The sequence below is a fragment of the Azospirillum aestuarii genome, from assembly GCF_016632405.1.
Classification (GTDB): domain Bacteria; phylum Pseudomonadota; class Alphaproteobacteria; order Azospirillales; family Azospirillaceae; genus Azospirillum; species Azospirillum aestuarii.
In genome coordinates, this window is record NZ_JAEPIV010000002.1 from 111,861 (window position 1) to 167,051 (window position 55,191).

General features: G+C 68.5%; 55 protein-coding genes, 2 tRNA genes and 1 other RNA gene (2 of these 58 running past the window's edge). 27 read left to right on the forward strand and 31 right to left on the reverse strand.

The genetic code is table 11. The features are described from left to right. The 8 genes from dgcA to minC all read right to left on the reverse strand — a co-directional run. Positions 1–256 carry the start of an N-acetyl-D-Glu racemase DgcA gene (gene dgcA / locus JJL56_RS05185; protein ID WP_145622476.1) on the reverse strand. It extends 743 nt beyond the left edge of the window, so the window shows 256 of its 999 coding nt (coding positions 1–256); its start codon is at positions 254–256; the stop codon falls past the left edge of the window. A 79-nt stretch (positions 257–335) separates the two neighbouring features. After that, complete coding sequence (locus tag JJL56_RS05190) at positions 336–1,442, reverse strand: methyl-accepting chemotaxis protein (protein WP_200484423.1); 1,107 nt, start codon at positions 1,440–1,442, stop codon at positions 336–338. 432 nt (positions 1,443–1,874) lie between these two features. After that, complete coding sequence (locus tag JJL56_RS05195) at positions 1,875–3,185, reverse strand: methyl-accepting chemotaxis protein (RefSeq protein ID WP_200484425.1); 1,311 nt, start codon at positions 3,183–3,185, stop codon at positions 1,875–1,877. Further along, positions 3,160–3,708 (reverse strand): PAS domain-containing protein, encoded by a 549-nt coding sequence (locus JJL56_RS05200; protein ID WP_094305923.1) that lies wholly within the window; start codon positions 3,706–3,708, stop codon positions 3,160–3,162. Before JJL56_RS05200 ends, JJL56_RS05195 begins: the two co-directional genes overlap by 26 nt. A 234-nt stretch (positions 3,709–3,942) precedes the next feature. Further along, positions 3,943–5,346: a CRTAC1 family protein gene (locus JJL56_RS05205; protein ID WP_145622482.1), complete on the reverse strand. Its 1,404-nt coding sequence runs from the start codon at positions 5,344–5,346 to the stop codon at positions 3,943–3,945. A 368-nt stretch (positions 5,347–5,714) separates the two neighbouring features. Then, positions 5,715–6,110: a cell division topological specificity factor MinE gene (gene minE, locus JJL56_RS34060; RefSeq protein WP_035672133.1), complete on the reverse strand. Its 396-nt coding sequence runs from the start codon at positions 6,108–6,110 to the stop codon at positions 5,715–5,717. Next, positions 6,107–6,922: a septum site-determining protein MinD gene (gene minD / locus JJL56_RS05215; RefSeq protein ID WP_014239738.1), complete on the reverse strand. Its 816-nt coding sequence runs from the start codon at positions 6,920–6,922 to the stop codon at positions 6,107–6,109. Before minD ends, minE begins: the two co-directional genes overlap by 4 nt. A gap of 141 nt (positions 6,923–7,063) precedes the next feature. Further along, positions 7,064–7,825 carry a septum site-determining protein MinC gene (minC, locus tag JJL56_RS05220; protein ID WP_211111781.1) on the reverse strand — a complete coding sequence of 254 codons (762 nt, stop codon included), beginning with the start codon at positions 7,823–7,825 and terminating at the stop codon, positions 7,064–7,066. A gap of 740 nt (positions 7,826–8,565) precedes the next feature. Here minC and JJL56_RS05225 point away from each other — a divergent pair. From JJL56_RS05225 to JJL56_RS05275, 11 genes are all read left to right on the forward strand, one after another. Further along, positions 8,566–9,303 (forward strand): PhoH family protein, encoded by a 738-nt coding sequence (locus JJL56_RS05225; RefSeq protein WP_149166671.1) that lies wholly within the window; start codon positions 8,566–8,568, stop codon positions 9,301–9,303. A 219-nt stretch (positions 9,304–9,522) separates the two neighbouring features. After that, complete coding sequence (locus JJL56_RS05230) at positions 9,523–11,739, forward strand: bacteriohemerythrin (RefSeq protein WP_247890956.1); 2,217 nt, start codon at positions 9,523–9,525, stop codon at positions 11,737–11,739. Positions 11,740–11,777: 38 nt separating this feature from the next. Further along, on the forward strand, positions 11,778–12,017 hold the full coding sequence (locus JJL56_RS05235) for a hypothetical protein (protein WP_200484426.1): 240 nt from the start codon (positions 11,778–11,780) through the stop codon (positions 12,015–12,017). A 68-nt stretch (positions 12,018–12,085) separates the two neighbouring features. Beyond that, a complete protein-coding gene (locus tag JJL56_RS05240; protein ID WP_200484428.1) occupies positions 12,086–12,688 on the forward strand; it encodes an SCO family protein in 603 nt (200 codons plus the stop codon). Positions 12,689–12,864: 176 nt separating this feature from the next. Further along, positions 12,865–13,227, forward strand: a complete 363-nt coding sequence (locus JJL56_RS05245; protein ID WP_145622492.1) for an AtpZ/AtpI family protein — start codon at positions 12,865–12,867, stop codon at positions 13,225–13,227. 12 nt (positions 13,228–13,239) lie between these two features. Beyond that, complete coding sequence (locus JJL56_RS05250) at positions 13,240–13,983, forward strand: F0F1 ATP synthase subunit A (protein ID WP_145622494.1); 744 nt, start codon at positions 13,240–13,242, stop codon at positions 13,981–13,983. A 73-nt stretch (positions 13,984–14,056) separates the two neighbouring features. Further along, positions 14,057–14,281, forward strand: a complete 225-nt coding sequence (locus tag JJL56_RS05255) for an ATP synthase subunit C family protein (RefSeq protein WP_014239727.1) — start codon at positions 14,057–14,059, stop codon at positions 14,279–14,281. An 87-nt stretch (positions 14,282–14,368) separates the two neighbouring features. Continuing rightward, positions 14,369–15,019, forward strand: a complete 651-nt coding sequence (locus JJL56_RS05260; protein ID WP_145622496.1) for a F0F1 ATP synthase subunit B family protein — start codon at positions 14,369–14,371, stop codon at positions 15,017–15,019. Beyond that, positions 15,016–15,495, forward strand: coding sequence for a F0F1 ATP synthase subunit B family protein (locus tag JJL56_RS05265; RefSeq protein WP_041810942.1), 480 nt, complete (start codon positions 15,016–15,018; stop codon positions 15,493–15,495). Before JJL56_RS05260 ends, JJL56_RS05265 begins: the two co-directional genes overlap by 4 nt. 97 nt (positions 15,496–15,592) lie before the next feature. Continuing rightward, a complete protein-coding gene (locus JJL56_RS05270) occupies positions 15,593–16,393 on the forward strand; it encodes a DODA-type extradiol aromatic ring-opening family dioxygenase (protein ID WP_200484429.1) in 801 nt (266 codons plus the stop codon). A 261-nt stretch (positions 16,394–16,654) separates the two neighbouring features. Then, positions 16,655–18,658 (forward strand): sensor histidine kinase, encoded by a 2,004-nt coding sequence (locus JJL56_RS05275; RefSeq protein ID WP_247890957.1) that lies wholly within the window; start codon positions 16,655–16,657, stop codon positions 18,656–18,658. Between the two features lie 19 nt (positions 18,659–18,677). Here JJL56_RS05275 and JJL56_RS05280 read toward each other — a convergent pair whose 3' ends face one another. From JJL56_RS05280 to fdhD, 13 genes are all read right to left on the reverse strand, one after another. After that, positions 18,678–19,376 carry a class II aldolase/adducin family protein gene (locus JJL56_RS05280; RefSeq protein WP_200484433.1) on the reverse strand — a complete coding sequence of 233 codons (699 nt, stop codon included), beginning with the start codon at positions 19,374–19,376 and terminating at the stop codon, positions 18,678–18,680. A 150-nt stretch (positions 19,377–19,526) separates the two neighbouring features. Beyond that, positions 19,527–20,531: a WD40 repeat domain-containing protein gene (locus tag JJL56_RS05285; protein WP_200484435.1), complete on the reverse strand. Its 1,005-nt coding sequence runs from the start codon at positions 20,529–20,531 to the stop codon at positions 19,527–19,529. Between the two features lie 99 nt (positions 20,532–20,630). Further along, the gene (locus JJL56_RS05290; RefSeq protein ID WP_200484437.1) at positions 20,631–21,008 is read right to left on the reverse strand and encodes a hypothetical protein; all 378 of its coding nucleotides are present in this window, start codon (positions 21,006–21,008) and stop codon (positions 20,631–20,633) included. An 11-nt stretch (positions 21,009–21,019) separates the two neighbouring features. Then, positions 21,020–22,081: a formate dehydrogenase subunit gamma gene (locus tag JJL56_RS05295; RefSeq protein WP_145622509.1), complete on the reverse strand. Its 1,062-nt coding sequence runs from the start codon at positions 22,079–22,081 to the stop codon at positions 21,020–21,022. 32 nt (positions 22,082–22,113) lie between these two features. Next, positions 22,114–22,308 carry a hypothetical protein gene (locus tag JJL56_RS05300; RefSeq protein WP_145622511.1) on the reverse strand — a complete coding sequence of 65 codons (195 nt, stop codon included), beginning with the start codon at positions 22,306–22,308 and terminating at the stop codon, positions 22,114–22,116. Beyond that, positions 22,305–22,901, reverse strand: coding sequence for a formate dehydrogenase FDH3 subunit beta (fdh3B, locus tag JJL56_RS05305; RefSeq protein ID WP_145622513.1), 597 nt, complete (start codon positions 22,899–22,901; stop codon positions 22,305–22,307). Before fdh3B ends, JJL56_RS05300 begins: the two co-directional genes overlap by 4 nt. Before the next feature lie 20 nt (positions 22,902–22,921). Further along, complete coding sequence (locus JJL56_RS05310; RefSeq protein ID WP_200484439.1) at positions 22,922–25,810, reverse strand: formate dehydrogenase subunit alpha; 2,889 nt, start codon at positions 25,808–25,810, stop codon at positions 22,922–22,924. Between the two features lie 15 nt (positions 25,811–25,825). Continuing rightward, entirely contained in the window at positions 25,826–26,026 is a 201-nt protein-coding gene (locus JJL56_RS05315; RefSeq protein ID WP_145622517.1) for a formate dehydrogenase, read from the reverse strand. Positions 26,027–26,186: 160 nt separating this feature from the next. Continuing rightward, positions 26,187–26,798, reverse strand: coding sequence for a molecular chaperone TorD family protein (locus JJL56_RS05320; RefSeq protein WP_200484441.1), 612 nt, complete (start codon positions 26,796–26,798; stop codon positions 26,187–26,189). Between the two features lie 296 nt (positions 26,799–27,094). After that, positions 27,095–27,667 (reverse strand): DUF3306 domain-containing protein, encoded by a 573-nt coding sequence (locus tag JJL56_RS05325; protein ID WP_200484442.1) that lies wholly within the window; start codon positions 27,665–27,667, stop codon positions 27,095–27,097. Positions 27,668–27,810: 143 nt separating this feature from the next. Then, positions 27,811–28,305, reverse strand: coding sequence for a DUF3305 domain-containing protein (locus tag JJL56_RS05330; RefSeq protein ID WP_200484444.1), 495 nt, complete (start codon positions 28,303–28,305; stop codon positions 27,811–27,813). Further along, a complete protein-coding gene (mobA, locus tag JJL56_RS05335; RefSeq protein ID WP_200484446.1) occupies positions 28,302–28,928 on the reverse strand; it encodes a molybdenum cofactor guanylyltransferase MobA in 627 nt (208 codons plus the stop codon). The genes JJL56_RS05330 and mobA overlap by 4 nt, the downstream gene beginning before the upstream one ends. Continuing rightward, positions 28,918–29,799 (reverse strand): formate dehydrogenase accessory sulfurtransferase FdhD, encoded by an 882-nt coding sequence (gene fdhD, locus JJL56_RS05340; protein WP_200484448.1) that lies wholly within the window; start codon positions 29,797–29,799, stop codon positions 28,918–28,920. Before fdhD ends, mobA begins: the two co-directional genes overlap by 11 nt. A gap of 117 nt (positions 29,800–29,916) precedes the next feature. On the opposite strand from fdhD, the gene JJL56_RS05345 reads away from it, so the two are divergent. Both JJL56_RS05345 and JJL56_RS05350 read left to right on the forward strand, forming a co-directional pair. After that, positions 29,917–30,612 carry an ABC transporter permease gene (locus tag JJL56_RS05345; RefSeq protein WP_145622527.1) on the forward strand — a complete coding sequence of 232 codons (696 nt, stop codon included), beginning with the start codon at positions 29,917–29,919 and terminating at the stop codon, positions 30,610–30,612. A gap of 127 nt (positions 30,613–30,739) precedes the next feature. Continuing rightward, positions 30,740–31,576, forward strand: a complete 837-nt coding sequence (locus tag JJL56_RS05350) for an ABC transporter substrate-binding protein (protein ID WP_145622529.1) — start codon at positions 30,740–30,742, stop codon at positions 31,574–31,576. 76 nt (positions 31,577–31,652) lie between these two features. Here the strand turns inward: JJL56_RS05350 and JJL56_RS05355 are convergent, their stop codons facing one another. After that, positions 31,653–32,855, reverse strand: a complete 1,203-nt coding sequence (locus JJL56_RS05355) for a serine hydrolase (RefSeq protein ID WP_247889206.1) — start codon at positions 32,853–32,855, stop codon at positions 31,653–31,655. 538 nt (positions 32,856–33,393) lie between these two features. Here JJL56_RS05355 and JJL56_RS05360 point away from each other — a divergent pair. Then, complete coding sequence (locus tag JJL56_RS05360; protein ID WP_345772547.1) at positions 33,394–34,098, forward strand: hypothetical protein; 705 nt, start codon at positions 33,394–33,396, stop codon at positions 34,096–34,098. Between the two features lie 123 nt (positions 34,099–34,221). Here the strand turns inward: JJL56_RS05360 and JJL56_RS05365 are convergent, their stop codons facing one another. Genes JJL56_RS05365 through JJL56_RS05375 form a run of 3 tightly spaced genes read right to left on the reverse strand, consistent with a single transcriptional unit; the run spans position 34,222 to position 36,107 of the window. Next, positions 34,222–35,094 (reverse strand): S49 family peptidase, encoded by an 873-nt coding sequence (locus tag JJL56_RS05365; RefSeq protein ID WP_425599117.1) that lies wholly within the window; start codon positions 35,092–35,094, stop codon positions 34,222–34,224. A gap of 51 nt (positions 35,095–35,145) precedes the next feature. Then, positions 35,146–35,892 carry a tRNA1(Val) (adenine(37)-N6)-methyltransferase gene (locus tag JJL56_RS05370; RefSeq protein WP_200484453.1) on the reverse strand — a complete coding sequence of 249 codons (747 nt, stop codon included), beginning with the start codon at positions 35,890–35,892 and terminating at the stop codon, positions 35,146–35,148. After that, the gene (locus JJL56_RS05375) at positions 35,892–36,107 is read right to left on the reverse strand and encodes a putative signal transducing protein (RefSeq protein WP_145622540.1); all 216 of its coding nucleotides are present in this window, start codon (positions 36,105–36,107) and stop codon (positions 35,892–35,894) included. Before JJL56_RS05375 ends, JJL56_RS05370 begins: the two co-directional genes overlap by 1 nt. A gap of 110 nt (positions 36,108–36,217) precedes the next feature. Between JJL56_RS05375 and JJL56_RS05380 the strand changes: the two genes are divergently transcribed. From JJL56_RS05380 to JJL56_RS05395, 4 genes are all read left to right on the forward strand, one after another. Beyond that, positions 36,218–37,234, forward strand: coding sequence for a polyprenyl synthetase family protein (locus JJL56_RS05380; protein ID WP_145622542.1), 1,017 nt, complete (start codon positions 36,218–36,220; stop codon positions 37,232–37,234). A 109-nt stretch (positions 37,235–37,343) separates the two neighbouring features. Beyond that, positions 37,344–37,420 (forward strand) — tRNA-Pro (locus JJL56_RS05385). 192 nt (positions 37,421–37,612) lie between these two features. Continuing rightward, a tRNA-Pro gene (locus tag JJL56_RS05390) sits at positions 37,613–37,689 on the forward strand. Positions 37,690–37,810: 121 nt separating this feature from the next. Further along, positions 37,811–38,224, forward strand: coding sequence for a hypothetical protein (locus JJL56_RS05395; RefSeq protein WP_200484455.1), 414 nt, complete (start codon positions 37,811–37,813; stop codon positions 38,222–38,224). Between the two features lie 4 nt (positions 38,225–38,228). Here JJL56_RS05395 and JJL56_RS05400 read toward each other — a convergent pair whose 3' ends face one another. Further along, on the reverse strand, positions 38,229–38,618 hold the full coding sequence (locus tag JJL56_RS05400) for a carboxymuconolactone decarboxylase family protein (protein ID WP_200484457.1): 390 nt from the start codon (positions 38,616–38,618) through the stop codon (positions 38,229–38,231). 257 nt (positions 38,619–38,875) lie between these two features. On the opposite strand from JJL56_RS05400, the gene JJL56_RS05405 reads away from it, so the two are divergent. Further along, positions 38,876–41,011, forward strand: a complete 2,136-nt coding sequence (locus JJL56_RS05405) for a hybrid sensor histidine kinase/response regulator (RefSeq protein WP_200484459.1) — start codon at positions 38,876–38,878, stop codon at positions 41,009–41,011. Positions 41,012–41,024: 13 nt separating this feature from the next. Here JJL56_RS05405 and JJL56_RS05410 read toward each other — a convergent pair whose 3' ends face one another. Further along, entirely contained in the window at positions 41,025–41,201 is a 177-nt protein-coding gene (locus tag JJL56_RS05410; protein ID WP_186452756.1) for a hypothetical protein, read from the reverse strand. Between the two features lie 162 nt (positions 41,202–41,363). Beyond that, on the reverse strand, positions 41,364–41,594 hold the full coding sequence (locus tag JJL56_RS05415; RefSeq protein WP_094301980.1) for an SMc00767 family acetate metabolism repressor: 231 nt from the start codon (positions 41,592–41,594) through the stop codon (positions 41,364–41,366). Between the two features lie 365 nt (positions 41,595–41,959). Here JJL56_RS05415 and JJL56_RS05420 point away from each other — a divergent pair, with 365 nt between their 5' ends. Beyond that, on the forward strand, positions 41,960–42,841 hold the full coding sequence (locus JJL56_RS05420; protein ID WP_200484461.1) for an NAD(P)-dependent oxidoreductase: 882 nt from the start codon (positions 41,960–41,962) through the stop codon (positions 42,839–42,841). 39 nt (positions 42,842–42,880) lie between these two features. On the opposite strand, the gene JJL56_RS05425 is transcribed toward JJL56_RS05420, so the two are convergent. From JJL56_RS05425 to JJL56_RS05435, 3 genes are all read right to left on the reverse strand, one after another. Next, positions 42,881–44,284: an FAD-linked oxidase C-terminal domain-containing protein gene (locus JJL56_RS05425; RefSeq protein ID WP_200484462.1), complete on the reverse strand. Its 1,404-nt coding sequence runs from the start codon at positions 44,282–44,284 to the stop codon at positions 42,881–42,883. 262 nt (positions 44,285–44,546) lie between these two features. Further along, positions 44,547–48,155: a hydantoinase B/oxoprolinase family protein gene (locus JJL56_RS05430; RefSeq protein ID WP_200484464.1), complete on the reverse strand. Its 3,609-nt coding sequence runs from the start codon at positions 48,153–48,155 to the stop codon at positions 44,547–44,549. A 110-nt stretch (positions 48,156–48,265) separates the two neighbouring features. Next, positions 48,266–48,820, reverse strand: a complete 555-nt coding sequence (locus tag JJL56_RS05435) for a GNAT family N-acetyltransferase (protein WP_145622557.1) — start codon at positions 48,818–48,820, stop codon at positions 48,266–48,268. Between the two features lie 320 nt (positions 48,821–49,140). Here JJL56_RS05435 and JJL56_RS05440 point away from each other — a divergent pair, with 320 nt between their 5' ends. The 7 genes from JJL56_RS05440 to rsmH form a co-directional block, all read left to right on the forward strand. Next, a complete protein-coding gene (locus JJL56_RS05440; protein WP_200484465.1) occupies positions 49,141–49,878 on the forward strand; it encodes a TerB family tellurite resistance protein in 738 nt (245 codons plus the stop codon). Positions 49,879–49,997: 119 nt separating this feature from the next. After that, complete coding sequence (locus JJL56_RS05445) at positions 49,998–51,824, forward strand: ATP-binding cassette domain-containing protein (RefSeq protein ID WP_200484467.1); 1,827 nt, start codon at positions 49,998–50,000, stop codon at positions 51,822–51,824. Next, the gene (locus tag JJL56_RS05450; RefSeq protein ID WP_145622562.1) at positions 51,821–52,699 is read left to right on the forward strand and encodes a DMT family transporter; all 879 of its coding nucleotides are present in this window, start codon (positions 51,821–51,823) and stop codon (positions 52,697–52,699) included. Before JJL56_RS05445 ends, JJL56_RS05450 begins: the two co-directional genes overlap by 4 nt. A 22-nt stretch (positions 52,700–52,721) precedes the next feature. Beyond that, positions 52,722–53,432 carry an N-acetylmuramoyl-L-alanine amidase gene (locus tag JJL56_RS05455; RefSeq protein WP_145622564.1) on the forward strand — a complete coding sequence of 237 codons (711 nt, stop codon included), beginning with the start codon at positions 52,722–52,724 and terminating at the stop codon, positions 53,430–53,432. A gap of 62 nt (positions 53,433–53,494) precedes the next feature. Beyond that, an RNA gene (gene rnpB / locus JJL56_RS05460) (RNase P RNA component class A) lies at positions 53,495–53,912 on the forward strand. Positions 53,913–54,466: 554 nt separating this feature from the next. Further along, positions 54,467–54,964, forward strand: coding sequence for a division/cell wall cluster transcriptional repressor MraZ (locus JJL56_RS05465; RefSeq protein ID WP_145622566.1), 498 nt, complete (start codon positions 54,467–54,469; stop codon positions 54,962–54,964). Continuing rightward, positions 54,961–55,191, forward strand: partial view of a 16S rRNA (cytosine(1402)-N(4))-methyltransferase RsmH gene (gene rsmH / locus JJL56_RS05470; protein ID WP_200484469.1) — the start only. Its footprint extends 771 nt past the window's final position; the window shows 231 of its 1,002 coding nt (coding positions 1–231); the start codon lies at positions 54,961–54,963; its stop codon lies beyond the right edge, outside the window. Before JJL56_RS05465 ends, rsmH begins: the two co-directional genes overlap by 4 nt.

Here is a 55,191-nt window from a genome sequence, read left to right on the forward strand (position 1 = left end):
GGAGGGCGCGCAGCCGCTCACGGTCGAGCCCGTCCGCCACCGCCCCGGCCAGGGACTCCAGCGTCTTGACGGTCTCGTCCAGCGACTCCCCGTAGCGGGCGTAGGGCACGCATTCCCCACGGCCCCGCTTGCAGGATTCGACCACCTCGGCAACCACGACCTCGGCCTCGGTCTTGGCGCCGCGCGATATGCGGAAGGTCCCCGCGATGGGGAAGGTATCGCGGCGGACGTAAAGACGGCGGGCGGTGGACGACATGAAACTCTCCAGCAACGCGGCGGAACCGAAGTGTAAGCAAACCCGCCGCGATGACCAGAGCAGGGTCGGAATGCCAGCCTTACCCGTGGAGCCCGGCCCCGTTCATTCCCACGCGCCCATTCATACCGGCGGTTGTGGGCGTCTGTTGCTGGCGCGGGTCCGGGTCCTGCACGATCACCCCATACCAGCCCAACCCCTTGTAGGTTTCATAACCCGGCGTCAGCGCGTAGCCGTAGGTGCGCCCGGCGGCGTCGGCGTAATGGCCCATGCTCTCCCCGCTGCGGCGGAGCTGGACGGTCTCGCTGAGGATGCCGCGCCCGTCGGACGAGGCGATCACCCGGTGCCGCGCGTCGAGCAGAAGGCAGCGCGAGCGGGAGCGCTCCTCATCCTCAAGCCGGACGCCCTGGACGACGGCGGCGGCCTGCGGTTCCCAGTCGAAGAAGATGCCCAGCACGCCGATGGGATCGCCATCCGCCTCGCCGCCGCGCCGGATCGCGGTGGCGTAGGTGGCGACCACCCGGTCCTCCAGACGGCCGTTGCGCGCCACGTCGCCCACCGTGAACTCGCCGCCGTTGCGCGTGGCCAGCGCCTGGCGGAACCACCCCTCGTCACCCACGCGGGCGCCCAGGGCACCGGGATAGCGGCCCGGACGGCCCGTGGCGATCACCTCCCCCTTCAGGTCGGCGATCCACAGGTCGAGATAGACGGTGTAGGATTCCAGGATCACGCCCAGCCGCTGCGAGGCGTGGCGGCGGCTGTCCTCCGATGGCTCGGCGGCGCAGTCCACCACCGCGCTGTCGGTCGCCCACCAGCGCACGTCGCAGGACCGCTCGTACAGGTTACGGTCGATGATCTCGATCATGTTCAGCGACAGGTCGGCCAGACGGCGCCCGTGCATCTCCTGCACCATGGCGCTGCCGGTGGTGGTCAGGTGGTCGACGCGCGAGACGATCTCCGACCGCAGTTCCTTGGTGATGGTGTTCACCTGCTTGGAGATCTCGGAGACCTCGTTCGCGACCACCGCGAAGCCCCGCCCGGCGTCGCCGGCCCGCGACGCCTCGATCAGGGCGTTCATCGCCAGCATCTTGGTGCGGCGGGTGATGTCTTCGATCAAAGACACCTTCCGGGAGGCGACATCCAGGACGCCCCGGGAAAGCTCGAACAGTTCGTTTCCGGCCACACTCATCCCGAACACCTCTGTGAGTTTGGGTGGGATATCTTTTTTAGACGTCTAACCATCAAACGCTGTGCCAAACGCCCGTTTGGAACCATCGGGACGCGCAAAGCCGCGGAACGCCTGCGTTTTCGGGCGGCGTCACGGTCACAGGCTCAACGTCTTTGAGATGTCAGTTTCGAAATTGTGATGAATTCGGCGTCATATTGGAGTCCGAACAATCACACGCGGCGCCGGCCTTGCCGCACCGCACCCCGCGCATCGCGTGCGCCGCAACAAAAGCACCGGTTTCTCCAAAAAAATGAGGCAAAAGGTCGCATAGCCCCCGCCCGCCGCTCCGGCACTGCTCAGCATACAAGCAAATGCCCGGCGGCTAATCAATGCCCACCTTATAAGCAAGCGCAATTTCTGGGACAAATAAGCAGCGGATCGCACAAGATCGCTTCAGGCGACCTTGTGCATCTCGTCCAGGAAAAGCTGGACCTCGCGCGTCAGGCGGTCGGCCTGGACGCTCATCCGCTCCGACGCGGCGAACACCTCGTGGGCGGTGCCGCTGGTGCGCTCGGCGGCGGTGGTGACGTCCTGAATATCCTCGGTGACGGCGCGGGTGCCGGCCGCCGCCTGATCCATGTTGCTGACGATCGAGCGGATCGCCGAGCCCTGCTGGCCGATGCCCGCGGCGATGCCGCCGGCGATCTGGTTGATGTCCTGGATGGTGTGGCCGATGCCGACGATGGACGCGACCGCCACGTCGGTGGAGGACTGGATTCCGGCGATCTGCCCGGCGATGTCGCCGGTGGCCTTGGCAGTCTGGTCGGCCAGCCGCTTGACCTCCTGCGCCACCACGGCGAAGCCTTTTCCGGCTTCCCCGGCGCGGGCCGCCTCGATGGTGGCGTTCAGCGCCAGCAAATTGGTCTGGGACGCGATGTCGTTGATGAGGGTCACCACCTCGCCCACCGTCTTGGCGGCCCCTGACAGATCGGCGATCAGCGCGTTGGAGCGCTCGGCCTCGCCCGCCGCGTTGGCGGCGACCTTGGCGACCTCCTCCACCTGCCGGGCGATCTCCCGGATGGACGCCGACAGCTCCTCCGTCGCGACGGCGACGCTGCCGACCGAGGAGCCGGTCTGCGACGCGGCGGCGGCCACCGAGGACGCCTTGCCTGTGGCGGTCTGGGCGTCGGTCTCCATGGTGCGGGCCGACATCTCCAGCTGGTGGGCGGTGCCGGACACCTGCTCGCACACCGCGCGGATCTGCGTCTCGAAGCGGTCGGTCACCCCGGCGAAGCCCTTCACCTTGACGGCGATGGCGTCGGTGGCGGTGTTGATGGTGCGCGATGCGTGCAGGAAATTGCCCTGCATGCCCTTCAGCACGATGCGCCGGAAATACTTGTTGGCCGACACGTAGCTCATCGAGGCGGTGGCCTCGCGGATGAAGGCGTCGGTGCGGTCGATCGAGTCGTTCAGGGCCTGCATCAGCTCGCCGAGGTCGCCCTTCTCCCGCACGTTGACGACCCGCGCCTCGAAGTCGCCGCGCGACACCGCCTGGCAAACGGCCACCGCCTGCCCCACCGCGGCGCGGGCGCGCACCATGCACAGCATGACGCCGACCAGCGCGGCCAGCGCCGCGGCCCCGATCCCGATGCGCAGCGGCGCGCCGCCGACGTCCAGCGAATCGGTCACCAGCAGCGCTGCGACGAGCAGAGCGGCGACCGCCCCCAGCCCGAACGCCTTAGAGAGAGAAGACGAATTCGTCATACCCGATCCCCTTCTCCGTCAGCAGCCCGACAACGGTGGCAAAGGCCTCGTTCATGCCCTGCTTGCGGTCTTCGTGGCGGTTTTCGATGTCCAGAAGCGTGCGGTAGAGCGGCACCACCTTGTCGATGGCGCCGCGGTCCGGCACCCGGCGCGAGGAGTGGTAGCCGACGAGCCGACCGTTGACGTCGTAACTGGGGGTGACGTGGGCGAAGACCCAGTAATGGTCGCCGTTGCGCGCCCGGTTGACGACGTAGGCGAAGATTTCCTGGCCCGCCCCCAGCGTGTCCCACAGCAGCTTGAACACGCAGCGCGGCATGTCCGGATGGCGGACGATGGAGTGCGGGGCGCCCATCAGCTCCGCCTCGCTGTAGCCGGCCACGCGCTGGAACACCCGGTTGGCGTAGGTGATCCGGCCCTTCAGGTCGGTCTTGGAAACGATCACCTCATCGGCGTCGAAGAACCGCTCGACCCCGGTCAGGGTCCGGTCGCGGGGGCCGGGACTGAGAACAGCGCTGTGTGCCATGTGCCTGCGGTCGCGGGCCGAGAGCCCGGCGCCCCCTTATTGGTTCGCGGTCGGTTACAGGGCGTACATCTCCCCATCCGCGCGTTCCCGTCGGGCACTGGCGGACGCCGCAAAATAAAGACCACACAGGTTATACAAAAGATTAAATTTGTTGCCGGACGGAAATATGATTCAGCTCAACCGTCCGCCCGACATCGCTCAACCGTTGACCGGACGCAACAATGTGCCGTCGGCTCACTCCGGCGGATAGGGAACGGTCAGCAGCCGGCCGATCGGCGGGTTTTCGACGATGGCCGTCATGCCGTCCGGCCAGTGCACCTCCAGCCGCTCCACCGCGCGGGCGCTGCCCAGCCCGAAATGGGCCACCGGCTCCATCTGGCAGAGATAGCCCGAGCCCGCGCAGACGGACCGCCGCTGCCGCCGCCCGTTGGCCGTGCAAGTGACCACGGCGCCGCGGGCCGGCGCGCCGTAGGGTGTCAGCGGCAGCACGCGCAGCCACCCGTTGTGGTTCGCCGCCGTGCGGTAGAGCGACAGCGGCTGCGGCGATCCGCCGCCATGCCCGCCGCCATGCCCGCCGCCCACCCCATTGCCGTGCGCGATAAGGAGTTCCAGCCGCCCGTCGCCGTCGATGTCGGCCACCACGGCTCCGGTCCCCAGCCCCTTGGGCTCCAGCGCGTCGCCGAGTTCGATTGGCTGCCAGCGGTCGTCGCGCCAGCCGAACAGGCGGTTGGGCTCGCCGTGCAGGTTGAAGAACAGCTCCTCGTAACCATCGTTGTCGAAATCGGCGGCGATCACGCTGGACACCCGGCCCGGAAAGGACATCTCCGGATCGGCCTCGTCCACGAAGCCGCCGCCGGAGCGCTGGACAAACAGGCGCTGCGGCCCCTCCCATGCGCCGACCAGCAGCCCGAACCCGCCGTAACCCGGCCCGTCCACCGCGGCCACCGCCCGCCCGGCGAAGCGCGAATCGGCGACTCCCCGCTCCTCGGCGATCTCCTCGTAGGTGCCGTCGCCCAGGTTGCGAAACAGGAAGTTCGGCCCACCCTCGTTGCAGGCGAACAGGTCCACGCGGTCGGACAGGAACGGCAAGGCGAGCAGCCCGCGCCCGGCGCCGATCAGGTCGATGCCCGCGTCCTCCGCCGCGTCCTCCAGCCGCCCGCGTCGGCTGAGTTCGAACAGGCGAAAGGGGCCGCCGTCCGCCGCCACGACGAATCCGTAGCGGCCATGGCCGTGCCGGTCCATGGCGACCACCGACCGCCCGGCGACGCGGTTCGCCATGCCGGCGTTCTCCGGCTGGGCCAGCAGGTCGAGCCAGTGTTTGCCGAAGCAGGCGAACAGCCGGTCGCCCATCTCCTTCGGTCCGCTCGCCCGGTCGGAATTCAGAACGTACAGTTCCTCCCGCCCGTCGCCGTCCACGTCGGCGGCGGCGATGGCGACCGCGCAGCCAGAGGCGTCGGCCAGCAGCGGCCCGGCGATGTCCACCAGCCGGGAGCCGTCCCATTTGAGGATGAGGTTGTTGGTGGCGTAGCCCGTGACCACCAGTTCGAATGCCCCGTCACCGTCGACGTCGGTCACGGTGATGCCGTTGGACAGGCGCGGCTGGTTGCCGTCGATCAGCCGCGAGCATTCGAAGAACATCGGCCGCCACTCCCTCACTGCCGCAACGCCGCCCGGTGAGGGTTTGGCCCGCGAGGGCCGGTCCCTGACGGGCTCCAATCCGTTGATACCTCTTCGAACGGCGGAGGTAAACCCGCACGGAAGTCCAGCCTGCGGGCGAGTGGAGGCCTATGACCGGGAGAACGGCACGTGAGGGCGCCGTGAAACCGTGCCCCCACCCCGGCCCCCCCCGCTCTCGGCGGACCAAAGGTCCGCCTGCCGCGTCAGCGCGAACCTTCGGTTTGCGCGAGAGCTGACGCAGGGGAGGGAGAAAGACGTTCCCTCCCCTGCGAGAGCGGGGGAGGGTTAGGGTGGGGCACCGTGAATGCACTTCGGCACGTGCCCGACGCTCAGCGGCGCTTCTTGACGCCGCCGTTGGTCAGGGAGCCGCCGGCAGCCAGCTTGACCGCATCAGACTCGTCGCCGTCCTTGGCCGCCGGCCGGTTGCCGGCCACCGCCAGCTTGGCGCTTTCCTTCAGCGCCTTGGCGGCCGCCTCGCGGGCCGGCAGCTCGATGTTCAGCTCCAGCGTCGAGCAGTCGCCGCCGCGGTCCAGCTTCACCTCGACCTTGTTCTGGTCGATGTCGATGTACTTGGCGATGACCGCCAGCAGCTCCTGCTGGAGCATCGGCAGATAGTCCGGCCCGGTCCGCCCGGCGCGCTCATGCGCCATGACGATCTGGAGCCGCTCCTTGGCCTGGACCGCCGAAGCGCGCGGGGCGGAGCGGAAAAAGCTGAAGATGCTCATGCGGACCTCCGGAGGAGGCGGCTGAACAGGCCCTTCTTCTGGGGCGTGACGAAACGGTGCTCGACGTCCTCGCCCAGGAAGCGGGAGACCGAGTCCAGATAGGCCTGGCCGGCGTTGGACGCCTCGTCGAGGATGACCGGCATGCCGACGTTGGAAGCGCGCAGCACGGCCTGGCTCTCCGGGATCACGCCGAGCAGCGGGATCGCCAGGATCTCCAGCACGTCGTCGACCTTCAGCATCTCGCCGCGCTCCACCCGCTCCGGGTCGTAGCGGGTGAGGAGAAGCTGCTGGGTCACCGGCTCCAGCCCCTGCTCCGCCCGGCGCGAGCGGGAGGCCAGCACGCCGAGGATGCGGTCGCTGTCGCGCACCGAGGAGACTTCCGGGTTGGTCACGATCACCGCGTGGTCGGCGAAGTACAGCGCCATCAGCGCGCCCCGCTCGATGCCCGCCGGGCTGTCGCAGACGATGTAGTCGAAGTCCTTGGAGAGTTCGTTCAGAACCTTCTCCACGCCTTCGCGGGTCAGGGCGTCCTTGTCGCGGGTCTGCGAGGTCGGCAGGATCGACAGGTTGTCGATGCGCTTGTCCTTGATCAGCGCCTGGCTCAGCTTCGCTTCGCCGTTGATGACGTTGATGAAATCGAACACCACGCGCCGCTCGCAGCCCATGATGAGGTCGAGGTTGCGCAGCCCGACGTCGAAATCGATGACGACCGTCTTGAAGCCGCGCAAGGCGAGTCCGGTCGCGAAAGCGGCGGAGGAGGTCGTCTTGCCGACGCCGCCCTTGCCGGAAGTCATGACGATGATCTTGCCCAACGGAGCTTCTCCCACGTTCCTAAAAGTTGCCGCCAAGGTCCGGTTACCGGGTTACGCAGATCGGGGCCTGTGCCGGGCACGCTTTGCGTGACACCGTCCTCGCACAGAGGGCCGTTCGACAGAAAGCGCTCAAAAGCGTCATCATTGGGGCTCCATGTGAAGATAGCCGTCGCGCAGGAAGATCTGCACCGGCTTCTTCAGCACGTCGTTCCCGAAATCCTCGCTGACGCGGTACAGCCCGGCCACCGAGACGACCTCGGCCTCCAGGCTGTGACAGAAGATTCGCGCGTTGGTGTCGCCGGACACGCCGGCCAGCGCCCGGCCGCGCAGCGCGCCGTAGACGTGGATGTTGCCGTCGGCCACCACCTCCGCGCCGGGGGACACCGGGGCGGTGATGACCAGATCCGTCTTCTCGGCGTAGATCTGCTGGCCGGAGCGCACCGGCTCGGTCACCAGCAGCGCGGGACGGTAGATCGGCTCGGGCGGCGGGGCGGGGATCGGGGCGGCGCCGGCCTGCGGGTCGGCGGCGGGGGGTGCCGCGGACTCCAGCTTGGCGGCGCGCCCGGCGGGCATCGGGGTCAGCCCGGCGGCGAGCGCCCCCTCATGGACGGGGCGCGGACCGCCCCGGAAGCCGACGGGCAGCAGGTACAGCGCGCGCAGGTTGGTCACCAGGGCGGCGATGTCGAAACGCGGGGTGTCCTCCGTCAACTCCTCGAAGTCGAGGACGACAGGGGCGTTCCGGAAAAAGTTGGGCGCCTGCCGCACCTTGACGGCGAGCTGGGTGAAGAAGTCCGGCGACGCCGGATCATTCACCTTCAGCACCATCATGGTGAAGGAATTGCCCCGCAACTGGAACGGACCGTCCCGATCGGCACCCTGCCTGGCGCTGCTCACCGCTGCCATCCTGCTTGTGTTCCTGCCGAATCCGCGTCGTCCGCATGTCTGGAGCCATCGGCCAGGCGCCAGGGCGGAAGGGTCAACCACCCGGGTTCTAGCGGCGCGGACCCCATCCGTTCAAGCCTTTCCCGGCGCCGATGGAGTGACAACCACCGGACACACGCGCCATGGGCCGGAACAGGGCGTCCCCGTCCGGGCTGGAAGTCCATGTGTTGCGTCAGCGGAAGGTCTCACTACAAAGTATGGTAATGGAACTGGATTCGCCGGGCAAAGGGTTTTGCGGGACTATGCCCTTTTCGCGCTGCGGCATCTTTCCCTCGCCACAGCGCCCGCAAAGATGGTCTGTGCGGCCGCAACACATCCCCTCGTCGCGGCGCCGGCGGGTTCCCTCCGCCTCTGGCGGTAGTCCATTGCCGCCGCGCTTCCACCTGCGGCTCACCCACAACATCTTGTGTGAATCTTTTGCGATGCCCGCAATTTCGACTGACGTTCGCCGCCGCGCGCCTTATCTTCGTGATGTGAGGTTCCTATTCCGACGAAGAGGTCCGCTTGCATCCTGCTTCGTTCCCGAGCGTCCGATTGTCGCCGGCACCCCATGACGGGCGCAGCCGACGGGACGCACGCCTCGCACCGGCAAGCCAGACTCCGGCCACCCTGTTGCACAGCAACATCGACGACCTCCCCCTTGCGGGAGGTTTTTTTGTGCCCGGAGCCGCCGCCCACCAACGTGACGTTAGGAGAGCGATATGGCCAGACGCCAGACCAAAGGCAGTGCCGTTTCAGCGTCCGAGTCGACGGTCCACCCGCTGTTCCCCGCCGCCGGCTGGGACCCCGTGGGCGGCGCCGACCGCCGCGACCAGAGCTATCTCCGCAAGGTCAAGCCCCAGAGCCCCAACCAGAAGAGGCTGATGGAGGCGATCAAGGACCATAACCTCGTTGTGGCGCTCGGCCCCGCCGGCACCGGCAAGACCTATCTGGCGATCTCCTCCGCGGTGGAGGCGCTGGAGGAGGGCAAGGTCGACCGCATCGTGCTGTCCCGCCCGGCCATCGAGGCGGGCGAGAGCATCGGCTATCTGCCGGGCGACATGCACGAGAAGATGGCCCCCTTCCTGCGCCCGCTCTACGACGCGCTGAGCGAACGGCTGGGCGCCAAGCGCCTGCGTGCCCTGATGGCCGACGGCACCATCGAGATCGCGCCCGTCGGCTTCATGCGCGGGCGCACCCTGAACAACGCCTTCGTGGTGATCGACGAGGCGCAGAACTGCACCTACGCCCAGGTCAAGATGCTGCTGACCCGGCTGGGCTGGCATTCCACCATGGTCCTGACCGGCGACCCCGACCAGACGGACCTTCTGGACAACCTGTCGGGTCTGGCCGACATCGCGCGCCGGCTGGAAGCGGTGGAGGGCATCGCCGTCGTCCGCCTGAGCGACACCGACATCGTCCGCCACCCCCTGGTCGCCAGCATGCTGACGGTGCTTTGAAGCCGTCGGCAAACGAACGGCACCGACGCGCAACCACCCTTCCGTTTCGCAACTGCGGGAGGCCTTCGGGCCTCCCCTTTCTTTTTCACGGCACCGCAATCTTTCTCTTCCAAACGTCTGGACGGCGACCCGCGACGTTTTCTCACCCTGGGTTGATCCGCCTTGACGACGATCAGGCGCGCGGAGCAAAAGTAACAAAAAATTTAGCAGAATTTCCGGATGGCCATCGCCCCGTCCGGGACCGGCGCCCGTGTGCTGGAAACAAGGAAGATTCCGGAGGAACGTCAGGTGTTCGAGCGCATCAGCATCAAGGGTAAGATCTCCGTCATCCTGGGCGTCGCGGCCGTCGGGCTCGCCCTGATCGCCGCCGTCAGCCTGTTCGGCCTGCGCGCCGAGATGATGAAGGATCGCCAGGACAAGACCCGCAGCGTGGTGGAGGTCGCGCACAGCCTCGTCGCCCATTACGAGGCGATGGAGCGCAAGGGCACCCTGACCCGCGACGCCGCCCAGGCGGCCGCCAAGGACGCGCTGCGCCGGCTGCGCTATGCCGGATCGGAGTATTTCTTCGTCATCGACCGCGCGCAGCGCATGATCATGCACCCCATCCGCCCGGAGATGGACGGGCAGGACCAGTCGCGCACCGCCGACCCCAACGGCAAGCTGCTGTTCGTCGAAATGACCCGCGTCGGCGTCGCGGCGGAGGGCGGCTTCGTCGACTATCTGTGGCCGAAGCCGGGCCAGGCGGAGCCGGTGCCGAAGATCTCCTACGTGCGCGGGTTCGAACCATGGGGCTGGCTGATCGGGTCGGGCATCTATGTGGACGACGTGGCCGCCGCCTTCCGCGAAGCCGCCCTGTTCCTCGGCGGGCTGGGGCTGTTGATCGCCCTCGTGGCGGCGGGCATCGCCCTGCTGGTCAGCCGGGCCATCGTCCGCCCGCTGCACGCCATGACCGGGGTGATGCAGACGCTCGCCGGCGGCGACACGGCGGTGACGGTGTCCGGCACGCAGCGCGGCGACGAGATCGGCGTCATGGCCCGCACCCTGGAGATCTTCCGCAACAACCAGATCGACCTGCAGCGCCATTGGGAGCGCCAGCAGGTGGAGCACCGCGTGACCGGGCAGCGCGCCCGCGCCCTGGAGAGGCTGACGGAGCGGTTCGACGCCACGGTCAGCGCCATGGTCGGCACGGTCGGACGGGCGGTGCAGGCGCTGGAGAACACCGCGCGCTCGCTGTCCGACACCGCCGACCGCAACATGCGCGAGGCGGCGTCGGTCGCCGGGGCGTCGCAGCAGGCGTCGGTGAACGTGCAGACCGTCGCCGCCGCCGCCGAGGAACTGAGCAGCGCCATCGCGGAGATCGGCACCCAGGTCGCCACCTCCTCGCACATCTCGATGGAGGCGGTGACCGCCTCCCGCCAGGCCAGCGACCGCATCGACGGGCTGGGCCACGCCGCGCAGAAGATCAACGAGGTCGCCGATCTCATCACCAGCATCGCCAGCCAGACCAACCTGCTGGCGCTGAACGCCACCATCGAGGCGGCGCGCGCCGGCGAGATGGGCAAGGGTTTCGCCGTGGTGGCGGGCGAGGTGAAGAACCTCGCCGGCCAGACCGCCAAGGCGACGGAGGAAATCGCCGCCCAGATCAGCGAGGTGCAGCAGGCGTCGCAGGGCGCCGTCACCGCCATCCGCGAGATCGCCGGGATCATCGCCCGCAGCGACGAGATCGGCACCTCCATCGCCGCCGCGGTCCAGCAGCAGGGTGCCGCGACCGGCGAGATCGCCCGCAGCGCGGGGGAGGCGGCGCAGGGCACGCGGCAGGTCTCCACCAGCATCGGCGAGGTCTCATCTTCCGCCCTGGAGACGGAGAAGGCCGCCAACAGCCTGCTCGACGCCGCCGAAAGCCTCGCGCAGCAGGCCGGGGCCCTGCGCGCCCTGGTCGACGCCTTCCTGGTCAATGTGGAGGCGATCAACAGCGCGGAACTGGCCGCCCTCTTCGCCCCCGCCGGGGAGGAGGTCTTCATGCCCTGGAACGACACGCTGGCCGTCGGGCAGGAGGACATCGACAACGACCACATGATCCTGGTCGCGCTGATCAACCGGGCGGCTCGGCGCATCCGGGGCGGCGAAGTGCCGCAGGCCATCGGGTCGGCCATCGACCAGCTCGTCGCCTACACGGTCCTGCATTTCGAGGAGGAGGAGCGGGTGATGCAGCGGTCGGGCTATCCCGACTTCGTCCAGCACAAGGCGCAGCACGACGCCCTGCGCAAGCGCGTGGCCGAGTTGAAGCAGCGCTTCGAGGCCGGGGAGGCGCGGGTCGGCGACGATCTGCTGGCGCTGTTCCGCGACTGGCTGACCGGCCACATCCAACGCTTCGACAAGCGCATCGGCAACCATCTGGTCCACCAGCCGGGAGAACCGACGCGCAAGGCCGCGTGAGGAGCCGGAAACGAGGCGGGGTTTCCAATGGAGATGAGATGTTAGCCGATGCTCTTGTGGAGGGTATCGCCAGGTTGCTGGCCAAGGCCACGGTCGACTTCGTCGCCTGGAAGCCCCGCCTGACCTGGCTGCTCCTCGCCCTTGTGCCAAGCGGCATCGCCGCCGCCGTGGTCTATGCCGCCACCGGCACGTTGACCGGCAGCGCGCTCGCTCTGATTGCGCTGGCGTCAGCCCCCGCCGCGCTGGCCCTGCGCTGGGCTTCCCGGCGCCTCTGGTGACGGGGAGGTTCCGCCTTGGCAGATTGTCCTCTTGACCTGGACCGCGCGCCGCCCCATTCCAGTCGGTCATGAAAGCCCGACTCATCCGCATCGCCGCCGCCTCCGCCGTGGGGCTCGTGATCGCCGCCGGCATCGCTTGGTGGCAGGTCGACAACGCCTCCAGCACGGTGCAGAGCAGCGTGCCCATCGGCGGCCCCTTCACCCTGACCGACCAGGACGGCAAGACGGTCACCGACGCCGACTACCGCGGCAAGTACCTGCTGATCTATTTCGGCTACACCTATTGCCCCGACGTCTGCCCGACGGAGCTGGGGACGATGGCCCGCGCCATGGATCTGCTGGGCGTGCAGGCGGACAAGGTGCAGCCGATGTTCATCTCGGTCGATCCCGAGCGCGACACGGTGGCGCATCTGAAGGACTATGTCGGGCTGTTCCACCCCAATCTGGTCGGGCTGACCGGCACGCCGGAGCAGGTCAAGGCGGCGGCCAAGGCCTACCGGGTCTATTACGCCAAGGCGCCGCAGGAGGGCGGAAAACCGGAGGATTACTTGATGGATCACTCCAGTTTTCTTTACCTGATGGGCCCCGACGGGCGCTTCCTCGGGGTGTATCCGGCGGGCACCACCGCCGACCGCGTGGCCCAGGATCTGGGCACCCGTATTGCCGGCTGACGGAAAACAGGAGCGGAACCGCACCCTTTGACCCGGCAATACCAAGGTTTCGACGCTGTTTCGTTGGGTTTTCAAGCACTTGTATTAAGGGTTTTGCGGCTTGACAGGGTTGTGCCCTGTCCGTATGGTCTCGCCGCTTTCGCGTGGCTGCGAGACAACGGGGACAACGAAGCGACATGAGCGACGAAAAGCCCCCGCCGTCTCTGGCAGAGCTTGACGCCCGACTGAAGAAGGCGCGTGAAGGGAAGGAATCGCAGAGCGGTCCGGGGAAATATCACCGGCTGCCGCAGAGTCCTCTCGGCATCGCCCTTCGAATCGGGAGCGAGTTGGTCGCTGCCATGATCGTTGGCGTCGGTGGCGGGCTTCTGCTCGACCGCTGGCTCGGAACGGCGCCCTGGGGATTGATCGTCATGTTCTTCCTCGGCGCGGCGGCCGGAATTCTGAATGTATACCGGGCCATCACCGGGCTCGGATTAGCCCCCGGCTACCGCCGGGCCCGTGAGGATGACAACGAGCGCCCCAACGGCGACGCACACTGAGCGAGGACGACCTTGGATCCGCTGCACCAGTTCCAGATCAACCCGATCCTCCAGATCGTGATCGCCGGGTATGACGTGTCCTTCACGAACTCGGCCTTCTTCATGGTCGTGGCGGTCGCGCTGATTTACGCGCTGCTCGTCTTCGGCATGTCTGGCCGCGCCCTGGTTCCGGGCCGCCTGCAGTCCCTGGCCGAGATCTTCTACGAATTCGTCGCGAACATGGTTCGGGACAACGCCGGGCACGACGCCCGCCCGTACTTCCCGTTCGTCTTCGCGATCTTCATGTTCGTGCTGTTCGGCAACCTCGTCGGCATGATCCCGTTCACCTTCACCTTCACCAGCCACATCATCGTGACCTTCACGCTGGCGGCGACGGTGTTCGTGTTCGTGACCGTCCTGGCCCTGATGAAGCACGGCCTGCATTTCTTCAGCTTCTTCATGCCGCACGGCGCGCCGGTGATGCTCGCCCCGATCCTCATCCCGATCGAGGTGATCTCCTACCTGATGCGTCCCGTCAGCCTGTCGATCCGACTGTTCGCCAACATGATGGCCGGTCACACCATGCTGAAGGTGTTCGCGGGCTTCACGGTTATGATGATCAGCGGTCTGGGCGCCGTCGGCTTCCTCGCCGGCCTCGTCCCGCTGGCCATCAACATCGCGCTGACCGGCTTCGAGTTCCTGGTCGCGTTCCTGCAAGCCTACGTCTTCTCGATCCTGACCTGCCTCTACATCCGCGACGCGCTGGAACTGCACTGAGCCCCAGCGCCGACCCGGATCACCTTTTTACCTTTTCCACCACAGTTCACCCTTACCTAGAGGAATGAGTACCATGGAAGCTGAAGCCGCCAAGTACGTCGGTGCCGGTCTGGCCGTTATCGCCCTCGCCGGCGTCGGCCTGGGTATCGGCAACATCTTCTCGACCCTGATCGGTTCGATCGCCCGCAACCCGGCCGTCCAGCCGAAGGTCTTCCCGATCGGCATTCTGGGCTTCGCGCTGACGGAAGCCGTCGCGCTGTTCGCCCTGCTGATCGCCTTCCTGATCCTGTTCGCCTAAGGCCCGAGCGAACGTCATATTTCGCTCTGACGCGGCGCCGGGCTCTCGAAGTTTCGGCGCCGCATTCTTGCCTAGGGGGACCGATCCATGCCGAACCTGTTGGCCAAGCGACGGCTGGTCCGCTGGTCGGGTGCTGCGGGCGCCTCGCTCGCCACTCTGACCGTGCTTGCCGGTAACGTCCTGGCGGCGACGGCGGAGCACGCGCCGGAAGCCGCCCATGGCGGCGAACATGCCGCCGGCGGCCTGCCGCAGCTCAATCCCGCCACCTTCCCCACCCAGATCTTCTGGCTGGCGCTGACCTTCATCACCCTCTACTACCTCCTGTCCAAGAAAGCGCTGCCGCGCGTGGCCGAGGTTCTGGAGGAGCGCCAGGAGCGCATTTCGCGCGACCTGAGCAAGGCCGCTTCGCTCAAGGAAGAGGCCGAGGGCGCCATGGCCCAGGTCGATCAGTCCCTCGCCGGGGCCCGTTCCGAAGCCCAGGCCCTGATCGCCCAGGTGGCCGCCGAGATCGACGCGAACAACCACGCCCGTCAGGCCCAGTTGAACGCCGAGAACGCCGAGCGTCTGCGCAGCGCCGAGGCGAACATCGCCGCGGCCAAGGAGCAGGCGATCGCCAACGTCCGCTCCATCTCCGCCGACATCGCCCGTGACGTCGCCGGCCGTCTGGCCGGGCTGAACGTCGACGCGGCCCAGGCCGATGCGGCGGTCGCCGCCGTGATCGAGGAGCGCCGGTCATGAACACGCCCGAAATGTGGGTCGCCATCGCCTTCATCATCTTCGCCGCCCTGGTGTGGAAGAAGGCGGCCGGCGCGATCACCGGCCTTCTCGACGCCCGCGCCGAGAAGATCCGGGCGGAGCTGGACGAGGCCCAGCGCCTGCGTGAAGACGCCCAGGCGCTGCTCGCCAACTACCAGCGCCGTCAGCGCGACGCGCTGAAGGAGGCCGAGGCCATCATCGCCCACGCCCGCGAGGAGGCCGACCGTCTCCGCTCGCAGGCCGGCGCCGATCTTGAAGCGTCGCTGAAGCGCCGCGAGGCCCAGGCCATGGACCGCATCGCCCAGGCGGAAGCCGGGGCGCTGGCCGAGGTCCGCAACCTGACCGTCGACATCGCCATGGACGCCAGCCGCCGCATCCTGGAAACCGGCATCCAGCCGGCCCAGGCGGACAAGCTGATCGACCAGTCGATCGCCGAGCTGCCGAAGCACCTGCACTAAGATCGTTGCTCCACCGGCAACGGTCTTTCGGAAAACCCCGGCCTAGGCGCCGGGGTTTTTCTTTGATGGAATGGTCCGGCAACCCGGAGCCCATTCCATGACCACGATCCAGCCGGCCACCGCCCTGGCCTCCCCCTTTCCCAGCGTCTTCGTCTCCCACGGCGCCCCCACGCTGATCATCGAGGACTCGCCGGGCCGCCATTTCCTGGCCGGTCTGGGCACGCGGCTGGGCCGCCCGAGCGCGGTGATCGCGGTGTCGGCCCACTGGACGACCCAGACCCCGGCGATCAGCGGAGCCGCCCAGCCGGACACCATCCACGACTTCTACGGCTTCCCCCGCGCCCTCTACGCGATGCGCTACGCCGCACCCGGCGCCCCGGCGCTGGCCGACCGTGTGCGCGCGCTGACCGGCGCCGCGGTGGACCCGAGCCAGGGGCTCGACCACGGAGCCTGGGTGCCGCTGATGCTGATGTATCCGGAGGCCGACATCCCGGTCGCCCAGTTCTCCGTCCAGCCCGGCGCCACCGCCGCCGACCACATCGCGCTCGGCCGCGCCCTGGCCCCCCTGCGGCGGGAAGGCGTGCTGGTCCTCGGCAGCGGCGGAGCCGTCCACAATCTCGGTGATTTCCGCTTCGGCGAGCGCGACGTGGCCGGCTGGGCGGAAGACTTCGCCGGCTGGCTCGACGGGGTGCTGACGGCGGGCGACGAGGCGTCGCTGGCCGCCTGGAAGACGCTCTGCCCGCATGCCAAGGCGGCCCACCCCACCGACGAGCATTTCCTGCCCCTGCCCGTGGCCTTCGGCGCCGCCGGCAGCGCGGTGCGGACGGAACGGCTTCACACCGGGTTCGAGCATGGCAGCATCGGCATGCAAGCCTACGCCTTCCAAGGCACGGTCTGAAACGTTACCGGGGATGTTTAAAGGGGGCTGAACCCGACGCACTTGTCTGTTTGCGCCGTTGCCTCGCCAAGCTACAATCCGCGCCACCCGTCCGTGCACACGGAGGGGCTTCTGACAACGTCGGGCTTTTCCCGCCCGCAACCTTCGGCCGGATCTCGTGGCTTACGAACGACAGCGCGTACGGGACGTGGCGTGAAGCGGAACGGAACCCTGCCCCGGTCCGGCGACGCCCCTCCCTCCCTCGGTGCCCCGGCCCGCCTCATGCGCTCCCTTCCGGGGCTCGGCCTTCTGCGCCGCCTGGACGAGCTGACCCTCGCCGCGCGCATCGGGCTGGGCTTCGGTGTGGTGCTCGGTCTGGTGCTTCTGCTGGCGCTGATCGGCGTGGCCGCGCTCTACGGAGTCAGCCGCGAGGTCGGCACCTTCTCCGGCTACGCCGACGCCTCCCAAACCGCCGCCGATCTGGATATCGGGCTGCGCGACCTGGAGGTCTCCGTCCGCGACCATCTGGCCGAGGGCGATCAGCAGAGCCTGATCGACGCCGGTCTGCGCCGCGACGGCATGCTGGAGCGGCTGACCGCCCTGGCCGGCATGGTGGGCGGCGAGGCCGACCGCCGGTCGGTGGAGGGCGCACGCAAGGCGCTGGACGCCTATTGGAGCGGCTTCGAGGCGCTGGTCGCCCTGCGCGGCGAGCGCGCCCGGCTGACCGAGTCGGTGCTGGAACCGCAGATCTCCCAGATCCGCGCCGGACTGGGCCGGCTGAAGGACGCGGGCGGCGTCGATTCGGCGGCGCTGGCCGGCGACGCGACCGTCGCCATCCTGATGATGCAGGACCATCTCGGCCGCTACGTGGCGCGGCGCGACGACCGCGACTCGCTGCGCATGCGCGCCGAGCTGGGCAATGCCCGCGCCAAGCTGGCCGAGATGAACCGCTACCTCTGGGTCCCCGGCACCCGCCAGACCATCGACGAGGTGGAGGCGGCGCTGGCCGGCATCGACGGGGTGCTGGACAGCATCGAGGCCTCCCTGGCCGACGAAGACGGGCTGCGCGCCGAGCGGCTGACGCCGAACGCCGCCGCCGTTGCCACCCAGGCGGCGGAAATCCGCCAGCGCAACGAGGCCGTTGCGGCGGAACTGCGCGGCGGTCTGGCCGACCAGTCCTGGCGCACCCTGCGCATCGCCCTGTGGGCGGCGCTGGGAGTGACGCTGGCGGGGTTGGCGATGGTCTGGTTCGTCAACCGCCGGGTCGCCCGCCCGGTCTCCGGCATGGCCGGCGCCGTGACCGCGCTCGCCGCCGGACGGACGGACATCGCCCTGCCGCCGGACGAGGGGGCGGACGAGGTGGCCGCCATGGCCCGCGCCGTCCGTGTCCTGCGCGACAACACCGCGGAGATCGAGCGCCATCGTCAGGAGGCCGCCGACCGGCACGGCCAGATTCTGCGCGAGAAGGAGCGCGCCGACGCCGCCAACGAGGCGAAGACCCATTTCCTGGTCAACATCGGGCAGGAGCTTCACGCCCCGCTCAACGAGATCGTCGCCTCCAGCCAGTCGCTGATGGGCGAGCTGCACCGCCTGGGCGCCGGGGAACTGGCGACTGACATCGAGCAGATCCAGTGGACCGGCGAGCAGATGCTGACCCTGGTCGACGCCATCCTCGACTATGCGCGGATCGAGGCCGGCAACATGGACGTCGTGCTTCAGGATTTCGACGTGCACCGGCTGCTGATCGAGGCGCGGGAGCGCACGCTGCCCGCCGCCGACCTCAACGGCAACGAGGTGACGCTCCAGGCCGAGGCCGCGGCGCTCGGCCAGATGTATTCGGATTTCGGCAAGGTTCGGCAGGCGCTTCTCAACCTGTTGGACAACGCCTGCAAGTTCACCCAGGGCGGCGCCGTTCTGCTGGCCGCCGAGCGGGTCGAACGCGACGGCGAGCCCTGGCTGCGCTTCACCGTGACCGACAGCGGCAGCGGCTTCGCCACCGGCCAGACCGCCCGGCTGTTCCAGCCCTTCGTCCAGGGCGGGTCAGGGGCCAAGCGGCGTGGTGCCGGACTCGGCCTGACCCTGGTCGGCCATTACGCCGCCATGCTCGGCGGCGACATCGAGGTGGCGAGCGAGCCCGGCCAGGGCACCCGCGTCACGGTGGCCCTCCCCGCCTACTACCAGCCCCCGGCGGAGGAGCGCCCGCTCCAGGTCGGCACCGCCGGTGCGGCTAAACGCCCGCTGGTCACCGTCGGTCCCCTGCGCCCCATCGCCCAGCTGGCCTCCTGACGCCGGGAGTCGCTGACCGTCAGGCCTCGCGCGGGCGGGCGGTGTCATCCGGCGCGGCGTCTTCGTCGGGCGGCAGGCCGTACTTCATGCGGCGCATCTTCTCGGCGACGCGCGCGATCTCGTCGGGCGGCAGGATGACCGGCTCGCCCAGCAAATGGGCGTGGAGATACTGGCGGGCCAGCGTCTCCACCTCCACCGCCAGGGCGAGAGCGCCTTTCAGCGTCTGGCCCAGCACGATCATGCCGTGGTTGGCCAGCAGGCAGGCCAGCCGCCCCTCCAGCGCCATCACAGCGTGGTCGGACAGTTCCTGCGAACCGAAGGTGGCGTAAGGGGCGCAACGGATCGAATCGCCGCCGGCCAGCGCCACCATGTAATGAAAGCTGGGGATGCCTCGCCCATGGACGGCCAGCGCCGTCGCGAAGGTCGAATGCGTGTGCAGCACAACGTCCACGTCGGGCCGCGCCTTCAGGATGTCCCTGTGGAAGCGCCATTCCGACGAAGGCCGCCGCCGGCCCACATAGGTCCCGTCGAAGCCCATCTCCACGATGTCCTCGGGCGTCGTCTCGTCGTAGGGCAGGCTGCTGGGCGTGATGAGGAAGCCGCCCGCCACCCGCACCGACAGGTTGCCCGACGCCCCCTGGTTGACGCCCGCCCCGTTCATGGCGAGGCAGGTGTCGATGATGGCGCGGCGCTGCGCCGGGTGGGTCAGGCTGGTCATGGGCGGCGGTCTCGCTTGTGGAACGGCGGAGTGCCGAACGGGCCATGGGTGAACAGTGCCTGTCAAGGAGGGTCGGTGGCGGAGCTGAGGCATGTTTCAATTCCCCTCTCCCCTCCGGGGAGAGGGCTATTCATGCCAGCCGCAAGAGCTTCAGGGACGGTCGGCGCCCACCTTGCTCGTCAGGTCCCAATGGCGGACCACCGCGTCATAGCCGGCGGACAGGGCGCCCTGCCCGTCCGGGGTGAAGGCGACCGCCAGGACTGGCTTCTCATGCCCACGGAAGGAGGCGAGCTGCCGCCCGGTGGCAACGTCCCACAGCCGGACGCGCCGGTCCCCTCCCCCGCCGGACAGCAGGGTCCTGCCATCGGGCGAGACGGCGACGGAGGTGACGAAGCCGCTGTGCCCATGGAGCGTGCGCAAGAGCGTGCCGGACTCCAACTCCCACAACCGCACCGTCTCGTCGCTCGACGCCGTGGCCGCCAACCTCCCGTCGGGGGACAGGGCCAGTCCGTTCACGCTGCCCTCGTGACCTCCCAGAACGGCTTTCTCCTGCCCGGTCGCGGCGTCCCAGACGCGGATCTGGAAGTCGTAGCCGGCGGAAATCAGCCGCCCACCGTCCGGGGTGTAAGCCACGGCGTTGACGTTGGCGCCATGCCCCTCCAGCACCTGCAGCGCGGCGCCGCTCTCCGGGTCCCAAACGCGGATGGTGAAATCCCAGCCCGCGGAGGCGAAGCTCCCGCCGTCCGGCGCCACCGCCAGGCCGGCAACGGTACCGCTGTGCCCCTCGAAGCGGCGCAACGGCCGCCCGCTCTTGAGGTCCCAGAGGATGATGGCGGCGTCGCGGCTGCCGGTCAGGGCGTGCTTGCCGTCCGGCAGGAAGGCCACGGCGGTCACCCCGGCGGCGTGCTCGTGAAAGGCGGAGATTTGGGAGCCGGACGCGAGGTCCCAAAGGATGGCCGAATAGTCCCAGCTTCCGGTCAGGACGCGGGCACCATCGGGCGACATGGCGACGGCATTGACCATGGCGCCATGGCCGATCAGGTCGGCGGCACGGGACAGCAGGGGGGCGGTCAGGACGGGCGCGGCCGCGGCCAGCGCAAGCAGCCGGCGGCGGGTGCGGCACGGCTGGTTTCGCGGGTGATGCCCTCTCCCCATGTCCGAACCGCCTCCCGAAACGGAAAAGACCGGCGGCCTCGCAGCCACCGGTCAGGGGTAACAGGTGCCGGCGCAAAGTGTCCTTAACGCTGGATATCCTCAGCGCCAGGTGTGCCCGCGCGCGACCGCGGGGTTGTTGGAGGTCCGGTTCGGCTCGTAGCTGCCGCCCTGGGGCAGGCTGTAGCCCGCCGCGTGGTGGCGGAACGGCGGCAGCGTCAGGCCGGTTTCCGGATCGACGGTCAGGGTGTTGACCATGAAGGCGGCGTTGCCGGCGGTGCCCGGCAGCATGGCGGCGACCTTGTAGACGGCGGTGCCGTCCTCAAGCGCCGCCTCGGTCACGCGCAGGACCTGCACATTGTAGGTCTGCTCGACGATCCGCTTCACCTCGTCCGCCGGCTTGGCCGCCGGAGAGGTCTGGGCGGCGGCCGGAGCGGCCACCGCCACGGCCAGCAGCAGGCCGATCAGGATTGAACGCATGGGTGAGGTCCTCACTCGGCGGGCGCGCGGTGACGGCCGTGGTGCGAACGCGGAGTCTCGCCCGTGACCTCCTGAACCCACAGCGAATGGTGCTCGCGCGCCCACTGGAGCTCGACGTCGCCCGTGCCCATCGCGTCGAAGGCGCCTTCCATGCCGACCGAGCCGATGTAGATGTGCGCGATGATGACCGCGGTCAGCACCACCGCCACCGCCGCGTGGATCAGCTGGTAGAGCTGGAGGTCGGCCAGCGAGGCGAAGGAGAAGGGCCACAGGAGCTGCACGCCCGTGAAGCCCAGCGCCGCGCCGCCCAGCACCGTCGCCCAGAAGATCACCTTCTGGCCGGCGTTGAACTTCTTCGCCGCCGGATGCACGCCCTTGCTGAACAGCCCGCCGGCCTTCAGCGCCCAGGTGATGTCGTTGCGCTCCGGGATGTTGTGCTTCACCCACATCACGAAGATGAGGACGACGCCCAGGATGAAGGCGAAGCCCAGATAGTTGTGGGCGAACTTGCCGTACTGGGTGATGCCGGCGAACGTCTCCGGCCCCAGCAGCGGCAGGATGGTGTAGCGCCCGTACATCAGGTTCAGCCCGGTGAAGGCCAGGATGACGAAGCTGCCGGCGGTCAGCCAGTGCACCCCCCGCTCGAAGGCGTTGAAGCGCTGGATGGTCCGCCCGGTCTTCTGGCCGTCAATCCGGATGCGCCCGCGCACCAGGAAGAACAGCACGAGCAGACCGAGCATGCCCCCCAGCACCCAGCCGCCGTAGGTGGACAGCGGGCCGTTGCGGACAGACCGCCACGCCTCCCCTTCCGACTGCACCAGCACGCCGGCGCTCTTGTTGGGGATGGAGACATAGCCCTGTTCGCCGGAGCGGACCCCGCGCCACAGGTCGGTCTTGGAGGTGCCGTCCGCCGGCTGGCTGGCGACCGGCGGGAACGCCTCCGCCGCCGAAGCGGCCGAGACATTGGCCATGACCAGGGTCAGTGCCAGCATGGCGACGCCCAGCAGGACGATGTGCAGAGTCCTGCCCAGCCCGCTCTTGGCCAGTCCGGCCGTGGAATGATTCGACGTCATTGCGTCAGCCCTTCCCTTGAGAACCGCGCCCATCAGAAACGCTGGCCGGCCGAGCGCTGCTGAAGCGCCTGGACCTGCCCGGCGGACAGCTGGCTGTCCGCGGCGCCGCGATAGACGCCCTTCTCCAGATGGATCGGGCGCGCCTGCTCCTCCTCGTTGCACCCCGCCAGAAGCGGGGTGACGAGAAGGAGCGCCATCGCACAGACGGAGCGTCGGAACACGGTCACGACCCCGCCTTCATCTGATAGGCGGTGCCCCAGCCCCAGGCACCGGCTCCGAAGCCGCGGGCGACCACGCGCTCGCGGTAGATGTCCGACACCTTGTCGCCATCGCCGGCCAGCAGGGCCTTGGTCGAACACATCTCGGCACAGAGCGGCAGCTTGCCTTCGGCCAGACGGTTGCGGCCGTACTTCTTGTATTCCGCGTCCGTGTTGTCGGCCTCCGGGCCGCCGGCGCAGAAGGTGCACTTGTCCATCTTGCCGCGGGTGCCGAAGTTGCCGGCCTGCGGGTACTGCGGGGCGCCGAACGGGCAGGCGTAGAAGCAGTAGCCGCAGCCGATGCACAGGTCCTTGTTGTGCAGGACCACGCCCTGCTCGGTCTGGTAGAAGCAGTCGACCGGGCAGACGGCCTTGCAGGGCGCGTCGGAGCAATGCATGCAGGCGACCGAGATCGACCGCTCACCCGGCTTGCCGTCGTTGATGGTGACGACGCGGCGGCGGTTGATGCCCCAGGGCACCTCGTGCTCGTTCTTGCAGGCGGTGACGCAGGCGTTGCATTCGATGCAGCGGTCCGCGTCGCAGAGGAATTTCATGCGGGCCATGGTGATGAACTCCTAGCGTCTCAGGCCGCCGAGATCCGGCAGAGGGTGGTCTTGGTTTCCTGCATCTGCGTGACCGAGTCGTAGCCGTAGGTCGTGGCGGTGTTCGCCGCTTCGCCCAGCACGATCGGGTCGGCGCCCTGCGGGTACTTGGCGCGCAGATCCTGGCCCTGGAAGTGGCCGCCGAAGTGGAAGGGCATGAAGGCGACGCCACGGCCGACACGCTCCGTCAGCATGGCCTTGACCTTCACCTTGCCCTGCTCGGCACCCTCGACCCAGACCATCTGGCCGTCCTTGATGCCGGCGTTGTTGGCATCGAACGGGTTGATCTCGACGAACATGTCCTGCTGCAGCTCGGCCAGCCAGGGGTTCGACCGGGTTTCGTCGCCACCGCCCTCATACTCGACCAGACGGCCGGAGGTGAGGATGATCGGATACTCCTTCGACACGTCGCGGTCCTGGATCGACTTGTAGAGCGTCGGCAGGCGCCAGGACTTGGTGTCCTTGTAGGTCGGGTAGCTGGCGACCAGATCGCGGCGCGGCGTGTAGAGCGGCTCGCGGTGCACCGGCACCGGGTCCGGGAAGTTCCAGGCGACGCAGCGGGCCTTGGCGTTGCCCGGCGGGTTCAGCCCGTGCTTGATCGCCACGCGCTGGATGCCGCCCGACAGGTCGGTGGTCCAGGACACCGCGCCGATCTTCTCGCCGCCGATCTTCTTGATGACCGCCATCTCGGCCTCGGTCAGATCACCGGTCCAGCCCAGCTTGTCCAGCATGGCGTAGGTGACTTCCGGATAGCCGTCCTTGATCTCCGACCCGACCGGGTAGGAGCCCTCGGCCAGCAGCGTCACGCCGTTGCGCTCCACGCCGAAGCGCGCGCGGAAGGCGCCGCCGCCCTCGGCAACCGGCAGGGAGGTGTCGTAAAGGTTGGCGGTGCCCGGATGCTTCATCTCCGGCGTGCCCCAGCAGGGCCACGGCAGGCCGTAATAGTCGCCGTCGCACGGGCCGCCGTTGGCGCGCAGCGTGGTCTTGTCGAAGGTCGCCTGATGCTGCATGTGCAGCTTCAGCCGCTCCGGCGACTGGCCGGTGTAGCCGACCGACCACATGCCGCGGTTCCACTCCCGCGTCGTGTCCTCGATGTCCGGCTCGTTGCCGTGGAGCTTGATGTTCTTGAACATCGGCTCGGCGAAGCCGAACTTCTTGGCGAAGAGGTACATGATCTCATGGTCGGTCTTCGATTCGAAGAGCGGCTCGAAGATCTTGTCGCACCACTGGACCGAGCGGTTGGACGCGGTGCGCGACCCGACGGTCTCGTACTGGGTGGCGGCGGGCAGCAGGTAGAAGTTGTCCTTGCGGTCCGACAGGACGGCGGTCATCGTCGGGTAGGGATCGACGACGACGAGCAGTTCCAGCTTCTCCATCGCCTTCTTCATGTCGGGAAGGCGGACCTGGCTGTTCGGCGCGTGACCCCAGAAGACCATGCCCTTGATGCTCTCGGGCTGGTCCATGTTCTCCTTGGCTTCCAGGACGCCGTCGAACCAGCGGGACACCGGGATGCCGGTGGCCTCCATCAGCTTCTTGTCCTTGAAGCGGGCCAGGACCTGGTCATAGGGGACGTCCCAGACGCGCGCCCAGTGGCGCCACGCGCCCTCCGCCAGACCGTAGTAGCCGGGCAGCGAGTCCGAGGTGACGCCGAAGTCGGTGGCGCCCTGCACGTTGTCGTGACCGCGGAAGATGTTGGTGCCGCCGCCCGTCACGCCGACGTTGCCGAGCGCCAGCTGGAGCACGCAGTAGGCGCGGGTGTTGTTGTTGCCGATGTGGTGCTGCGTGCCGCCCATGCACCAGACGAGCGTGCCCGGACGGTTGGAGGCCAGCGTGCGGGCGACGCGCTTGAGCTGCGAGCCCGGAACGCCGGTGACCTTCTCGACCTCTTCCGGAGTCCACTTGGCGACCTCGGCGCGGATCTCGTCCATGCCGTAGACGCGCTTGGCGATGTACTCCTTGTCCTCCCAGCCATTCTCGAAGATGTGCCAGAGGATGCCCCAGATCAGACCGACGTCGGTGCCGGGACGGAAGCGGATGTACTCGTCGGCCTTGGCCGCGGTGCGGGTGAAGCGCGGATCGGCGACGATCAGCGGGGCGTTGTTCTGCTCCTTGCCCTTCAGGATGTGGAGCATGGAGACCGGATGCGCCTCCGCGGCGTTGGAGCCGATGAAGAACATCGCGCGCGACTTCTGGATGTCGTTGTACGAGTTCGTCATGGCGCCGTAGCCCCACACGTTCGCCACGCCGGCGACGGTGGTGGAATGGCAGATGCGGGCCTGATGGTCGACGTTGTTCGTGCCCCAGAAGGCGGCGAACTTGCGGATCAGATAGGCCTGCTCGTTGCTGTGCTTGGCCGAGCCGAGCCAGAAGACCGAATCCGGGCCGGACTTTTCGCGGATGGCCAGCAGCTTGTCGCCGACCTCCTGGATGGCCTGATCCCAGGAGATCCGGGTCCACTTGCCGTCCACCATCTTCATCGGGTAGCGCAGGCGGCGGTCGCCGTGGGCGTGCTCGCGCACCGCGGCACCCTTGGCGCAATGGGCGCCCAGGTTGATCGGGCTGTCGAAGCTCGGCTCCTGGCCGACCCACACGCCGTTCTGCACCTCGGCGGTGACCGTGCAGCCGACCGAGCAGTGGGTGCAGACGTTCTTGACCAGCTTGACCGGCGCGCCCGCGGCGGGGGTGGCGGTCACCGCCTCGGCCTTCTTCACCATGCCGAAAGGCAGGGTGGCGGCGATGGCGGCGCCACCGGCGGCGATGCCCGAGGTGCGGAGGAACGAACGACGGTCGACGGTGTTGCCGGTCAAGCCGGAAACCATCTTCGCCAGCGAACGGCCGCCGGAAGCAGCCGCCTTCTTCTTTGTCAGCATGTGCGGCGGTCCTTCTTAGAAGCGGCTCAGTTCGTAGACCGTCCGGACATGGTCGGTCTCGCGGTAACCCTGGGCGGGGGCGGGCTCGGCGGCCTGCACCGGCTCCGCACCCGCCACGGCGCCCACGGCGGCGGCGCCCAGCGCGCCGACGCCCAATCCAGCCGCGCGGAACAGGTCGCGCCGCGCCAGCCTGGTCTTTTCCTTCTTGTCCGTCATAGCTTCACCCTATTCTTCGCGGCTTCCCCGAGACTGAAGACCGATGTGCCGCCCGGTTCCGGGCCTTGTTTTCAGCGTTTCCGGACCGGCCTTGTCGTGGACCGGTCTCGTTGTTGTCGTGTGTTCGGCGGTGGTGCCGGTGTCCGGTCATGCCGCCCCGTCACGCCGCCATGTCGAAGGCTTTCCCCTCGACCTCCAGATACCGGTGACCCAGCGTGCCCACCGCGCGGTAGAAGGCGGCGGACGGCGTGGATTCCAGATCGGTGAAGAACCTGCCGGCCCAGGAGCCGATGTGGCGGTCGAAGAAGCGACGCTGCGCCTCCAGATCGGCCGGGGCGTCGAAGGCGCCGGTGATCAGACCTGCCATCATCTCGGCCAGGGCGGCGATGTGGTCTTCGGGTTCCTTCACCTCATCGGCGCGGGCGATGCCCAGCAGCGCCATGTCGCCGCGCAACTCGGCCAGCGGCTTTTCGTGAAGGAAACCCGTGAGATAATAGGACCCGTAAGGGGACAGGATGCCGCCGCCGACACCGATGAAAAGGGTGTTGAACTCCTCCTCCACCGCGGCGGCGTCCGTGCCGCGCGCGGCGTCGGCCAGACCGCGCAGCGCCTGACCGAGGGGGCTCGCGTCGCCGTCCAGCGCCGCCAGAGCGGCCAGGAACTCGCCGCCGGGCGGGCGGGCAAGCAGACGCGCCAGCAGCGCGTAGAGCTGCGCCCGCTGCATCTCTTCCGGCGGCAGGGCCGACGGATCGTGTTCACCGGTCACGGACACGGCGTTCATCCCTCCCGACACGACGAAAAGACCAGATCGGCAAAACTCCGGCACCCGGCCCCACCCGTCGCGACAACGGCGGCACATTGGCTCGCCCGTTGCAGGCTCACGGCGTCATGGGCCGGCGCCCGAGACGCCCTGGACCGACAACCTCATATTGCACCCGCGAAAAGCATCGCCATATCAGGGGCTTAACGCTTAGGTACAGGCTATTAAAGGGCAGATTCGCGGCGTTTGTCAACAAAGGTTGACTCGGAAGTGTGCTTACCGCGTCTTTGGCTGGACTAGCGATATGCTCATTTTGTCATATCGATGTCCGGTTCATGCGAAGCAGAGGGAATCTGTTCCAGTTCCGAACCTTCGGGAATAGCTGCCTTTTCTTTCCCGTCTTCATCGGCGCCGCCGTCCGCGGCCATCTCGCCGGGCGTCTCACCGGTCGTTTCGCCCGCCTTCTCCGCCGCTTCCTCCGCGGCGTCGAGGAAGCCCTTGCCGACGCGGTAGAGCGTCTTCACCGGCGATGAGCCGGTGAACAGGCTGGCGTAGTCGTCGGCGTAGTCCTTCAACCCGTCGTCGTTGGCGAAGACCGGGTCTGAGGTCCACAGCTTGCGCAGCGCCTGCCGGTGCAGGTCGTCCGGGACCTCCGCCCGCAGGAAGGGGGTGAAGTCAGACTCCAACGTCAGCTCCTCCACGGGCGGAAGGTCCTTCAGCGGGTCGTCGGTTTCGGGGGTGGATTCGGCTGGCTCGGCAGCCGCTTCCGCCGGGAGCTGCGCGGGCGGCTCCTCAGGCGGCGGCTCCACCGGTTCCGGAGCGGGGACGGCGGTCTGCCGTTTCAGGCGGGACCAGCGGGACAGGAAAGGTTCGTCGGTCATGCTGTGTGTCCGGGGGTGCCTGCACCTTGCCCCCACCCTAACCCTCCCCCGCTTCGCAGGGGAGGGAATCGACTCCTCCCCCTGCGAAGCGGGGGGAGGTCGGGAGGGGGGGGCCACGGCGCCGGCGCCCCATCAAGAAGTCATCACCCCTGCTTCGGGAAGTGCCGCTTGCGCTCGCGCTTCACGAAGGGGACATCCACATGATGCTGCTCGGTGAAGTCGCGGACCAGCGCCGTGACCTCCGGCGGCATCGGCACCGTCTCCACCATCTCCACGCCGCTCACCTGATAGGCTTCGCATTCGTGAGCGGAGGCGGTGACGACGAAGGGCACGACGCCCCCCGGTTCGCCCGTCTCGTCCGGGCGCAGCACGACCCAGAGGCGCGGCGGCTCCTGCGACAGGTTCAGCTTGTAGCCTTCGGTGTCGCTGCGGAACAGTTCCAGCGGCAGGGTCGCGGCGTGGAAATGCGCCCAGCCCTCCCCCTCGCGCAGAAGGCGCCAGGGACCGTCGACCGGCGGGGCGCCGGGAATCACCGAGACCGGACGCCACGCCCAGTCCGCCCAGGCGCTGGTGCCCTTGCGGCGTTCCAGGACGATGCCAAGCTCCATCGTCTCGGTTCTGCTCAGCGCTTCGCTCATCGGACCAGTCCCGCCGCCATCAGCCGTTCCGCCTCCGCCAGATCGTCGGGGCGGTTGGTGTTGAAGAAGGGGTCTACCGGATCGATGGCGAAGTCGGCAACCGCCAGACGGTACCGGGCGGTCCAGGCGTCCACCTTGCGCATGTCCTCCTCCACCATGGCGCGGCGGAGGTCGTCGGCGAGGTCCACCCGCCACAGCCCGAAGACTGGGTGCTCCTGCCCGTCGGAGCGGGCGCAGGCGAGGTCGGCGCCATCGCGCTCCACCGCCGCGACCAGACGCGCGACCAGATCGCCGGGAATAAAGGGCGCGTCGGTGGCGAAGCTGGCCAGCCAGCGGCATTGCGGCGCGTTGGCCCGCGCCCATTCCATCCCGGTCAGCACCCCGGCCAGCGGTCCGGCGAAGCCCTCCACCACGTCCGCGGCCACCGGCAGGCCGAAGGCGGCGAAGCGCGCCGGGTCGCCGTTGGCGTTCAGCACCAGCGGCCCGACCTGCGGGCGCACCGTGGCGATGATGCGCTCCAGGATGCTGCGCCCGCCGAGCGTGCGCAGGCTCTTGTCGCCGCCGCCCATGCGCCGCGACAGGCCGCCGGCCAACAGCACGCCGGCAATGCCGTCAGTCCTCATTACGGCTCCCCTTGCGCTGGTGACGCCCGCCCTCGTCGCCGACCGCAGCTGGGTCGGCGTCGAAGTCCAGCCGGTCGGTGCCGGCCAAAGCGAGGAAGCGCTTGCCCTTGGCCCGCCCGACCATGGTCAGGTTGGCCTGTCGCCCCAGTTCCACCCCCCAGGCGGTGAAGCCGGAGCGGGAGATCAGGATCGGGATGCCCATCTGCACCGTCTTGATGACCATCTCCGAGGTCAGGCGCCCGGTCGTGTAGAAGATCTTGTCGTGCGCCGGCACACCGTGCAGGTGCATGTAGCCCGCCACCTTGTCCACCGCGTTGTGCCGCCCAACGTCCTCCATGTAGACGAGGGGACGGTCGTCCTGGCACAGCACGCAGCCGTGGATGGCGCCGGCCTCCAGATACAGGCTGGGGGTCAGGTTGATCTTCTTCGACAGGGTGTAGATCCAGGAGGTCTTCAGCCGCGCGTCGGGGTTCAGCCGCACCGACTCGAAGGTCTCCATCACGTCGCCAAAGGCGGTGCCCTGGGCGCAACCGGAGGTCAGCGTCTTCTTCTTGAGCTTCTGCTCGTAATTCGTGGCGCGCTCGGTGCGGACGACGACGGTGTCGATCTCCTCGTCGTAGTCGATGCCGGTGATCCGGTCGTCGCGCTTCAGCATGTTCTGGTTGAGCAGATAGCCCACCGCCAGATAATCGGGGTAGTCGGCGATCGTCATCATGGTGACGATCTCCTGCCCGTTCAGGTACAGCGTCAGCGGCCGTTCCACGGTGACCGACGCCTCCACCGGACGCCCGTCCTGATCCAGCCCGGAAACGCGCTCCGTCAGCTTGGGATTCGCCGGGTCCGGCCTTATGGTGAATTCCGTGAGGTCCATGACCGGAAGAGTGGGGAAGATCGCGCGCCGGGGCAAGCGGCGGATGATCGGCTCCCGCAGGACGGAAGCGATGAGGCCCTTTTTTCTTCGGCCCGGTTTTGTTTGGTGAGTACCCTTATGCATGAGTTCGGTCTGGCCTTCGTCACCGCCTTCCACCTGATCGCCGATTTCGATCCCGGTCTGGTGGGGATCGTCGGCCTGTCGCTGCGCGTCAGCCTGACCGCCGTCCTGCTGTCGGCCCTGATCGGCCTGCCTCTGGGCGCCGCGGTGGCCGCCTTCCGCTTTCCGGGCCGGCGCGCCGTGACCTTGTTCCTGAACACGGCGATGGGGTTGCCGCCGGTGGTGATCGGGCTGATCGTCTATCTGATCCTGTCGCGGTCCGGCCCGTTGGGTGTGCTGGGGCTGCTGTTCACCCCGACCGCGATGATCGTGGCCCAGACCGTGCTGATCGTCCCCATTGTCGCCGCCCTGACCCGCCAGACCGTCGAGGACCTGATGGTGGACTACGCCGACCTGCTGCGGGTGATGGGAGCCGGGCCGCTGACCACCCTGTTCACCCTGCTGTCGGAAGCGCGCTGGAGCCTGCTGACCATCCTGCTGGCCGGCTTCGGCCGGGCCTCGGCGGAGGTCGGGGCGGTGATGATCGTCGGTGGCAACATCGACCGGGTGACCCGCGTCATGACCACCTCCATCGCGCTGGAGACCAGCAAGGGCGACCTGCCGCTGGCGCTCGGCCTCGGCGTCATCCTGATGACCTTGTCGCTGTCGGTGAACCTCGCCGCCGCCATGGTGCGGGAGACGCGGCGAGCCTGAACCGCCGCGCCTTCCCCGCGGCCCCAGTTCGCGATTCTGGGAAATTTGCAAAGCCGTTCGAACTTTCCCATAGTCGCCGCCAGAGCCCGCAACCAAGGCGGGCGAAAACCTGGAGAGGGATAGTCCAATGCTGCGCCGTTCTTTCGTGCTGGGATGCGCCGCCGTGGCGGCTCTGCTGCTCGGCTCCGTTCAGCCGTCCACCGCCGCCGACCGCTTCATCACCGTGGCCTCCACCACCTCGACCGAGGATTCGGGGCTGTTCAAGTCGATCCTGCCGAAATTCACGGAAAAGACCGGGATCGAGGTCCGCGTGGTCGCCAAGGGCACCGGCCAGGCCATCGACATCGCCAAGCGCGGCGACGCCGACGTGCTGTTCGTCCATCACAAGCCGTCCGAGGACAAGTTCGTCGCCGAGGGCTTCAGCACCGAGCGCAAGCCGGTCATGTACAACGACTTCGTGATCGTCGGGCCAAAGGCCGACCCGGCCAAGGTCGGCGGCAGCAAGGACGTGTCCGCCGCGCTGAAGAGCATCGCCGCCGCCAAGGCCCCGTTCGTGTCGCGCGGCGACGACAGCGGCACCCACAAGTCGGAGCAGGCGCTGTGGAAGACCGCCGGCGTCGATCCCACGACGGGCGACGGGTGGTACCGCGCCATCGGCCAGGGCATGGGCGCCACGCTGAACACCGCGGCTGCGGTGAACGGCTACGCCATGACCGACCGCGCCACCTGGCTCAGCTTCAAGAACCGCGGCGACCTCGATGTGCTGGTGGAAGGCGACAGGCGACTGTTCAACCAGTATGGCGTCATGCTGGTCAACCCGGCCAAGTTCGCCCACGTCAAGGCCGCCGACGGGCAGGCCTTCGTGAGCTGGCTGGTCTCCGCCGAGGGCCAGCAGGCCATCGCGGATTACACGATCAACGGCAACCCGCTGTTCTTCCCGAACGCCAACGAGCCGGGCGCCTGACCGGCCCCTCTCCCGGACACGGAAAAGGCGCAGCCCCGCGGCTGCGCCTTTTTCTTTTGGCGGAAAAGAACCGGGCTTACAGTTTCTCGTTTGGCGACACCGGCACGCAGCGGTGGCCGCTGCGGGTCAGCTCCGAGCAGACCTTGCGGGCGGTCCGCTCGTCCAGCCCGACCATGCGGGCGCGGTAGACGGTGGAGCCGTTCGCCTTCACCGGGGTCACCGCCGGCTTGGCGGCGCGCAGCAGGAACGGCGCCTGCTTGGTCGCCTGGGAGAGCGCCCGGTTGCTCGCCTCCCGCGTGGAGAAGGCGCCGACCTGCACGCCCCATTTCGACCCGTCGGCCTTCGGCGAATCGGCGTCCTCGTCGCGGGCGCGGGCCGGCGGACGGACCGCGGCGGGGGTGGAGACGGTGGAGGCAAGCTGCGCGATGGTTTCCGGCTTGGCCGGCGGCCTGCCCTTGGCGGTGGCGCGCGGCGCGTCCTCGTCCCCGGCGCGGGCGACGACCAGCGCGTCGGAACCGCGGCTCGGCTTGTCGAACGCCTTGTCGAGGATCGCCTCCATGCGGGCGTCGCGCGAGGCCGCCGACTTGCCGCCCAGCACCACGGCGACCAGCCGGCGGCCGTCGCGCACCGCCGACGCCGCGAGATTGAAGCCGCTGGCCACCGTGTAGCCGGTCTTGATGCCGTCCATGCCCTCGTAGCGCGACATCAACCGGTTGTGATTGTTCAGGCTGCGCCCGCCATAGACGAAGGCGCGGCGGCTGAAATAGGGGTAATAGCGGGAGTGGTCCGACAGCATCGCCCGCGACAGGATGGAGAAGTCGCGCGCCGTGGTCAGCTGCTCCATGTTCGGCAGGCCGTTGGAATTGCGGAACACGGTGTTGCGCATCCCCAGCTCGCGGGCCTTGCGGGTCATCATCTCGGCGAATTTCGCCTCGCTGCCGCCCAGCGCCTCCGCCAGCACCACGGATGCGTCGTTGGCCGACTTGGTGACCAGCCCGAGGATCGCCTGCTCCACCCGCAGCGTCTTGCCGGCGCGCAGCCCCAGCTTGGTCGGGGACTGCGCCTCCGCCCAGGCCGACACCGGCAGCGACTGGTCCAACCGCAGCCGCCCCTCGTCCAGCGCGTCGAAGGTCAGATAGAGCGTCATCATCTTGGTCAGCGACGCCGGGTATGTCAGGGTGTCGGCGTTCTCCTCGTGCAGAACCTCACCCGTGCGGGCGTCCACGACGATCGCCGCGTATTTCGCCGCCAGCGCCGGCAGCGGCGCCAGGACGGTCACCGCCAGAACCGCCAGGGCGCCGCACAGCCCCCGGCCACACAGCCCTCTAACGAAAGGGGTAATGCCGAAGGCACTCCCCAGAGTCGAACGTCCATTCGCCAAACGTTCTGTGGCCTGTTCCCCCTCCGTTTCGCGTCCGCGCCAAGCGAACGCCAAAAGCAGGCTTCGAACGGTCTGGCCCGTTACGTTCATGATGCCCCCGCCAAAGGCTAATACTTGCTGTTTGGCGCAATGGTAAATTCCATGGAAATCAGTGTCTAGCGACAATTCGTTAATTTGCCGCTTCGATTTCTTCGGCGACGCTGTGACGAAATTGGATAGGGCGGGGACCCGTGCGGGGCGAGCCGCGTTGAAGGAGCGCGGCCGCCGATCCATCTTCCCGGAAGGGCAGGACCATCCCACCCCATCCATACCGGACGCGAGGCACCTCATGACACGCCCGCCCAAGCGACGCCCGCCCAGGCAACGCCTGACGAATCCGCGCGCTGCCGTCCGGGGCGGACGAAGAGGGAGGGCCATTGGGCTGGCAGCGGCGGCGGTGGCGGGGCTTCTCGGCGGCTGCGCCTCGGTCGGTCCGACCGACAATCCGGTGGCGCGCAAGCTCACCTGGGTCAGCTACCTCAACGGCGACGACCTGCGCGCCGCCTGCACCAAAGGGGAGAGCGACCGCTATCGGCTGGTCTTCAACGCCGATTACCAGAAGCATGTGCGGACCTATGACATCGTCGGCGACCGCGGCACCGGCGGCGCGTTGGTCGAGGCGCGCGTGCTGGAGGCCACCGACCTCGCCCGCATCGATCTGGACGACCCGGCGGCGGTCGCACGCGGCCCGGTCGCCAAGGCCCAGCTGTCGCCGCGCCAGTTCGCCCTGTTCGTCCTGCGCCTCTACGAGAGCGGCGCCTTCGAACCGGCTCCGAGCGGGGTGCGCCTGCCGTCCAACGGCGTCTATTGGCTGATCAACGGCTGCCGGCGGGGAAGCTGGTTCTTCAACGCCTACCCCTACCCCTCCGACCGCTTCTCCGACATCCGGTTCGACGGGCCGTTGAAGGAGTTGGACGGCGGTGTCCAGGGCACCGGCGTGCCCTACCCCGCCCTGCCGCGCCCGCAGGACGCGCCACGCACCCTGCCGACCGGCGGACAGGTGGACAGCGCGGGGGTGGTGTTCGAAGTCCAGGTGGGCCGTGACGGGCTGGTCGGCCCGACCGCGCCCTTCGGGGCTTGGCTGTTCGCCGGGAAGGAGTAGGGGACAAGAGGTTTTGCCCCACGCTGGCCCTCCCCTCGGGGAGGCGCCGCGGTGTGCACGGATCTCGCAGGACCCATCCTGCAAAAACCCGCGATGGCCGCCCGACGCTCCCCGGCGGAAAACTCAGAGGCCGTAGCGCGACCACAGGGCACGCTCCTCGACGGCGGCCAGAGCCGCCGCGGGGAGGTCCGCCGCAAGACGGTCCGGAATGCTCACCCCCATCGGCGCCGCCACGCGGAAGCCCATCCGGCGGAACCAGCGCCGGTCCTCCTGCACCACGCGCAGCCGCAACTTCTCGCCGAAGCGGCCCCGCAGCACGGTGCGCAGATCGCCGATGCCGTCGATCAGCCCGAGATCCAGCGCGCGCCGCCCCGCCCAGAAGGCACCGGAGAACAACTCATCCTCCGGTCCCGACAGGCGGGCACCGCGGCGATCGCGCACCATGGCCTTGAAGGCGTCGTGGATCTCCGCCTGGATCGCCTTCAGATGGGCCACCCCGTCCTCCCGCTCCGGCGAGAAGGGGTCGAGGATCACCTTCTTGTCGCCCGCGGTGTAGAGCCGCCGTTCGATGCCGTAGCGCTCGATGAACTCGTGCGCGCCGAAGCCGGCGGACACCACGCCGATGGAACCCAGGATGCTGCTCTCGTCCGCCCAGATCTCGTCCGCGGCGCAGGCCAGCCAGTAGCCGCCGGACGCCGCCGCGTCCTCGCAGAAGGCGAAGACCGGCACCTTCTTCTCGGTGGCGAGATCGCGGATGCGCTTGGCGATCAGCGCCGACTGCACCGGCGACCCGCCCGGCGAGTTGACGACCAGCGCCACCGCCGCCTGACCCTTCGGCGCGAAGGCGCGTTCGATCAGCCCGGCCATGTTGGCCATGGTCAGACCCTGGCGGAAGGCTCCGGCCTGACCGATGACACCGGACAGGCGGAGGACGGACACGATCGGCCCGGCGTCGCGCCAGGGGCCGAACGGGAGTTTGGCGAGCAGCTTCGTCATGTTCATCGCCGGTTGAAATGGTGGCGTTGAGGCTGGATTGAAAGCGCCGAGTTAAGCGATCAGCGGTTCCATGTCGCGCAGAATCCGTTGCGCCCGCGCGCTGTAGGCGCCATCGGGGCCGTGCAGCACCAGACCGGCGGTGAATCGCGCCGGCGAACGCCCGCCCTTCCGCGCCGCTAGCAGGAGGCGCCGCGCCTCCTCCCCCGCCTTCGGCCAGAGCGGGACGAGCGTCAGGGAGCCGAATCGGGCGCCGTGGAGCGCGGCCAGGATCTCGTCCACCCGGTCGGCGCGGTGGACCATGGTCAGCGTGCCGCGCGGCTTCAGCATGGCGGCGGCGAAGCGCACCCAATCGGTCAGCCCCGCCTCGCCCTCCACGTTGGCGGCGGCCTTCCAGGCATCGGGCGGGACGCTGGCCGCGCCGGCGCGCAGGTAGGGCGGGTTCATCATCACCCGGTCGAAGGTTCCGGGAACCAGCCCCGGCGGCGGGGCCAGCAGGTCGCCCTCAAGGACGCTCACCCGGCCATCCACACCGTTGAGGGCGGCGTTGCGCCGGGCGAACGCCGCCGCCTCCGCCCGCTTCTCCAGCCCAACAACCATCGCACCGGGCACACGGACGGCGAGGCACAGCGCCGCCGCCCCGGTGCCGGTGCCGACGTCCAGCACCCGCTCCCCCGCTTCAGCGGCGGTGAAGGCGGCGAGTAAGACAGGATCGATGGCGGCGCGGTAGCCGGCTTGCGGCTGGTGCAGGCGGACACGCCCATCCAGGAGCGTGTCGAACGCCGCGTCGCTCCCCGCCATCACGCCCCCAACTCCTCCCCGGCGTCGCGCAGCAGGCGGCAGGCGGCGGCATGATCCTCGTCGGCCACCATCAGGCGACGGGGGATCGCGCCGATGGAGCCTTCCAGAATGCTGGTGTGGGTGTCCAGCACGATCCCTTCGATTCCCGCATCGGCCAGCAGGGCGAGAAGCCAGCTCAGACGGACCGGATCGGTGGTGCGCAGCAGTTCCTTCATGAAATCCCGACTGTTCTGTGCCCTTATTCGCCTTGCGGACTTGACCGAAGAGGCTATGCCGTTATGCTCCCTGCCGGAATTCGTCACGTCAATCATCATTGGAGTCGACCTTGGCGGTCGTGACCAACCTCGAGCCGAAACGGCGGAAGTCCACCCCGCTCGACGATCTGACCGCCCTGGTGGCCGATGACCTGAGCGCGGTCAACGAGATCATCGTCCAGCGGATGCATTCGTCCGTGGATATGATCCCGCAGCTTGCCGGCTACCTCATCGCCGCCGGCGGCAAGCGCCTGCGCCCCGTCCTCACCCTCGCCGCCGCCGAACTGTGCGGCTACAAGGGCGAGGATCACAAGATGCTGGCCGCGGTGGTGGAGTTCATCCACACCGCCACCCTGCTTCACGACGACGTCGTGGACGAGAGCGACCTGCGCCGCGGTCTCGCCTCGGCCAACGCGGTGTTCGGCAACAAGGCCAGCGTGCTGGTCGGCGACTTCCTGTTCTCCCGCAGCTTCGAGCTGATGGTGGAGGTCGGGTCGCTGGACGTGCTGCGCATCCTGTCCAAGGCGTCCGCGGTGATCGCCGAGGGCGAGGTGCTGCAGTTGCGCACCACCAACGACACCGAGACCAGCGAGCAGGCCTATCTGGAGGTCATCAAGGCCAAGACGGCGGAGCTGTTCGCCGCCGCCTGCCGCGTCGGCGCCGTGGTGGCCGCCCGCCCGCAGGCGGAGGAGCTGGCGCTCTACGACTACGGCATGAATCTGGGCATCGCCTTCCAGCTCGTCGACGACGTGCTGGACTATTCGGCCAAGCAGGCGAAGCTGGGCAAGACGGTCGGCGACGACTTCCGCGAGGGCAAGATCACCCTGCCCGTCGTGCTGGCCTTCCGCCGCGGCAACGACGAGGAGCGGGCCTTCTGGCGCCGCACCATGGAGGAACTGGACCAGCGGGAGGGCGACCTGGAGCGCGCCCAGGAACTGATGGCCAAGCACAACGCGCTGAAGGACACGGTGGAGCGCGCACGCCACTACGGGGCCATCGCGCGCGACGCGCTGGGCCTGTTCCCGGACACGCCGGTGAAGGCCGCCCTGCTGGAGGTGCTGGATTTCGTGATCGAACGCGATTTCTGAGCTTTGGGAACTTTTTCGCCGCCGGGGGTGATTTTCACGTTGCAGCCCCCGGATCGAGCGGCTATATACGCGGCCCACGGTGACGCCGGCGACGGCGCCACCGACGGACCGGAGAGTAGCTCAGCCTGGTAGAGCACTGCTTTCGGGAGGCAGGGGCCGGAGGTTCGAATCCTCTCTCTCCGACCAAGACGAAAAGGGCCGATGCGGCGACGCATCGGCCCTTTCGCTTTTCCGCCCCGGCCTGGAGTCTCTCGCACCGGCTTTCGCGGCCCGGCAAAAAAACATTCCGCAAATGCCGCTTATTCCCATTGCAGCCCGCGGGCAATGGGTCTATACACCCGCTCCACGGCGACGCTGGCAACGGCGACACCGACGGACCGGAGAGTAGCTCAGCCTGGTAGAGCACTGCTTTCGGGAGGCAGGGGCCGGAGGTTCGAATCCTCTCTCTCCGACCAAGACGAAAAGGGCCGATGCGGCGACGCATCGGCCCTTTCGCTTTTCCGCTCCGCCGCTGCGGCACAGGCCGCGCTCCCGCCTGTTGTCCCTTTGGAAGCGACACAGACGGGGAGCGGACCCATGGAACAGGCGATCGGACAGGAACCCCACGCGGCGGGCGGGCCGGTGGGGACGGAGATCGACCTCAAGGCCGTCGTGGTGTCGCGCGCGGTGCGCGACCTGCTCCAGCCCCACGGCTTCCGCCCCCGCGACATCGGCAGCGGCGTGGGCGGCGGCATGGCCTGGAACCGCCGCGGCGGCGACGACACCCACGAGATGATCACCTGCAACGGGCGGCTGTCCGGCGACCCGGACCGGTCGGACTGGACGGCCGGGCGCTACGGCAACCGCGGCGGCTTCGTGGAGGTCACCGGCCTGACGCTGCGCGGCGCGCTGGACGCCGTGGCGGTCCTGCCCAGGCCGGTGCGGGTTGACGGCTCGCTGGCCGAGGGCATCTACCCGTCGCTGGAGGACGCCCTCGACGACATTGCGTGACGGGCTATCTCAGCGCCTCGTCGATCTCCACTTGGTAGCCCTTGGCAAGGCGGTTGGTCTCGTTGGCCATGCCGATGACGGCCATCAGCTCGCCGAACTGGGCGTCGGTCATGCCCGCGCGCCGCGCCGCGGCCTCGTGCGAGCGGATGCAATAGTCGCAGCCGTTGGTCACGCTGACCGCGACGAAGACCATCTCCTTGACCATCGGGTCCAGCGCGCCGGGGGCCATCACCTCCTTCAGGCTCTCCCAGGTGCGCTTCAAGGTCGGCGGATGATGCGCGGTCATCTTCCAGAAATTGTTGACGTCCGGCACGTTGCGGGCCGCCTTGATGTCGTCGTAGACGGCGCGCACCTCGGGAGCGGCGTCGGCGTGCTCGATGGGCTTCAGGGGCATGGCTGATGGTCTCCGCAGCATGTTGACGTCGGTGGGGCACCGGCTCCGCCGTATTCTCGCCGCTTCCGCACGGCGGAGCCATGGGGAATGGCTCAGGCCCGACACGTCACTCCACTGAAAGTCATAGGGCTGCCGGAAAGTTCAGGTTGCCCCGGCTGTCATGGACCGGCATAGCTTGCGGATCACGGTGGCCCGCGCCTGGCGCCTCGTCCCATCGCCACCTGTGATCACCCTCCCCGCCGCCAACCGCGCAGCCCATGCCTCTTCGTTACCTCGACGCCCTGGCAACCGAATCGGCGGGAATGGTGCGCCTTCTGCGCATCCTCCTGGTGGCGTCCGTCCTGGTTCCCACCCTGCTGTTCACCGCCATCGCCTGGCGCGACTTTCACGAGGAGGAAGCGCAGGCCGAGCGCAACATCCGCAAGACCGTGCTGATCCTGCACGAGCACATGCAGAAGGTTTTCGACACGGTCGAGCAGGTCCTGGACCGGCTGGACGAGCGGACCGCCGGCCTGAGCTGGGACGCGATCGGCCGGTCCGATGACCTGCACGGCTACCTGAGGACGCTGGTCGAGGAGCTTCCGCAGATCGGCGTCGTCGGACTGGTCGATCCCAACGGCACGCTGCGCAACGACAACCGCCTGTTCCCGGCCCCGTCGATCAACGTCGGCGACCGGGAGTATTTCCGCACCCAGGCGGCCGGCGACGCCGGCATCCTCGTCAGCGAGGCGATCACCGGGCGCGGGTCGGGCAAGCGGCAGTTCAACGTCACGCGCCGCCGCGCCGCAGCGGGTGGCCCGGAGGAGCCGTTCAACGGCGTGCTGCTGACCGCGGTGCTCACCGATTACCTGGTGGATTTCTATCAGCTCGTCGTCTCAGGCCCGAAGGAGTCGATCTCCCTCGTCCGCCGCGACGGCTCGGTCCTGGTCCGCTTCCCCTCGATGGGCGATCGGCAGGCCCGCCATGCCGCGGACAGCTTCCTGCTCGGCGCCATGGCGGCCGGGCAGACCGAGGGCGTGTTCCGCACACGGGGCCGCCTCGACGGCGTAACGAGACTCAACGGCTTCATGCAGGTCGCGCCCTACCCGATCTACGTCACCTACGGCATTCCGATCTCCGAGATCCTGGCCGGCTGGACGCGCAACATCCTTCTGTACGCCGCCTTCGCCGTGCCGGCGATGCTGGCTCTGGTCGGCATCACCCTGCTGGCGCTGCGCCGCGCGCAGAGCGAGATGCGGGCCGTCCGCCGCTGGACCGAGGAGGCTCGCGCCCGCGAATCCCTGGAGAACGCGCTGCGTCAGTCGCAGAAGCTGGAGGCGTTGGGCCAGTTGACCGGTGGCGTCGCCCACGACTTCAACAACCTGCTGACTGCCGCCCTGGCCAACCTGCATCTGATGGAACGGCATCTGCCGGTGGAGGGGGCGCGCTATCTGGACGGCACCCGCACCGCCTTGGAGCGCGCCCGGACGCTGACCGGGCAGCTTCTCGCCTTCTCGCGCCAGGAGGCGGTGGACCCCAAGGTGATCGATCTGGGGGATGCCCTGCGCATCATGGCCGATCTGCTGGAGCGCTCCATCCGCGCCGACATCGCGCTGGACTGGGCGCTTCCCACCGATCCGCTGCCCGTGGAGGTCGACCCGGTCCAACTGGAACTGGCGGTCCTGAATCTCGTGGTGAACGCCCGCGACGCGATGCCGACGGGCGGGCGCATCCGCATCGCCGCCCGGCAGGAGGAAACACCCGACGGCCCGCTGGCCGTTCTGGAGATCACCGACACCGGCGGCGGCATGCCGCCGGAGGTCGCCGCCCGCGCCTTCGAGCCGTTCTTCACCACCAAGCCGCATGGCAAGGGGACGGGTCTCGGCCTGTCGATGGTCTATGGCTTCGCCCGGCAGTCGGGCGGCAACGCCACCATCTCCAGCGCGCCGCGCCGCGGCACGGTCGTCCGCATCACCCTGCCGGTGTCCGGCCGGGCGCCGGAGCCGGAAACGGTTCCGGATGCGGAGGAAGCGGCGCCGGCCGGCCCGGTGCGCCTGCTGGTGGTCGAGGACAACGCCCTGGTCCTGATGGCCACCGTGGAGGGACTGACCCAGGAGGGCTTCGAAGTGGTGACCGCCGACCACGGCGCCGCCGCGCTGGAGATCCTGGAGCAGGACAACGCCTTCGACGTGATCGTGACGGACGTGGTGATGCCCTACGGCGTGTCGGGGATCGATCTGGCGCGGCGGGTCCAGGAGCGCTGGCCCGGCATCCGGGTTCTGCTGATTTCCGGCTACAGCCCCGAATCGCTGACCGGCCTGAAGGCCGACGCCGCCGTCCTGCCCAAGCCCTTCACCCCGGACCAGCTCGCCGCCCGCGTCCGCGCCCTGCTCCGCACCGTGAAGACCACCTGACCGGACGGAAGAGTCAGAGCAGAACGCTGATGAACATCGGCGCCCACAGCACCGCCGACCAGATCAGCCCCAGGAAGATGCCGTGGGTGAGGTCGGTGAAGGTCGGTTCCGACAGGCAATGCATGCGCCAGAACGCTTCGCGGTCGTTCATGCCCTGACGCTGCGGGGACTGGTTCTGAGCGTCCTTCATAACCGTTTCCTTGTTGGGGGCCAAAAGGAAGGAACCGGTGAAGGGCGCCGCGGTTCCGCCGCGCGGCAGGAACTTCGATCGGGCAGGATGGGCAACACCGAAAAGGAAAAGGCCCCCCGCCCTTTCGGACGGAAGGCCTTCCGGTCGGATGGGATGAGCCGCTTACTTGGTGCGGATCATCGGGGTGAGCTGATCGCCCCAGTTGCCCGTCGCGTTGTGATAGCGGGCGGTGCGCATCAGCTCGACCGTCACGCCGGCCTCCACGGCCTTGACGACGGCGTCGTTCAGGCGGTGCAGGCTGTTGGCGAGGACGCGGATGGCGCTTTCCTGCTCGTCCGTGAGGTTCGAACGCTCGTCCGGCGGCGCATCCTGGAAACCCGGCTGATTCGTCATGCGGCTATCCTTCCCTTGTTCTCCGGCCCGGGTCTTGCGGTCCCGGCTCTGGCCCTGGTTCACCGACGCCGTTGCGCCGGCATGGCCGGGTGCTGCGCTGCAAACCCGGCATTCAACGTCTTAACACATCACGCGCCGGGAGCAAGGGCGCGGCAAGACAACCTCGTTCGAAAGAGTCATGCCTCCCGCGGCAGAGTGCCGCTGCACGGGGATACAGGAGGGGGGAAGGAGTCCAGCGGGCTTCAATCACGCTGCGTTCGACGGACGGCATTTGATCGGGGCGCGCTCCCGGCCTAGCTTTGCGCTCCAAGGGCAGACGCCGACAAAAACAATCCGCAGCCGATACAGCAAAGAAAGACAGGACCATGGCCGACACCGCGACCGATTCACGCTCCGTCGCCTTTCTGGGGCTTGGCACGATGGGCTTTCCCATGGCCGGCCATCTGGCCGTCCGGGGCGGCCACCGGGTGACCGTCTTCAACCGCACCGCCGCCAAGGCCGACGCCTGGACCGCCCGTTTCGGCGGCGCCAGCGCCCCGACCCCCGAGGACGCCGCCCGCGATGCCGAGGTGGTCTTCCTGTGCGTGGGCGGTGACGACGACGTGCGGGCGGTGGCCGGCGCGGCGATGGGCGCCATGAAGCCCGGCACCATCGTCGCCGACCATTCCACCGTATCCGCCACCGTCTCGCGCGAGATGGCCGAGTTGGCGCGCGAGCGCGGCCTGTTCTTCCTCGACGCGCCGGTCTCCGGCGGGCAGGCCGGGGCGGAGAACGGGGTGCTGACGGTGATGGTGGGCGGCGACGCCGAAGCCTTCGCCCGCGTCCAGCCGCTGATGGGCTGCTACGGCCGCTCCGTCACCCATATGGGGCCGGCGGGCGCCGGTCAGCTGACCAAGATGGTCAACCAGATCTGCATCGCTGGCCTGCTCCAGGGGCTGGCCGAGGGCATGGCCTTCGCGCAGAAGGCCGGGCTGGACGGGCACACGGTCGTGGACGTGATCGGGAAGGGGGCGGCCCAGTCCTGGCAGATGGACAACCGCGCCAAGACCATGCTGGACGGCAAGTTCGACTTCGGCTTCGCCGTGGACTGGATGCGCAAGGACCTGGGCATCGTCCTGGGCGAGGCGCGCAACAACGGCGCCAGCCTGCCCGTCACCGCCCTGGTCGACCAGTTCTACGCCGAGGTCCAGGCGATGGGCGGCAACCGGCTGGACACCTCCAGCCTGATGACGCGGCTGACGCGCTGACCGGATGGGGAGCGCTGCTGCGCTCCCCTTTCTGTTACATCACACCCGGACGACCTTGCCGGGGTTCATCCGGTTGTCCGGGTCGAAGGCGCGCTTCAGCTCGCCCATCACGGCGAAGGCGTCGCCGGCCTCCTTCTCCAGGAACTCCATCTTGCCGTAGCCGATGCCGTGCTCACCGGTGCAAGTGCCGCCCATGGCAAGCGCCCGATCGACCATGCGGTCGTTCAGGCGCTTGGCTTCGGCCAGCTCCTCCGGCTTGTCGGGGTCGATGACGTAGACGAGGTGGAAGTTGCCGTCGCCGACATGGCCGACCAGCGGGGCCAGCATCGAGGATTCGGCGATGTCCTTCTTCGTCTCCAGGATGCAGTCGGCCAGCCGCGAGATCGGCACGCAGACGTCGGTCGGCCAGCCCTTGGAACCGGGGCGCAGCGCCAGCGCCGCGTAATAGCCGTCGTGGCGGGCCTGCCAGAGCTTGGAGCGGTCCTCCGGACGGGTCGCCCAGGTGAATTCGCTGCCGCCATACTCCGCGGCGATGGCCGAGACCATCTCCGCCTGCTCCTTGACCCCGGCCGCGGTGCCGTGGAACTCGAAGAACAGGGTCGGGGCGACCTTGTAGTCCAGCTTGGAATACTTGTTCACCGCGTCCATCTGGACCTCGTCCAGCAGTTCGATGCGGGCGACGGGGATGCCGGACTGGATGGTCTGGATCACCGTGTCCACGGCGCCGCGGATGTCGTTGAACGGGCAGACCGCCGACGAGATCGCCTCCGGAATGCCGTAGAGGCGCAGCGTCACCTCGGTGATGATGCCGAGCGTGCCTTCGGCACCGACGAACAGGCGGGTCAGGTCGTAGCCGGCGGCGGACTTGCGGGCGCGCCCGCCGGTCTTGATGATCCGGCCGTCGGCCAGCACCACGGTCAGCCCCAGCACGTTCTCGCGCATGGTGCCGTAGCGCACGGCGTTGGTGCCGCTGGCGCGGGTGGAGGCCATGCCGCCCAGCGAGGCGTCGGCGCCGGGGTCGATGGGGAAGAACAGGCCGGTGTCGCGCAGATGCTCGTTGAGCTGCTTGCGGGTCACGCCGGCCTGGACGGTGACGTCGAGATCCTCCGGGCTGACGCGCAGGACCTCCTTCATGTTCGACACGTCGATGCAGACGCCGCCGGCCAGCGCCGCGACGCCACCCTCCAGCGAGGTGCCGGTCCCGAAGGGGATGATCGGCAGCTTGTGCTTCGCGCAGAGCGTCACGATGGCGCTGACCTCCTCGGTGGAGGTGGCGAAGGCGACGCCATCGGGCGGGAAGTTGGGGTGGTAGGACTCGTCCTTGCCGTGATGCTCGCGCACCGCCGCGGCGGTCGTGAAGCGGTCCCCAAGCAGGGCCTTGAACTCGGCCTTCATCTCGTCGGTGAAGGCGACGCGAGGCTGGGCGGCGGGTACGGCGGTCATGGACGAATCTCCCTGGGGGTCCTTTTGGCACGGTGACGTGCGGTGGTAGGACCGGAGAAGCTAAGCCCCGCCGCCCGTGCAGACAAGCGACTCGCGCGCATGGGTGGGTGCCGCAGCAAAAGCCCTCTCCCCCCTGGGGAGAGGGAGGGGACCCGCGCCACAGGCGCGGGGAGGGTGAGGGGGTTGAGCCTTTGCCGGACGTACGACACGCGCAACCCCCTCACCCTAACCCTCTCCCCAGAGGGGAGAGGGAACTGGGAACCTACGCCTCCTCGTACCCGCCGCCGCCCGGCGTCTCGACGACCAGCACGTCGCCCTCCCCCATGGCGGTCTTGTCCTGGGGGCCGAGTTCCTCCACCGAGCCGTCGGTGCGCTGGACCCAGGTCCGCCCGATCTGGCCGGGGGCGCCGCCCTTCAGGCCGAAGGGGGGCACCCGGCGGTGGTTGGACAGGATGGCGGCGGTCATCGGCTCCAGGAACTTCAGGCGCCGCACCACCCCGTCGCCGCCGCGCCAGCGCCCCGCCCCGCCCGATTCGCGGCGGATGCGGAAGCTGTCCAGCAGAACCGGGAAGCGCCATTCCAACACTTCCGGGTCGGTCAGGCGCGAGTTGGTCATGTGGGTGTGCACCGCGTCCGTCCCGTCGAAGCCGGGACCGGCGCCGGAGCCGCCGCAGACCGTCTCGTAATACTGGTAGCGCTCGTTGCCGAAGGTCGTGTTGTTCATCGTCCCCTGGGCCGAGGCCAGCACGCCGAGCGCGCCGTACAGCGCATCGGTGACGCACTGGCTGGTCTCCACGTTGCCGGCCACCACCGCGGCCGGATAGCTCGGCGACAGCATGGTGCCCGGCGGGATGACGATCTCGATGGGCTTCAGGCAACCCTCGTTCATCGGGATCTCGTCGTCCACCAGCGTGCGGAAGACGTAGAGCACCGCCGCCCGGCACACCGCCGTCGGGGCGTTGAAGTTGCTGGTGAGCTGCGGGCTGGTGCCGGTGAAGTCCACCCGCGCCGACCGTTCGTCCTTGTCGATGGTGATGCGGACCTTGATGACCGCGCCGTTGTCCAGCTCCTGCACGAACTCGCCGTCGGTCAGCACGTCGATGACGCGGCGGACCTGCTCCTCGGCGTTGTCCTGGACCAGCTTCATGTAGGCGTTGACCGTCTCCAGCCCGAACTGGGCGACGATGCGGCGCAGCTCGCGCGCGCCCTGCTCGTTGGCGGCGATCTGGGCCTTCAGGTCGCCCAGGTTCTGCGCCACGTTGCGCGCCGGCTGCGGCCCGGCGGTGAAGAGGGCGACGACCTCCTCCTCCAGGAAGCGGCCCCGCTCGACCAATTGGATGTTGTCGAGAAGGACGCCCTCCTGGTCAATGGTCGTGCTGTCCGGCGGCATCGAGCCGGGGGTGATCCCGCCGACGTCGGCGTGGTGCCCGCGCGAGGCGACGTAGAACAGCACCCGCTCGCCGGCCTCGTCGAAGACCGGGGTGATGACGGTGATGTCCGGCAGATGCGTGCCCCCGTGATAAGGGTCGTTCAGCATGTAGACGTCGCCGGGGTTCATCGCCCCGTGGCGCCGCTCGACGATGGCGCGCACGCTCTCGCCCATCGAGCCGAGATGCACCGGCATGTGCGGGGCGTTGGCGATCAGACCGCCGTCCGCGTCGAACAGGGCGCAGGAGAAGTCCAGCCGCTCCTTGATGTTCACCGAATAGGCGGTCTTCTCCAGCGTGAAGCCCATCTGCTCGGCGATGGACATGAATAGGTTGTTGAAGACCTCCAGCATCACCGGGTCGGCCTTGGTGCCGATGGCGAGGCGCTGCGGCAGTTCCTCGAAGCGGGTCAGCACGAGGTGGTTCTTGCGCGTGACCTCGGCGATCCAGCCGGGCTCGACCACCGTGGTGGCGATCTTCTCCCGGATGACGGCGGGACCGGTCACGCGGTTGCCGGGCTGGAGCCGGTCGCGGTCGTAGACCGGCGCCTCGCGGTCGGCGCCGCCGGTGTGCAGGGTGACGGTGGCGAGGCGGCGCGGCAGGGCGCCGGTGACGCTCGGCAGATCCTCGTCGTCGGCGCTCTCGGTGCGGCCCACCGCCTCCACCGACACGGCCTCGACCACCAGGGCCTTGCCCTCCATCATGAAGCCGTAGCGCTGGCGGTGCGCCGCCTCGAAGGCCGCGGCCATGGCGTCGAGCGGCCCGAAATCGACGACCAGCGGGCTGTCGGAGCCCTCCACCTTGATGTGCGCCTTGCGCAGCACGGCCAGCCGGTCCTCCGGCACGCCCTGGCGGGCCAGCTCCGTGCGCCCCTCAGCCTCCAGCGCGGCGAGCGTGGCGGTCAACTCGTCCACCAGGGCGTCGTCGAGGCGGGCCTCCACCGCGCGCTCGCGGATCGCCACCGTGTCGGCGAGGCCGATGCCGTAGGCGGACAGCACGCCGGCGTGCGGGTGCAGGAAGACCTTGCGCATGCCCAGCGCATCGGCGACCAGACAGACATGCTGCCCCGCCGCCCCGCCGAAGCCGTTCAGCGTGTATTGGGTGACGTCGTAGCCGCGCTGGACCGAGATCTTCTTGATGGCGTTCGCCATGTTGTCCACGGCGATCTTCAGGAAGCCCTCGGCCACCTGATGCGGGGTCATCTCGGTGCCCAGCGCCGCGTTCACCTCTTCGGCCAGTTCGGCGAACTTCTCGCGGACGATGGCGGCGTCGAGCGGCTGGTCGGCCTCCGGCCCGAAGACATGGGGGAAGAAAGCGGGATGCAGCTTGCCGACCATCACGTTGCAGTCGGTCACGGTCAGCGGCCCGCCGCGGCGGTAGCAGGCCGGACCGGGATTGGCCCCGGCGCTCTCCGGCCCGACGCGGAAGCGCGCCCCGTCGAAGAAGCAGACCGAGCCGCCGCCCGCTGCCACCGTGTGGATGTGCATCATCGGGGCGCGCATTCGCACCCCAGCCACCACCGTGTCGAAGGCGCGCTCATACTCCCCGGCGTAGTGCGACACGTCGGTGGAGGTGCCGCCCATGTCGAAGCCGATGACCCGGTCGAAGCCGGCCATCCGCGCGGTGCGCACCGCCCCGACGATGCCGCCCGCCGGGCCGGAGAGGATGGCGTCCTTGCCCTGGAACCAGCGCGCGTCGGTCAGCCCGCCGTTCGACTGCATGAACATCAGCCGCACGCCGGAGAGGTCCCCCGCCACCTGCTCCACATAGCGGCGCAGGATCGGCGACAGGTAGGCGTCCACCACCGTAGTGTCGCCGCGCCCGACGATCTTCATCAGGGGGCTGACCTGATGGCTGACCGACACCTGGGTGAAGCCGATGGAGCGGGCCAGCGCCGCCACCTGCTTCTCATGGTCCGGGTAGCGGTAACCGTGCATCAGAACCACCGCGGCGGCGCGGAAGCCGTCCTGATAGGCTTGCTCCAGCTGGACCCGAACGGCGCGCAGGTCCACGGCCTTCAGCACCGTGCCGTCGGCCTTGACCCGCTCCGGTACCTCGGCCACCCGCTCGTAAAGCAGTTCGGGAAGGACGATGTGGCGGGCGAAGATCTTCGGGCGGGCCTGATAGCCGATGCGGAGCTGGTCGCCCAGCCCTTCGGTGATCAGCAGCAGCGTGCGCTCGCCCTTGCGCTCCAGAAGCGCGTTGGTGGCGACGGTGGTGCCCATCTTCACCGCCTCGACCGCCTCCGCCGGGATCGGCTGGCTGGCGGCGAGGCCCAGCAGGTCGCGGATGCCCTGGATGGCGGCGTCGCGGTAGCGTTCCGGATTTTCCGACAGCAGCTTGTGCGTTACCACCGACCCGTCCGGGCGTTTGGCCACGATGTCGGTGAAGGTGCCGCCGCGGTCGATCCAGAACTGCCACCGGCCCGGCTGTTGGGGCGCCATATCCCACTCCCTGATGTCTTGGCTTTACGGGGAGTGTGACCATACGCCGCCGCTGGTCAAGACGGGGTGCACGAAAGGGTGGGATGCGCTTCGTTCCCCTGCCCGTCCGGTCAGGCCGCCTTGAGCAGCGCGGGCAACCCGTCCAGCATGGCGTTCACCGCGCCGGCCCCATCCTCGAACGCCTCCAGCGCCAGCGAGAATTGCGAAGGACGCGGCAGGTCGATGGTGATGGCGAACTCCCCGCCGTCGCGCTCCATCCGACCGCCGAAGCGGCGCGACAGGGCGCGCATGCGGGTGTTGTCGGCCAGACACATCATATGGACCTGCCGGATGCCCCGGTTGGCCGCGATGGACAGCGAGCGGCGGACCAGGGTGGAGCCGACGCCCCGCCCCTGAAACCCCTTCTCGACGCTGATCGCCAGCTCCGCCGCGCCGGGCCATAGCAGCCGATCGAAGCACAGCTCCACCGCACCGCGCAGTTCGCCGCGGTCGAACAGGCCGAGCAGCGTCGTCCGCGTCCAGTCGAGCGACTCGCAATGTTTGACGATGACCTCGTCGGAGACGGTGCCGGTGAAGCGGGCGTAGCGGTCCGCCTTGTCCAGCCGCAGCAGATGCGCGCGGTACGGACCGCGCTCGGCGGGGAGAAGCTTGCGGATGGCGGGCATGGAGGGACTCGCGGGGCTGGTGATTCGGGACATCGCACCGCTTCGCGTCGTCCGCTTCCCCATCGGCGGCCTGGATCGGCCATCCTCTTTTGTTGCGGCGCAACATGGAGAAGACGGGAACGAAGGGCAAGGGCTCGTGCGATGACGGTACAGCTCTGTTGCAGCGCAGCAACATCCTGCTCCGCCGAAAATCCCATACCCCCAACGGATGAAAAGGGCGCGGCGCGCGAAGATGCTGGGAAACAACGAAAAAGTATGGGCCGGTTGGCGCGGTGCCGGACTGCCGGTATGCTGCTCCCGCAGGCGAAAGGCGGATAAGAATGAGCATCTGGGGCAGCGTCCTGGGCGGGGCGGCCGGTTTCACCATCGGCGGCCCGATCGGGGGCCTGATCGGTCTGGCCACCGGCTATGCGGTGGGGCGCGGCATCCGCGGCCTGTGCGGCCCGGCGGACGCCACCAAGTCCATCGCCTTCACCATCGGCGTGATCGCCCTGTCGGCGAAGATGGCCCGCGCCGACGGCGTGGTGAAGCGGGTTGAGGTGGACACCTTCAAGCGGCTGTTCCGCGTCCCGCCGGAGGAACTGGACACGGTGGGCCACGTCTTCGACCTCGCCCGCAAGGACAGCCACGGGTTCGAGGAGTACGCCCAGCAGATCGCCGGCCTGTTCGATGACCGCCGCGCCGTGCTGGAGGAACTGCTCGACAGCCTGCTGGCCATTGCCGAGGCCGACGACGAGCTGCACGAAACGGAAGTCGAGTATCTGCGCACCGTCGCCCACATCTTCGGCTTCAGCGACGAGGAGTTCGAGCGCATCGTCGCCGGCCACCACATCGCCGGCACGCCGAACGAGACCGACCCCTACGGCGTGCTCGGCGTCTCCCGCCGGGCCAGCGACGAGGCGATCAAGGCCGCGCACCGCCGTCTGGTGCGCGAGCATCACCCGGATGTGCTGATCGCCCAGGGCATGCCGCAGGAGTTCGTCGATCTGGCGACGCAGAAGATCGCCGCCATCAACGCCGCCTTCGACCGGATCGAGAAGGAGCGCGCGCGCGGCTAAAGCCAGGCGTCGCGCCGTCCTTCCCGGCCGACGCATCCCCGCCCCGGCGCAATCGGGTGTCGCGAGCCTGCGGACCGCACGCTATATAAGCACACCTCCGCACACCGTATCGTTGGGTCATGGCTCCTCCCGCTCCGATCACCGCGCTCCAGGGCGTGTCCGTCACCTTCGGCGGCCGTCCGCTGTTCGAAACCATCGACCTGTCCATCGGGCGGGGCGACAAGGCCTGTCTGGTCGGACGGAACGGGTCCGGCAAATCGACGCTGATGAAGGTGCTGGCCGGCATGATCCAGCCGGACGGCGGCACCGTCTTCACCCAGCCCGGCGCCCGCATCGCCTATCTGCCGCAGGAGCCGGACTTCACCGGCTGCGCCACCGTCCACGACTATGTCGCTGCCGGCCTGCCCGCCGACGAGCGGGACGAGGCGCACCGGGTGGACGCCGTGCTGGACCGGCTCCAGGTGCCCGGCCATCTCGACCCCAACACGCTGTCGGGCGGCGAGGCGCGGCGCACGGCGCTGGCCCGCACGCTGGTCGGCGCCCCCGACGTGATGCTGCTGGACGAGCCGACCAACCACCTCGACCTGCCCACCATCGAGTGGCTGGAGGAGGAGTTGCTGGCCTACCGCGGCGGCCTGCTGCTGATCTCGCACGACCGCAGCTTCCTGAACCGGCTGGCCAAGCGGACGCTGTGGCTCGACCGCGGCACGGTGCGCGCCACCGACCGCGGCTTCGCCGAGTTCGAGACCTGGCAGGCCGAGGTGTTCGAGTCGGAGGAGATCGCCGCCCAGAAGCTGAACCGCAAGATCGAAGGCGAGATGAAGTGGCTGCGCGAGGGCATCTCGGCCCGGCGCACCCGCAACATGGGCCGCGTGCGCGCCCTGCTCCAGCTCCGCACCGACCGCGCCGAGCGCATCAAGGGCGGCCAGCAGGCCAAGCTCGCCGTCGCCGAGGCCGAGCGCGGCGGCCGGCTGGTCATCGAGGCCGAGCACATCTCAAAGGGCTTCGACACGGCGGACGGCCGCAAGTCCATCGTCAACGACTTCTCCACCCGCATCCTGCGCGGCGACCGGGTCGGGCTGATCGGGCCGAACGGCGCCGGCAAGACCACCCTGCTGAAGATGCTGACCGGCCAGATGGAGCCCGACAGCGGGACGATCCGGCTGGGCACCAACCTGGAAACCGCCTATTTCGACCAGCGGCGCGACGGGCTGGACCCCGAGGACACCATCCGCAAGGTGCTGTGCCCCTTCGGCGGCGACAGCATGATGGTCAACGGCCAGCCGCGCCACGTCGCCGGCTACATGCGCGACTTCCTGTTCGACACGCGCCAGCTCGACAGCCCGGTCAAGGCGCTGTCGGGCGGTGAGCGCAACCGGCTGCTGCTCGCCCGCCTCTTCGCGCGGCCCAGCAACATGATGATCCTCGACGAGCCGACCAACGACCTCGACATGGACACGCTGGACCTGCTGGAGGACGTGCTCGGCGACTATCAGGGCACGCTGCTGCTGGTCAGCCACGACCGCGACTTCCTCGACCGGCTGGTCACCAGCACCATTGCGGTGGAGGGGGACGGGGTGATCGCCGAATATCCCGGCGGCTATTCCGACTATCTGGTGCAGCGCCCGCCGCCCAAGGAGAAGGCCGCCGCCCCGGCCAAGGCAAAGCCCGCCGCCGCTCCCGCGGCCGCCAAGCCGAAGGGCAAACTGAGCTACAAGGACCAGCGGGAGTTGGACGACCTGCCCGCCCGCATGGACAAGCTGACCGCGGAGGTGGCGACGCTCGAATTGGCGCTGGCCGATCCCGACCTGTTCGCCCGCGACGCCGCCAGGTTCCAGAAGACGTCCGACCGGTTGCAGACGAAGCAAAGCGAGCTGGCCGCCGCCGAGGAACGCTGGCTGGAGCTGGAGGCCCTGCGCGAGGAGCTGGAAGGCGGCCGCGGATGAGTCTGCGCGACTCGCTGCTGGCGCTCCTGGTCATGGCGACCTGGGGGCTGAACTTCGTCGTCGCCAAATGGGGACTGGCCGAGTTCCCGCCGCTGTTCATCATGGCGCTGCGCTTCCTCGCGGTGGCGGCGCTGATCCTCCCCTTCAAGCGGATTCCCTGGAGCGCGGTGCGGCCCATCGCGATTCTGTCGGTGACGCTGGGGACCGTGCATTTCCCGCTGATGTTCACCGGGCTGAACGGCATCGACGCGGCCACCGCCTCGCTGGCCGCGCAGGCGCAGGTGCCCTTCTCCTCCCTGCTGGCCGCGCTGGTCTTCAAGGACAAGCTCGGCTGGCGCCGCGCCACCGGCATGGCCGCGGCCTTCGCGGGCGTCGCGGTGATCGCAGGCGAGCCGCGGCTGTCCGGGTCGCTGGTGCCGCTGTTCATGATCCTCGGCGCCAGCTTCGCCTTCGCCGTCGCCAGCATCCAGATGAAGCTGATCGTCGGTGTCGACGGATTCGCGCTGAACGGCTGGATGGCGCTGTTCGCCGCCCCGCAGCTGCTCCTGCTCTCCTTCCTGTTCGAGGAGGGGCAGATGGCCGCGCTCACCGACGCCACCCTGTGGGGCTGGGGCGCCATCGCCTACATGGCGGTGGGCGTGACGATCGGCGCCTATGGGATGTGGTACCCGCTGCTGCGCAAATACTCGGTCAACCAGACCATGCCCTTCCTGCTGACCGTGCCGGTCTTCGGCGTGCTGGCGGGCGTTCTGCTGATGGACGATCCCTTCACGCTTCGGCTGGTCCTGGGCGGGCTGTTGACCGTGGGCGGCATGGCCGTCATCGTGAAGCGGCGCCCGACGGCGCTGGCGGAGAAGGTGACGAATCCGACCTGAGGAAGCCCGACCTGAGGACACCATGATGCGCACGGGCACCGGATGCATCGACCGCCCCTCCCCCAACCATGGGCCGCGGCCCGAGGGGGTGGGGGTGGAGCTGCTGATCCTCCATTACACGGGGATGCCCACCGCCGAGTCGGCGCTGGCCCGGCTGTGCGAGCCCGCCGCCCAAGTCAGCGCCCACTACACGGTGGACGAGGACGGCGCCGTCTACGCCCATGTGCCGGAGGACCGGCGCGCCTGGCACGCCGGCCTGTCCTCCTGGCAGGGCCGGGCCGACGTGAACAGCCGCTCCATCGGAATCGAGATCGTCAATCCGGGGCACGAGTTCGGCTACCGCCCCTTCCCCGCCGTACAGATGGCCGCCGTGGCGGATCTCTGCCTGGACGTCATGGGGCGGCATGGAATCGCGCCCGCCGACGTGCTCGGCCACAGCGACATCGCGCCCGCCCGCAAGGAGGACCCCGGCGAGCTGTTCGACTGGCCGGGGCTGGCGGCGCGTGGAATCGGGCTGTGGCCGGAGCCCGCCAGGGCGGACGATTCGGCGAACGACTCGGCGGATTCGGCGGAGGATGTGGCGGCGCTTCTGGGACGCTATGGGTATGACACCGCCGAATCGAGGGTTCTGCTGTCCTTCCAGCGCCATTTCCACCCCGAACGCCTGACCGGGGAGCCCGACCCGGAGACGCTGCGCCGCCTGCGCGCGCTGCTGCGGATGACCGGGCGCTGAGAATCCGAATCGCCCCCGAACACCGTTGCGAATCGAACGCCGACCCTATACACAGTGCCGCGCCAGATGGCCGGATGGCCGCCTTCGACCTTTTGGATCGGGGGAGGAAAGTCCGGGCTCCACGGAAACACGGTGCCGGCTAACGGCCGGCGGGGGCGACCCTAGGGAAAGTGCCACAGAGAGCAAACCGCCACCGGCCTCGTGCCGGCGGTAAGGGTGAAAGGGTGCGGTAAGAGCGCACCGCGCGCCTGGCAACAGGGGCGGCACGGTAAACCCCACCGGGAGCAAGACCGAATAGGGGCGGCACGGCCCGCCATCTCCCCCGATCCTCGATCGGTTGGGATGGTCTGGGGCCAAGCGCGTTTCCGCGCCGCCGCCCGGGTTGGTTGCGTGAGGCGCCGGGCAACCGGCGTCCCAGACGAATGGCCATCCATCAGGGTAACCTGAGGACAAAACCCGGCTTACAGGCCATCTGGCGTTTATCCCCACCACCTCCGGATCAGCGATCCACCCCTTTTCCGCAGCGCGGGCCTGGGATGGCGCCCCCTTGTCCACAGATGTCCCCAGCTTCATCCACAGCCGGTGGATAACTGTGGGGCAAATTCCCATGCCGTCCCATGCCACGCCTCGGTAGGTTACCCCAGCAGGCTATACCATTCGTAGGGTGCGATTCGCCTTTATGGAAAGCCACATGATGGGAACCATTCGCGGGACTCACGGAACATCCTGCGAACTCTGTGAGGCAATGGCGCGTAATCGCTCATTAGCGCGCTGATACGTTGCCGATTCTCGCCGATTCGGTTCACCTATTTGCACGCTGGCAACACATCGGGCCAAAAGTCTTGACAGCACCATATGAATACTGGAGGGGGCGTTGACGCCCAAACTGTCCCATGCTATCCCATGAAAGCCCAGTTCGGAGGGGGAACTACCCAACCAAGGTAGCCAAACCGGGCGCGTTCAGCGGCAAGAGCGGATAGGGCTTCGCGGCGGCGAGGACCGGCAACGGGATAAGGGGGGCGTTCGTCAGGCCGATGGCCATTTTCCTGTCCACATACGTCAACAAAGTTGACAGGAAAGGCCGCTGCTCCATCCCGGCGCAGTTCCGGCAGTCGCTTGCCAAGACGTCGGCTCCCGGCACCGTCTATCTCTGGCCTTCGCTGAATCATCAGGCGCTGGAAGGCGCCGATCAGGATTATCTCGACGTGCTGTCCGAAAGCCTGGAATCCCCCGATCTGGATTCGGACGAGCGCGACATGATCGAGACCTTCATCTTCGGCAAGCTGATCCCCGTCTCGCTGGACACCGAGGGCCGGATCGTCCTGCCCAAGGAACTGGCCGAGTTCGCCGGAATCGACGAGGAAGCCGCCTTCATCGGCCGCCGCAAGACCTTCCAGATCTGGGAGCCCGGCGCCCTGAAGGCCCATGAACAGACGCTGCGCGACCAGGTCGTGCGCAAGGACATTTCGCTGAGCCAGATCGTCGCCAAGGCATCCCGCGCCGCCGCCAACCGGGGAGGGGAGGGCGCATGATCACCCCCGCTCCGATCTCCTCCACCGCCCCGGCCTCCCCGCACATCTCCGTCCTGCTGAACGAGGTCGTGGACGCGCTCTGCCCGCGCGACGGCGGCGTCTATGTGGACGGCACCTTCGGCGCCGGCGGCTACGCCCGCGCGATTCTCGACCGGGCCGACTGCCGGGTTTGGGGAATCGACCGCGATCCCGAAGCCATCGAGCGCGGCCGCCAGCTCGCCCTCGCC

Excerpts from the sequence above, each read along its gene's own strand:
- JJL56_RS05190 (WP_200484423.1), bottom strand. The coding sequence starts at position 1,442 with ATGAGTGTGGCCGGAAACGAACTGTTCGAGCTTTCCCGGGGCGTCCTG.
- JJL56_RS05195 (WP_200484425.1), bottom strand. The coding sequence starts at position 3,185 with ATGACGAATTCGTCTTCTCTCTCTAAGGCGTTCGGGCTGGGGGCGGTC.
- JJL56_RS05200 (WP_094305923.1), bottom strand. The coding sequence starts at position 3,708 with ATGGCACACAGCGCTGTTCTCAGTCCCGGCCCCCGCGACCGGACCCTG.
- JJL56_RS05205 (WP_145622482.1), bottom strand. The coding sequence starts at position 5,346 with ATGTTCTTCGAATGCTCGCGGCTGATCGACGGCAACCAGCCGCGCCTG.
- minE (WP_035672133.1), bottom strand. The coding sequence starts at position 6,110 with ATGAGCATCTTCAGCTTTTTCCGCTCCGCCCCGCGCGCTTCGGCGGTC.
- minC (WP_211111781.1), bottom strand. The coding sequence starts at position 7,825 with ATGGCAGCGGTGAGCAGCGCCAGGCAGGGTGCCGATCGGGACGGTCCG.
- JJL56_RS05225 (WP_149166671.1), top strand. The coding sequence starts at position 8,566 with ATGGCCAGACGCCAGACCAAAGGCAGTGCCGTTTCAGCGTCCGAGTCG.
- JJL56_RS05230 (WP_247890956.1), top strand. The coding sequence starts at position 9,523 with ATGGCCATCGCCCCGTCCGGGACCGGCGCCCGTGTGCTGGAAACAAGG.
- JJL56_RS05235 (WP_200484426.1), top strand. The coding sequence starts at position 11,778 with ATGTTAGCCGATGCTCTTGTGGAGGGTATCGCCAGGTTGCTGGCCAAG.
- JJL56_RS05240 (WP_200484428.1), top strand. The coding sequence starts at position 12,086 with ATGAAAGCCCGACTCATCCGCATCGCCGCCGCCTCCGCCGTGGGGCTC.
- JJL56_RS05245 (WP_145622492.1), top strand. The coding sequence starts at position 12,865 with ATGAGCGACGAAAAGCCCCCGCCGTCTCTGGCAGAGCTTGACGCCCGA.
- JJL56_RS05255 (WP_014239727.1), top strand. The coding sequence starts at position 14,057 with ATGGAAGCTGAAGCCGCCAAGTACGTCGGTGCCGGTCTGGCCGTTATC.
- JJL56_RS05260 (WP_145622496.1), top strand. The coding sequence starts at position 14,369 with ATGCCGAACCTGTTGGCCAAGCGACGGCTGGTCCGCTGGTCGGGTGCT.
- JJL56_RS05265 (WP_041810942.1), top strand. The coding sequence starts at position 15,016 with ATGAACACGCCCGAAATGTGGGTCGCCATCGCCTTCATCATCTTCGCC.
- JJL56_RS05270 (WP_200484429.1), top strand. The coding sequence starts at position 15,593 with ATGACCACGATCCAGCCGGCCACCGCCCTGGCCTCCCCCTTTCCCAGC.
- JJL56_RS05275 (WP_247890957.1), top strand. The coding sequence starts at position 16,655 with ATGCGCTCCCTTCCGGGGCTCGGCCTTCTGCGCCGCCTGGACGAGCTG.
- JJL56_RS05280 (WP_200484433.1), bottom strand. The coding sequence starts at position 19,376 with ATGACCAGCCTGACCCACCCGGCGCAGCGCCGCGCCATCATCGACACC.
- JJL56_RS05285 (WP_200484435.1), bottom strand. The coding sequence starts at position 20,531 with ATGGGGAGAGGGCATCACCCGCGAAACCAGCCGTGCCGCACCCGCCGC.
- JJL56_RS05290 (WP_200484437.1), bottom strand. The coding sequence starts at position 21,008 with ATGCGTTCAATCCTGATCGGCCTGCTGCTGGCCGTGGCGGTGGCCGCT.
- JJL56_RS05295 (WP_145622509.1), bottom strand. The coding sequence starts at position 22,081 with ATGACGTCGAATCATTCCACGGCCGGACTGGCCAAGAGCGGGCTGGGC.
- fdh3B (WP_145622513.1), bottom strand. The coding sequence starts at position 22,901 with ATGGCCCGCATGAAATTCCTCTGCGACGCGGACCGCTGCATCGAATGC.
- JJL56_RS05310 (WP_200484439.1), bottom strand. The coding sequence starts at position 25,810 with ATGCTGACAAAGAAGAAGGCGGCTGCTTCCGGCGGCCGTTCGCTGGCG.
- JJL56_RS05315 (WP_145622517.1), bottom strand. The coding sequence starts at position 26,026 with ATGACGGACAAGAAGGAAAAGACCAGGCTGGCGCGGCGCGACCTGTTC.
- JJL56_RS05325 (WP_200484442.1), bottom strand. The coding sequence starts at position 27,667 with ATGACCGACGAACCTTTCCTGTCCCGCTGGTCCCGCCTGAAACGGCAG.
- JJL56_RS05330 (WP_200484444.1), bottom strand. The coding sequence starts at position 28,305 with ATGAGCGAAGCGCTGAGCAGAACCGAGACGATGGAGCTTGGCATCGTC.
- mobA (WP_200484446.1), bottom strand. The coding sequence starts at position 28,928 with ATGAGGACTGACGGCATTGCCGGCGTGCTGTTGGCCGGCGGCCTGTCG.
- fdhD (WP_200484448.1), bottom strand. The coding sequence starts at position 29,799 with ATGGACCTCACGGAATTCACCATAAGGCCGGACCCGGCGAATCCCAAG.
- JJL56_RS05345 (WP_145622527.1), top strand. The coding sequence starts at position 29,917 with ATGCATGAGTTCGGTCTGGCCTTCGTCACCGCCTTCCACCTGATCGCC.
- JJL56_RS05350 (WP_145622529.1), top strand. The coding sequence starts at position 30,740 with ATGCTGCGCCGTTCTTTCGTGCTGGGATGCGCCGCCGTGGCGGCTCTG.
- JJL56_RS05365 (WP_425599117.1), bottom strand. The coding sequence starts at position 35,094 with ATGACGAAGCTGCTCGCCAAACTCCCGTTCGGCCCCTGGCGCGACGCC.
- JJL56_RS05370 (WP_200484453.1), bottom strand. The coding sequence starts at position 35,892 with ATGGCGGGGAGCGACGCGGCGTTCGACACGCTCCTGGATGGGCGTGTC.
- JJL56_RS05375 (WP_145622540.1), bottom strand. The coding sequence starts at position 36,107 with ATGAAGGAACTGCTGCGCACCACCGATCCGGTCCGTCTGAGCTGGCTT.
- JJL56_RS05395 (WP_200484455.1), top strand. The coding sequence starts at position 37,811 with ATGGAACAGGCGATCGGACAGGAACCCCACGCGGCGGGCGGGCCGGTG.
- JJL56_RS05400 (WP_200484457.1), bottom strand. The coding sequence starts at position 38,618 with ATGCCCCTGAAGCCCATCGAGCACGCCGACGCCGCTCCCGAGGTGCGC.
- JJL56_RS05405 (WP_200484459.1), top strand. The coding sequence starts at position 38,876 with ATGCCTCTTCGTTACCTCGACGCCCTGGCAACCGAATCGGCGGGAATG.
- JJL56_RS05410 (WP_186452756.1), bottom strand. The coding sequence starts at position 41,201 with ATGAAGGACGCTCAGAACCAGTCCCCGCAGCGTCAGGGCATGAACGAC.
- JJL56_RS05415 (WP_094301980.1), bottom strand. The coding sequence starts at position 41,594 with ATGACGAATCAGCCGGGTTTCCAGGATGCGCCGCCGGACGAGCGTTCG.
- JJL56_RS05420 (WP_200484461.1), top strand. The coding sequence starts at position 41,960 with ATGGCCGACACCGCGACCGATTCACGCTCCGTCGCCTTTCTGGGGCTT.
- JJL56_RS05425 (WP_200484462.1), bottom strand. The coding sequence starts at position 44,284 with ATGACCGCCGTACCCGCCGCCCAGCCTCGCGTCGCCTTCACCGACGAG.
- JJL56_RS05430 (WP_200484464.1), bottom strand. The coding sequence starts at position 48,155 with ATGGCGCCCCAACAGCCGGGCCGGTGGCAGTTCTGGATCGACCGCGGC.
- JJL56_RS05435 (WP_145622557.1), bottom strand. The coding sequence starts at position 48,820 with ATGCCCGCCATCCGCAAGCTTCTCCCCGCCGAGCGCGGTCCGTACCGC.
- JJL56_RS05440 (WP_200484465.1), top strand. The coding sequence starts at position 49,141 with ATGAGCATCTGGGGCAGCGTCCTGGGCGGGGCGGCCGGTTTCACCATC.
- JJL56_RS05445 (WP_200484467.1), top strand. The coding sequence starts at position 49,998 with ATGGCTCCTCCCGCTCCGATCACCGCGCTCCAGGGCGTGTCCGTCACC.
- JJL56_RS05450 (WP_145622562.1), top strand. The coding sequence starts at position 51,821 with ATGAGTCTGCGCGACTCGCTGCTGGCGCTCCTGGTCATGGCGACCTGG.
- JJL56_RS05455 (WP_145622564.1), top strand. The coding sequence starts at position 52,722 with ATGATGCGCACGGGCACCGGATGCATCGACCGCCCCTCCCCCAACCAT.
- JJL56_RS05465 (WP_145622566.1), top strand. The coding sequence starts at position 54,467 with ATGGCCATTTTCCTGTCCACATACGTCAACAAAGTTGACAGGAAAGGC.